Source organism: Bradyrhizobium sp. CCBAU 11434 (genome assembly GCF_028128895.1).
In the GTDB taxonomy this organism is placed as follows: Bacteria; Pseudomonadota; Alphaproteobacteria; order Rhizobiales; family Xanthobacteraceae; genus Bradyrhizobium; species Bradyrhizobium zhengyangense.
Genome location: NZ_LBJX01000084.1, coordinates 1 through 56,973, shown reverse-complemented (window position 1 = coordinate 56,973; position 56,973 = coordinate 1). Strand labels below are relative to the sequence as shown.

Annotated in this window: 53 protein-coding genes; 22 read left to right on the top strand and 31 right to left on the bottom strand. The window is 63.7% G+C overall.

Annotation, left to right across the window (positions count from 1 at the left end):
- Positions 1-15 precede the first annotated feature (15 nt).
- A complete protein-coding gene (recJ, locus tag XI06_RS19015; RefSeq protein ID WP_271606127.1) occupies positions 16-1,857 on the bottom strand; it encodes a single-stranded-DNA-specific exonuclease RecJ in 1,842 nt (613 codons plus the stop codon).
- Between the two features lie 274 nt (positions 1,858-2,131).
- On the opposite strand from recJ, the gene XI06_RS19010 reads away from it, so the two are divergent.
- The 5 genes from XI06_RS19010 (at position 2,132) to XI06_RS18990 (ending at position 6,476) form a co-directional block, all read left to right on the top strand.
- Complete coding sequence (locus tag XI06_RS19010) at positions 2,132-3,208, top strand: methyl-accepting chemotaxis protein (protein ID WP_271606126.1); 1,077 nt, start codon at positions 2,132-2,134, stop codon at positions 3,206-3,208.
- A gap of 338 nt (positions 3,209-3,546) precedes the next feature.
- Positions 3,547-4,212, top strand: a complete 666-nt coding sequence (locus XI06_RS19005; RefSeq protein WP_271606142.1) for a helix-turn-helix domain-containing protein — start codon at positions 3,547-3,549, stop codon at positions 4,210-4,212.
- A gap of 79 nt (positions 4,213-4,291) precedes the next feature.
- The gene (locus XI06_RS19000) at positions 4,292-4,597 is read left to right on the top strand and encodes a hypothetical protein (protein WP_271606125.1); all 306 of its coding nucleotides are present in this window, start codon (positions 4,292-4,294) and stop codon (positions 4,595-4,597) included.
- A gap of 47 nt (positions 4,598-4,644) precedes the next feature.
- A complete protein-coding gene (locus XI06_RS18995) occupies positions 4,645-5,856 on the top strand; it encodes a hypothetical protein (RefSeq protein WP_271606124.1) in 1,212 nt (403 codons plus the stop codon).
- A 137-nt stretch (positions 5,857-5,993) separates the two neighbouring features.
- The gene (locus XI06_RS18990) at positions 5,994-6,476 is read left to right on the top strand and encodes a bleomycin resistance protein (protein WP_237857975.1); all 483 of its coding nucleotides are present in this window, start codon (positions 5,994-5,996) and stop codon (positions 6,474-6,476) included.
- An 86-nt stretch (positions 6,477-6,562) separates the two neighbouring features.
- Here XI06_RS18990 and XI06_RS18985 read toward each other — a convergent pair whose 3' ends face one another.
- Positions 6,563-7,558 (bottom strand): helix-turn-helix domain-containing protein, encoded by a 996-nt coding sequence (locus tag XI06_RS18985; RefSeq protein WP_271606141.1) that lies wholly within the window; start codon positions 7,556-7,558, stop codon positions 6,563-6,565.
- A gap of 502 nt (positions 7,559-8,060) precedes the next feature.
- On the opposite strand from XI06_RS18985, the gene XI06_RS18980 reads away from it, so the two are divergent.
- Entirely contained in the window at positions 8,061-9,074 is a 1,014-nt protein-coding gene (locus tag XI06_RS18980) for a formylglycine-generating enzyme family protein (protein WP_271606123.1), read from the top strand.
- A 75-nt stretch (positions 9,075-9,149) separates the two neighbouring features.
- Positions 9,150-11,252: an adenylate/guanylate cyclase domain-containing protein gene (locus XI06_RS18975; protein WP_237891897.1), complete on the top strand. Its 2,103-nt coding sequence runs from the start codon at positions 9,150-9,152 to the stop codon at positions 11,250-11,252.
- Between the two features lie 9 nt (positions 11,253-11,261).
- Here the strand turns inward: XI06_RS18975 and XI06_RS18970 are convergent, their stop codons facing one another.
- The 7 genes from XI06_RS18970 to XI06_RS18940 all read right to left on the bottom strand — a co-directional run bounded on the left by XI06_RS18970 (position 11,262) and on the right by XI06_RS18940 (position 18,509).
- A complete protein-coding gene (locus tag XI06_RS18970) occupies positions 11,262-12,263 on the bottom strand; it encodes a L,D-transpeptidase family protein (RefSeq protein WP_237891898.1) in 1,002 nt (333 codons plus the stop codon).
- Positions 12,264-12,351: 88 nt separating this feature from the next.
- Positions 12,352-13,356 carry a 4-hydroxythreonine-4-phosphate dehydrogenase PdxA gene (locus XI06_RS18965; RefSeq protein ID WP_237869182.1) on the bottom strand — a complete coding sequence of 335 codons (1,005 nt, stop codon included), beginning with the start codon at positions 13,354-13,356 and terminating at the stop codon, positions 12,352-12,354.
- A complete protein-coding gene (locus XI06_RS18960; RefSeq protein WP_271606122.1) occupies positions 13,353-14,888 on the bottom strand; it encodes a tripartite tricarboxylate transporter permease in 1,536 nt (511 codons plus the stop codon). Before XI06_RS18960 ends, XI06_RS18965 begins: the two co-directional genes overlap by 4 nt.
- 10 nt (positions 14,889-14,898) lie before the next feature.
- The gene (locus tag XI06_RS18955) at positions 14,899-15,381 is read right to left on the bottom strand and encodes a tripartite tricarboxylate transporter TctB family protein (RefSeq protein WP_237857982.1); all 483 of its coding nucleotides are present in this window, start codon (positions 15,379-15,381) and stop codon (positions 14,899-14,901) included.
- A gap of 16 nt (positions 15,382-15,397) precedes the next feature.
- The gene (locus XI06_RS18950; protein ID WP_271606121.1) at positions 15,398-16,390 is read right to left on the bottom strand and encodes a Bug family tripartite tricarboxylate transporter substrate binding protein; all 993 of its coding nucleotides are present in this window, start codon (positions 16,388-16,390) and stop codon (positions 15,398-15,400) included.
- A gap of 55 nt (positions 16,391-16,445) precedes the next feature.
- Positions 16,446-17,705 (bottom strand): CaiB/BaiF CoA transferase family protein, encoded by a 1,260-nt coding sequence (locus XI06_RS18945; protein ID WP_237891902.1) that lies wholly within the window; start codon positions 17,703-17,705, stop codon positions 16,446-16,448.
- Positions 17,706-17,714: 9 nt separating this feature from the next.
- Positions 17,715-18,509 carry an enoyl-CoA hydratase/isomerase family protein gene (locus tag XI06_RS18940; RefSeq protein ID WP_237857985.1) on the bottom strand — a complete coding sequence of 265 codons (795 nt, stop codon included), beginning with the start codon at positions 18,507-18,509 and terminating at the stop codon, positions 17,715-17,717.
- A 115-nt stretch (positions 18,510-18,624) separates the two neighbouring features.
- Here XI06_RS18940 and XI06_RS18935 point away from each other — a divergent pair, with 115 nt between their 5' ends.
- On the top strand, positions 18,625-19,290 hold the full coding sequence (locus tag XI06_RS18935) for a GntR family transcriptional regulator (RefSeq protein WP_271606120.1): 666 nt from the start codon (positions 18,625-18,627) through the stop codon (positions 19,288-19,290).
- An 18-nt stretch (positions 19,291-19,308) separates the two neighbouring features.
- Here XI06_RS18935 and XI06_RS18930 read toward each other — a convergent pair whose 3' ends face one another.
- Positions 19,309-20,235, bottom strand: a complete 927-nt coding sequence (locus tag XI06_RS18930; RefSeq protein WP_237857987.1) for a LysR family transcriptional regulator — start codon at positions 20,233-20,235, stop codon at positions 19,309-19,311.
- A 97-nt stretch (positions 20,236-20,332) separates the two neighbouring features.
- On the opposite strand from XI06_RS18930, the gene XI06_RS18925 reads away from it, so the two are divergent.
- On the top strand, positions 20,333-21,208 hold the full coding sequence (locus XI06_RS18925) for an ABC transporter substrate-binding protein (RefSeq protein WP_237857988.1): 876 nt from the start codon (positions 20,333-20,335) through the stop codon (positions 21,206-21,208).
- A 7-nt stretch (positions 21,209-21,215) separates the two neighbouring features.
- Here XI06_RS18925 and XI06_RS18920 read toward each other — a convergent pair whose 3' ends face one another.
- The 5 genes from XI06_RS18920 to XI06_RS18900 all read right to left on the bottom strand — a co-directional run bounded on the left by XI06_RS18920 (position 21,216) and on the right by XI06_RS18900 (position 26,307).
- Positions 21,216-21,935: a haloacid dehalogenase type II gene (locus XI06_RS18920; protein ID WP_237857989.1), complete on the bottom strand. Its 720-nt coding sequence runs from the start codon at positions 21,933-21,935 to the stop codon at positions 21,216-21,218.
- Positions 21,936-22,077: 142 nt separating this feature from the next.
- Positions 22,078-23,079 carry a class II fructose-bisphosphatase gene (gene glpX / locus XI06_RS18915; RefSeq protein ID WP_128952004.1) on the bottom strand — a complete coding sequence of 334 codons (1,002 nt, stop codon included), beginning with the start codon at positions 23,077-23,079 and terminating at the stop codon, positions 22,078-22,080.
- Between the two features lie 80 nt (positions 23,080-23,159).
- Positions 23,160-24,476 carry a homoserine dehydrogenase gene (locus tag XI06_RS18910; protein ID WP_237857990.1) on the bottom strand — a complete coding sequence of 439 codons (1,317 nt, stop codon included), beginning with the start codon at positions 24,474-24,476 and terminating at the stop codon, positions 23,160-23,162.
- Positions 24,477-24,504: 28 nt separating this feature from the next.
- Positions 24,505-25,725 carry an LL-diaminopimelate aminotransferase gene (locus XI06_RS18905; RefSeq protein ID WP_237891915.1) on the bottom strand — a complete coding sequence of 407 codons (1,221 nt, stop codon included), beginning with the start codon at positions 25,723-25,725 and terminating at the stop codon, positions 24,505-24,507.
- 306 nt (positions 25,726-26,031) lie between these two features.
- Positions 26,032-26,307 (bottom strand): hypothetical protein, encoded by a 276-nt coding sequence (locus XI06_RS18900; protein ID WP_237857991.1) that lies wholly within the window; start codon positions 26,305-26,307, stop codon positions 26,032-26,034.
- Positions 26,308-26,560: 253 nt separating this feature from the next.
- Here XI06_RS18900 and XI06_RS18895 point away from each other — a divergent pair, with 253 nt between their 5' ends.
- Both XI06_RS18895 and XI06_RS18890 read left to right on the top strand, forming a co-directional pair.
- Complete coding sequence (locus XI06_RS18895) at positions 26,561-28,378, top strand: PHA/PHB synthase family protein (RefSeq protein WP_237857992.1); 1,818 nt, start codon at positions 26,561-26,563, stop codon at positions 28,376-28,378.
- A gap of 58 nt (positions 28,379-28,436) precedes the next feature.
- Positions 28,437-28,835 (top strand): MAPEG family protein, encoded by a 399-nt coding sequence (locus tag XI06_RS18890; protein WP_128952007.1) that lies wholly within the window; start codon positions 28,437-28,439, stop codon positions 28,833-28,835.
- Positions 28,836-28,958: 123 nt separating this feature from the next.
- On the opposite strand, the gene argC is transcribed toward XI06_RS18890, so the two are convergent.
- The 3 genes from argC to XI06_RS18875 form a co-directional block, all read right to left on the bottom strand.
- Entirely contained in the window at positions 28,959-29,942 is a 984-nt protein-coding gene (gene argC, locus XI06_RS18885; RefSeq protein ID WP_237869197.1) for an N-acetyl-gamma-glutamyl-phosphate reductase, read from the bottom strand.
- Positions 29,939-30,607, bottom strand: a complete 669-nt coding sequence (locus XI06_RS18880) for an FMN-binding negative transcriptional regulator (RefSeq protein ID WP_271606119.1) — start codon at positions 30,605-30,607, stop codon at positions 29,939-29,941. Before XI06_RS18880 ends, argC begins: the two co-directional genes overlap by 4 nt.
- 225 nt (positions 30,608-30,832) lie before the next feature.
- Positions 30,833-31,363, bottom strand: a complete 531-nt coding sequence (locus tag XI06_RS18875; protein ID WP_237869199.1) for a DedA family protein — start codon at positions 31,361-31,363, stop codon at positions 30,833-30,835.
- A 274-nt stretch (positions 31,364-31,637) separates the two neighbouring features.
- Here XI06_RS18875 and parE point away from each other — a divergent pair, with 274 nt between their 5' ends.
- Both parE and XI06_RS18865 read left to right on the top strand, forming a co-directional pair.
- Positions 31,638-33,686 carry a DNA topoisomerase IV subunit B gene (gene parE / locus XI06_RS18870; RefSeq protein ID WP_237857996.1) on the top strand — a complete coding sequence of 683 codons (2,049 nt, stop codon included), beginning with the start codon at positions 31,638-31,640 and terminating at the stop codon, positions 33,684-33,686.
- A 427-nt stretch (positions 33,687-34,113) separates the two neighbouring features.
- Entirely contained in the window at positions 34,114-34,899 is a 786-nt protein-coding gene (locus XI06_RS18865; RefSeq protein WP_271606118.1) for an outer membrane protein, read from the top strand.
- Between the two features lie 95 nt (positions 34,900-34,994).
- Here the strand turns inward: XI06_RS18865 and XI06_RS18860 are convergent, their stop codons facing one another.
- Entirely contained in the window at positions 34,995-35,651 is a 657-nt protein-coding gene (locus XI06_RS18860; RefSeq protein WP_271606117.1) for a hypothetical protein, read from the bottom strand.
- 140 nt (positions 35,652-35,791) lie between these two features.
- Between XI06_RS18860 and XI06_RS18855 the strand changes: the two genes are divergently transcribed.
- Together XI06_RS18855 and XI06_RS18850 are read left to right on the top strand one after the other, a co-directional pair.
- Entirely contained in the window at positions 35,792-35,977 is a 186-nt protein-coding gene (locus XI06_RS18855; RefSeq protein WP_237869203.1) for a hypothetical protein, read from the top strand.
- A 21-nt stretch (positions 35,978-35,998) separates the two neighbouring features.
- Positions 35,999-36,769 (top strand): SDR family NAD(P)-dependent oxidoreductase, encoded by a 771-nt coding sequence (locus tag XI06_RS18850; RefSeq protein ID WP_271606116.1) that lies wholly within the window; start codon positions 35,999-36,001, stop codon positions 36,767-36,769.
- Between the two features lie 95 nt (positions 36,770-36,864).
- Here the strand turns inward: XI06_RS18850 and XI06_RS18845 are convergent, their stop codons facing one another.
- From XI06_RS18845 to XI06_RS18835, 3 genes are all read right to left on the bottom strand, one after another.
- Positions 36,865-37,635, bottom strand: coding sequence for an outer membrane protein (locus tag XI06_RS18845; RefSeq protein WP_237858000.1), 771 nt, complete (start codon positions 37,633-37,635; stop codon positions 36,865-36,867).
- A gap of 179 nt (positions 37,636-37,814) precedes the next feature.
- Positions 37,815-39,062, bottom strand: coding sequence for an FAD-dependent oxidoreductase (locus XI06_RS18840; RefSeq protein ID WP_237869207.1), 1,248 nt, complete (start codon positions 39,060-39,062; stop codon positions 37,815-37,817).
- Between the two features lie 84 nt (positions 39,063-39,146).
- Entirely contained in the window at positions 39,147-40,670 is a 1,524-nt protein-coding gene (locus tag XI06_RS18835; RefSeq protein WP_237869208.1) for a caspase family protein, read from the bottom strand.
- A gap of 189 nt (positions 40,671-40,859) precedes the next feature.
- Between XI06_RS18835 and XI06_RS18830 the strand changes: the two genes are divergently transcribed.
- The 4 genes from XI06_RS18830 to fabA all read left to right on the top strand — a co-directional run bounded on the left by XI06_RS18830 (position 40,860) and on the right by fabA (position 45,479).
- A complete protein-coding gene (locus XI06_RS18830; RefSeq protein ID WP_237858003.1) occupies positions 40,860-41,822 on the top strand; it encodes a helix-turn-helix transcriptional regulator in 963 nt (320 codons plus the stop codon).
- A 282-nt stretch (positions 41,823-42,104) separates the two neighbouring features.
- Positions 42,105-43,649, top strand: a complete 1,545-nt coding sequence (locus tag XI06_RS18825; protein ID WP_237858004.1) for a DEAD/DEAH box helicase — start codon at positions 42,105-42,107, stop codon at positions 43,647-43,649.
- A gap of 129 nt (positions 43,650-43,778) precedes the next feature.
- Positions 43,779-44,846: a GGDEF domain-containing protein gene (locus tag XI06_RS18820; protein ID WP_237858005.1), complete on the top strand. Its 1,068-nt coding sequence runs from the start codon at positions 43,779-43,781 to the stop codon at positions 44,844-44,846.
- A gap of 102 nt (positions 44,847-44,948) precedes the next feature.
- Positions 44,949-45,479 carry a bifunctional 3-hydroxydecanoyl-ACP dehydratase/trans-2-decenoyl-ACP isomerase gene (gene fabA / locus XI06_RS18815; protein WP_237869211.1) on the top strand — a complete coding sequence of 177 codons (531 nt, stop codon included), beginning with the start codon at positions 44,949-44,951 and terminating at the stop codon, positions 45,477-45,479.
- Positions 45,480-45,590: 111 nt separating this feature from the next.
- Here fabA and XI06_RS18810 read toward each other — a convergent pair whose 3' ends face one another.
- The 9 genes from XI06_RS18810 to XI06_RS18770 form a co-directional block, all read right to left on the bottom strand.
- Entirely contained in the window at positions 45,591-46,013 is a 423-nt protein-coding gene (locus tag XI06_RS18810; protein ID WP_237869212.1) for a TfoX/Sxy family protein, read from the bottom strand.
- A 191-nt stretch (positions 46,014-46,204) separates the two neighbouring features.
- Entirely contained in the window at positions 46,205-46,603 is a 399-nt protein-coding gene (locus tag XI06_RS18805; protein WP_237858008.1) for a HesB/IscA family protein, read from the bottom strand.
- Between the two features lie 49 nt (positions 46,604-46,652).
- Positions 46,653-47,024: an SUF system Fe-S cluster assembly protein gene (locus XI06_RS18800; RefSeq protein ID WP_237869213.1), complete on the bottom strand. Its 372-nt coding sequence runs from the start codon at positions 47,022-47,024 to the stop codon at positions 46,653-46,655.
- Entirely contained in the window at positions 47,021-48,268 is a 1,248-nt protein-coding gene (locus tag XI06_RS18795; protein ID WP_237869215.1) for a cysteine desulfurase, read from the bottom strand. Before XI06_RS18795 ends, XI06_RS18800 begins: the two co-directional genes overlap by 4 nt.
- Positions 48,265-49,569, bottom strand: a complete 1,305-nt coding sequence (sufD, locus tag XI06_RS18790; protein ID WP_237869217.1) for a Fe-S cluster assembly protein SufD — start codon at positions 49,567-49,569, stop codon at positions 48,265-48,267. Before sufD ends, XI06_RS18795 begins: the two co-directional genes overlap by 4 nt.
- An 11-nt stretch (positions 49,570-49,580) precedes the next feature.
- Positions 49,581-50,333: a Fe-S cluster assembly ATPase SufC gene (gene sufC, locus XI06_RS18785; protein ID WP_237858011.1), complete on the bottom strand. Its 753-nt coding sequence runs from the start codon at positions 50,331-50,333 to the stop codon at positions 49,581-49,583.
- A 61-nt stretch (positions 50,334-50,394) separates the two neighbouring features.
- A complete protein-coding gene (gene sufB, locus XI06_RS18780) occupies positions 50,395-51,891 on the bottom strand; it encodes a Fe-S cluster assembly protein SufB (protein WP_237858012.1) in 1,497 nt (498 codons plus the stop codon).
- 113 nt (positions 51,892-52,004) lie between these two features.
- Positions 52,005-53,144 carry a cysteine desulfurase family protein gene (locus XI06_RS18775; protein ID WP_271606115.1) on the bottom strand — a complete coding sequence of 380 codons (1,140 nt, stop codon included), beginning with the start codon at positions 53,142-53,144 and terminating at the stop codon, positions 52,005-52,007.
- A gap of 51 nt (positions 53,145-53,195) precedes the next feature.
- Positions 53,196-54,389, bottom strand: coding sequence for an acyltransferase family protein (locus XI06_RS18770; protein WP_271606114.1), 1,194 nt, complete (start codon positions 54,387-54,389; stop codon positions 53,196-53,198).
- 44 nt (positions 54,390-54,433) lie between these two features.
- Here XI06_RS18770 and XI06_RS18765 point away from each other — a divergent pair, with 44 nt between their 5' ends.
- The 3 genes from XI06_RS18765 (at position 54,434) to XI06_RS18755 (ending at position 56,898) form a co-directional block, all read left to right on the top strand.
- Entirely contained in the window at positions 54,434-55,384 is a 951-nt protein-coding gene (locus XI06_RS18765) for a LytTR family DNA-binding domain-containing protein (protein WP_237869223.1), read from the top strand.
- A 340-nt stretch (positions 55,385-55,724) separates the two neighbouring features.
- Complete coding sequence (locus tag XI06_RS18760) at positions 55,725-56,372, top strand: alpha/beta hydrolase (protein ID WP_008143006.1); 648 nt, start codon at positions 55,725-55,727, stop codon at positions 56,370-56,372.
- Between the two features lie 13 nt (positions 56,373-56,385).
- Entirely contained in the window at positions 56,386-56,898 is a 513-nt protein-coding gene (locus tag XI06_RS18755) for a DUF1697 domain-containing protein (protein WP_237858016.1), read from the top strand.
- Positions 56,899-56,973: the final 75 nt, after the last annotated feature.

Sequence of the window (56,973 nt, the reverse complement as noted above, 5' to 3'; positions counted from 1 at the left end):
TTTCCTGACCATGCGTTACCTAATCACGGATGGCCCCTGGTCCGGAAGTGCGACATCGATGACGCGGAATTGCACGCGCTCGGCGCCCTGGTAGCGATCGACTGACAATGATCCTGCGACGTGCAGTTGCTGGCCGCGATTGGCGAGAAGCGCATGCCCTAGCTTTTGCCCGACCGAACGGAACGCGATGCCGTTGACGATGGCGCCATCGCCGGACTTGAAACGCAGTCTCAAATGCGCCTGCCCAACCTCCTCGGCAAAGACGAGCTGATGCGCCGGCAACGCCAGCACCGGCTCGGGATTGCCACTACCGAACGGTCCGGCACGATTAAGCGTGGTCGCAAGCTCCGTCGTCACCGCGCGCGCCGAGACCGCGCCATCGATATAGAGCTCGTTGACGTGGCGCGCTTCGGCGACGTCCTGTGCCAGTGCGTTTTCGAGATAGGCACGGAATTCGGCGAGCTTCTCCTTGCGGAGCGTCACGCCCGCGGCCATCGCGTGACCGCCGCCTTTCAGCAGAATGCCGTCGGCCACGGCCTGCCGCACCGCCTTGCCCAGATCGACGCCGGCAATCGAGCGGCCCGAACCCGTGCCGATGCCGCCGGGCTCCAGCGCGATCGCAAAGGCGGGCCGCGAGAACTTCTCCTTCAACCGGGAGGCAACGAGGCCGACCACGCCGGGATGCCAGCCTTCGGACGCGGTGACGATGACGGCGAGCTTGTCTTCCAGCCCGATCGAGGCGAGCGCTTCGGCTTCGGCCTGCGCTTCGGCGGCCTGCTCGATGACGCGACGCTCGCTGTTGAGGCGGTCGAGCTCGGCGGCGATCCGCGCGGCCTCGACGCTGTCGCCTTCGAGCAGCAACCGGACACCGAGATCGGCGCGGCCGATCCGCCCGCCGGCATTGACGCGCGGTCCCAGCATGAAGCCGAGGTGCCAGGCTTCGGGCGGACCGTTGAGCCGCGCCACGTCCATCAGCGCGGTATGGCCGACATGGTCGCGCCGCCGCATCGCGATCAGCCCTTTTGCGACGAAGGCGCGGTTCAGCCCGATCAACGGAGCCACATCCGCGACGGTGCCCAGCGCGACGTGATGCAGCATGCCGAGCAAATCGGGCTCGGGCATCTCCGCCTTCCAGAAGCCGCGCTGGCGCAGTTCTCTGTTCACCGCAACCAGCGTCACCAGCACGAGGCCGACAGCGGCGAGATGGCCAAGGCCCGAGAGATCGTCGAGCCGGTTCGGATTGACCAGCGCGTCGACCTCCGGCAGCTCCGTGCCGGCCTGATGATGATCGATCACCACCACAGACATGCCCAGCCGTTTCGCTTCAGCGAGCGGCTCGATGCTGGTGGTGCCGCAATCCACCGTGACGAGCAGCGTGGCGCCCTTGGCCGCGAGGCCTCGAACGGCCTCGACGTTGGGGCCATAACCCTCAAAGATGCGATCGGGAATATGGATCAGCGGGTCGAGCCCGCAATGGCGCAGGTGCCAGGCCAGCAGCGCTGCAGAGGTCGCACCGTCGACGTCGTAATCGCCGAAGATGGCGACCGCCTCGCCCTTCGCGGCGGCATCGGCGATGCGCTTCGCGGCCGCCTCCATCTCCGTCACCGTGAACGGATCCGGCATAAGTTTTCGAATGGTCGGATCGAGGAAATCAGGGACGGCATCGATGTCGACGCCGCGGCCGGCCAGCACCCGCGCCAGCAGTTCCGGCAATTGGTGCTGCTGCACGATGGCAAGCGCCTTGGCCGCGCCTCTTGCGTCCAGCCGGTCGCGCCAGAGCTTGTCGGTGAGCGAGCGCGCCACACCCAGGAACGCCTGGGGCATTTCGACGGGCAAAGCGGTGGCGGGAGGCGTCATGATTCGTGGTTCAAGTGGTCCGGTACAAACAGCGGCGCGACGGCCGCCTCCGATCGCAGGATTCACCGGGAATCCCTGGCATTTTGCAACGTCAGCAGCCCACAAAGCGGTGGATTGCCGAAATGCTGAGCGAGTTGACTACCATTTGAGCAGTCACGCGGACAGCAAATTAAGTGAGCGTTAGCAGGAATCTTCGAAAACGAGTCTCATTCGATCTGTAATTTTTAGTTCCGGGTCATTGCAGGTCAGACGTCATTGCCAAGGGAAGCCCCCGATGTCTGTTGCGCTGGGTTTGAAATCCAAGCCTGTTACCACTGAGCCCGCTAACGACGATTCCGACATTTCCGCGCTGATCAACCGCCTGACCGCGGAGGTCAACCAGATCGCCGTCGACAAGACCAAGTCGATCCAGCAGATCACCAACCAGATGAAGATGCTGGCGCTGAACGCGCTGATCGAAAGTTCGCGGGCCGGCGCGCAAGGCGCGGGCTTTGCTGTGGTGGCGCAGGAGGTGCGCGGCGTCGGCCAGCAGGTCGAGACCATCGCCCGCGAACTCGAGACCCAGCTGACCAAACGCACCGGCGATCTCGTCGCCTCGATCGAGCGCATGAGCCAGCGCTCGCGCGGCGAGCGCATGATGGACTTGTCCCTGAACGCGATCGAGCTGATCGACCGCAACCTTTATGAGCGCACCTGCGACGTGCGCTGGTGGGCGACCGATTCTGCCGTGGTCGATTGCGCCGCCTCGCCCGCTCCGGCCGCGGTCAGCCATGCCACGCAGCGCCTCGGCGTCATTCTCGGCGCCTACACCGTTTACCTCGACCTCTGGCTCTGCGACCTCGACGGCAATGTCATCGCCAATGGCCGCGCGGATCGCTTTCGCGTCGTCGGCCAGAACGTCGCCCACACCAAATGGTTTCGCGAGGCGAAGACCCTGCGCTCCGGCGACGACTATGTCGCCGGCGACGTCGAGAACCAGCCGCTGCTCGGCAACGCCCAGGTCGCCACCTACTGCGCCAGCGTCCGCGTCGGCGGAGAGGCCCACGGCGCGCCGATCGGCGTGCTCGCCATTCATTTCGACTGGGAGCCGCAGGCGCGCGCGATCGTGCAGGGCGTGCGCGTCGGCGACAGTGACAAGGCTCGCGTGCTGCTGGTCGACTCGCATTTCCGTGTCATCGCCGCCTCCGACGGCCAGGGCATTTTGAGCGAGCGCGTCTCGCTGTCGCTCAACGGCGAGCGCTCCGGCTTCTATCACGACCGGACAGGCGCGATGGTCGCCTTCCACGCGACGCCGGGCTACGAGACCTATCGCGGCCTCGGCTGGTACGGCGTGATCGTCTGCGGGGCGTGAGGCTGGAGCCGGCCGGCCCGGCTCCCCAATCCAAATCGTGAAAACAACCCCATGCACAGTAGCGAGAGTGCTGCTTGCACGGAGCTTGAGCCCGTTGTTGACACGTCGGGCAAAACACCCCGACCTGCGATGATCGCGAGGTCTGAGACCCGCTTTTCCCTCGAGCCGTGAACGCGCCCGCCTGGCCACACGGCGGGCTCCCTCGGGCATTCCCAGCAGCTGCCCCTTCGGACATCGTGGCTCCGGACAATTACGTAGGTCGCGGCGAATTTGCGCTCGATCAAAGCCGGCACGGTTCCCGCTGCCAATTATTCCCGAAAATCACGGGAGGTCGGCCCATGCTGGTTAGAATCAATACGGCGCAGCGCCGTCCGATCGACGGTCATCTGGCTGCCGTTGCTGGCAATCGCGCGCTCTGCAGTGAGTTCAGGTATCGCAGAGGCAGCGAGATTTTCGGCGAGGGCGAGGACGCAGAATACGTTTACCAGATCAACTCCGGAGCCGTGCGTACCTACAAGCTGCTCCCGGACGGTCGGCGCCAAATCAACGCGTTTCATTTGTCCGGCGACATGTTCGGTTTCGAGAACAGCGAAACGCACCGCTTTACCGCCGAAGCTATCGTCGAGACCGATGTGCGCATCATGAGGCGAAGCAATCTTCTGGGAGCGATGCCAAACCAAGGCGCCGGGCCAAAGCACCTCATCGGCTTCGTCACCCAGAATCTTCAGCACGCCGAGAACCACATGCTGCTTCTGGGTCGGAAGACATCGTTGGAGAAGGTCGCTGCATTCCTGCTCGAGATGGACGACCGGCTGGCACATCCGAGAGTCATGAACCTGCCGATGACGCGTCGCGACATCGCGGACTACCTCGGACTCACCCTCGAAACCGTCTCACGCGCCCTGTCGATTTTGCGAGACGACCAGATCTTGCGATTTGACGGAACGACTCAGCGACGACTGGAAGTGCTCGATCGAAACCGGCTTTCGAGGCTCGACGCCTGATTTTGCAGCGGAAGTCGCCCTTGGCTTGGCCAAGGCGAGAGCCGCTCGGATCTCTGCAAGGCCAATGGGAGGAATGGTCATGCTCATCAAGACGCTTACATTGCACTCGCTTACCTATCTGGTGGGGATTACCAGCTCGGTCGCGGCCTACCAGAATGCCCTTTGGAGCCCGGGAGCAAACCAGACGGATACGCGCCAGGTTGTTCTTCGCGCAGCCAAGAGCGACAGACTGCCCGTCACGTTGACCAGATCTCACGCCCGCGACAACGTGCCGACACGGGTGCCGGCAGTCGTCAAACCCGGCATCGGGGATGCTTGCAAGCCGCCGATCGATGTCCGTGGGCGCTGCTTTGCTGCGGTGGCTTTGAACAGTCAGGCTGCGTGACCCCTTTGCCGCTCTCGACCGAGCAATCCGTCCTTAAACAGTGACCCATGATGCCTCATCGATCGCATCCAGGCAGCGGTTTCCTCAGGGACCATTCGCAAGACTTCTCGCTGATCCTCGGAGGTCCGGTCTTCCAGTTCCTGCGTCGGGCCCATTTGACCGGCAACAAGCTGGAATTTGCGCCACGGCGCACTTTGGTGATCTCGCTGTTTTGCTGGCTTCCGCTTCTCGCCCTTTCGCTCTTCGAGGGAGACGCACTTCACGGCCGCGTGCCGGTTCCGTTCCTGTTCGACGTGGAGGTCTACACCCGCTTCCTGCTCGCCATTCCACTCCTCCTGGAGGCCGAGATTATCGTGCACCGGCGCATGCGCTTCATTGTGAAGCAATTCCTGGAGCGCAACTTGATACCGGAAAATCAAATGTCGCGGTTCGACTCGGCGATCGAGTCGGTCGTTCGACTCCGCAACTCCATGCTCGCTGAGGTGCTGCTATTCCTATTCGTGTACATCGTCGGAATCCTTGTCATCTGGCGACATTACATCGCACTCGACACGGTCACTTGGTACGCGAAACCGGCCGTTGGCGGCGCGCAGCTTTCACTCGCCGGAATGTGGTTCAGCTACGTAAGCCTCCCGATCTTCCAGTTCCTGCTGTGCCGCTGGTACTTCCGAATGTTCATCTGGGCGCGCTTCCTCTGGCAGGTCTCGCGCATTGAATTGAGCCTGATGCCGACACACCCGGATCGCGTCGCGGGCCTGGGCTTTCTGTCGGACATCCTTTACGCGTTTATCCCGCTCCTGCTGGCCCATGGCGTTCTGCTTGCCGGTGTTCTCGGCAACCGCATCTATCACCTCGACGCCAGACTGTCTGACTTCGTGCTTGAAATCCTGTCGCTTGTCGTCTTTCTCGAGTGCGTCACGCTTGGCCCCCTGCTGGTTTTCGCCTCCCAACTTGCTCACGCCAAGCGGCAGGGTCTTCGGGAGTATGGCACGCTGGCCGAGCGCTACGTGCGCGAGTTTGACGCGAAATGGATGCACGGAACACCATCGAACGAACCATTGGTCGGCAGTAGCGATATTCAATCACTCGCCGATCTGGGCAATAGCCTGGAGGTGGTGCGGACAATGCGTGTTGTCCCCTTCACGAAGGAAACAATCTTGCAGCTGGCCATCGTAACGGCTTTGCCGGTGCTCCCGCTCTTGCTGACGATGATTCCCCTGGAGGAGCTGGTGAAGAAATTGTTGGGAATCTTGTTCTAGCCGGACGGTCCTACGAACGTTCGAGGTTTCCGCGGGTAATCTCAACGTCTGCCCGCATCATTTGGCGGCTGGCCTCCGCATCACTGCGCTGCGATAACTGCCCTCACTGACGATTCAACAGATCAGGCGACGCCGCAATGCCCACACCACTCCTGTCCGACCCCGTTGCCCGCGCCACCTCCCCGAGCACGGGACACGCACCGCCCGACGGCTTTGCCGATCTCGTGCCTGAGCTCAGCGTTTCGAACATCGAGGCCAGCCTGTCGTTCTGGCGCGACCTGCTCGGCTTTGCGATTGCCTATGACCGTCCCGATGCCCGATTTGCCTATCTCGTCAGGGGGCGCCTCCAGGTGATGCTGTGCGAATTGAACGGCCGCTGGGAAACCGCCGAGATGCAGCGCCCATTCGGTCGCGGCATTAATTTACAGATGGTCGTCGACCGCATCGATCTGATCCTGAAAGCGCTCGACGGTGCGAAATGGCCGCTCTACGAGCCGCCAAATGAAGCTTGGTATCGCGCCGGCGACCTCGAGGTTGGGCAGCGCGAGTTTCTCGTGCAGGATCCCGACGGCTATTTGATCCGCCTCGTCGAACGCCTTGGGACACGCGGGCCGTCGTGACGCGCACCTGGGCTTTGGTGCCGTCGACCACTGCCCAGATCTGCAGGGAAACATGGCCGCGGCTGCGGCCAATCAGGGTCGCAGAGTTACCCGAGTTCGGCCCTTGCGATGTCGTCCCCTTCAGCCAGCAATGTCACCCCGCCGAGCGTCTGCGACGGGCGCTCCCCGAACATTGCCAGGTAATATTGCGCGAACCGGCCGAGCTCATAAAAGCCCTGCCCCATCGCGACGGCAGCCACGGTGACCGAACCGGGCGCGCTGTCGCGCAGGATGGAATGAACCGCGCAAAGCCGCTTGTGGCGGAGGAAGCTGACCGGGCCCAGGCCGAAAACCTCCTGAAAGGCGCGGTGCAGGGTACGCCGCGATACGCCGAGCGCTGCGCAGATCTCCGCCACATGCACCGGGCGGTTGCCGGCCGCGTCGAGATGCTCTTCGACCCGACGGATCAGCCGCCTTGCCGACGGCAGCCAACCCTCGTCGTCGGGCGGCAGCGCCGACATGACATTCGCCGCCATACATTCGACGATCGATCGTTTCCAGAAATCGGCCGTGGAGGGCGTCAGGCCGCCGCTGTGCGTGCGCAAATGCGACATGATCCGGACCAGGCGGCGCGAGGCAATCGCGCCGGTCTCGATATCCGCCCGGAAATGGCCGCGGCTGCGCCAGGTGTCGGGATCGCTCAACCGCGCTTCACCGCCGAATAGCGAAGTCACCTCGCCAAGATCGAACCGCATGGCGGCATAAGCAGATGCGCCGTGAAAAACCCCGTCATGCTCCAGCAGCGGCGGGATCACCAGCACGTCGTTGAGCTGCATGTCGAACGACCAATGCGCGACGCGCTCTTCGGCCGACAGCAGCATTCCGATGATCAACTTGTCATCGCTGGAGACACGTTGCGTGCGCATGCCGACGTTGAAGGTGCCGATGCTGAGCGAGAAATCGTCGATGCCGACATGGGAGAGCGTTCCTCGCAAACGCCCGCGGCCGAGCTGCATCACATCGACATGCGAGCCGTGAACGGCCTGGTGAAGGCCTTCGAATCCGTCCAGCCTTTTCGAATCAACCAGAAGGGATTGCTCCATGCCGTACCCTGTTACTGAAGCGCGACAATTCTGCGGCAACCGACAGTACAATACCACCGCAAGGCGAGGTGGATGCGACAATCTGCCTTGGCATTTTGAGTCAAACGCTAGGGAATCCCGGCGAGACAATTGCTTGCGGAGTGCCGCAATTGCCCGGATTTGCAGCATGACTTGATTAAGCCTCGCCTCGCTTGCGCGTCCTGGCACAATTTGCACATCACAGCCGGTCAATCTTCGGATACCTTTTGCAACCTCAGCGATATCGATCGAACGCGCTTTGCGGATGGCAGAGTGCACGCGGCAATGATGTGCCGTGTGCCCAAAAGCGTGCGCGCATGCGCGCAAAGGAAAGAGATGTTGACGCAATGACGCGTCGTCCCTTCCCGAGCGCCAAAAAGGAGGAGGACCAGACAATGTGTCCAACATGCCCGGGAACGTGCCGTCGTCTGCTGAAGTCCGCGCCGTAGCGTCAGCTGGAATACGCGTATTGGAGTTTCCAACGATGCTGCGGGCGGATCTGACTCACTGCGAATGGTTGCCGGATGACGCGAAGACCGGCGAGATGGTCTTCATCCCCGGCGGAACGTATCGCATGGGATCGGACCATCACTACCCAGAAGAAGCGCCGAGCCATCGCGTCTTCGTCGACGGCTTCTGGATCGATCGGACGCCTGTGACCAACAGGCAGTTCAAGCAGTTCATCGACGAAACAGGCCATGTCACTGAGGCCCAGATCATTCCTGACGCGAAGGACTATCCCGGAGCGCTGAAGGAGATGCTCTACTCGGGATCGCTGGTGTTCTCGCCGCTGCCCCGCATCACCGATCTCACCGACTGGAGCCAGTGGTGGTCGTTCGTGCGAGGCGCGAACTGGCGCCACCCCTACGGCCCCGGCAGCAACATCAAAGGCCTCGACGACCATCCGGTCGTGCATGTCTCCTTTAGCGATGCCGCCGCTTATGCGCGCTGGGCAGGCAAGGAGCTGCCGACGGAAGCCGAATGGGAATTCGCTGCGCGCGGCGGGCTCGAGGGGGAAGAGTTTGCCTGGGGCGATGCCCTTATGCCCGGCGGCAAGCACATGGCCAACATCTGGCAGGGCAACTTCCCTGTCCAGAATCTCGGCGAGGATGGGTACGAGCGTACCTCGCCGGTCATGGCCTTCCCGCCCAACGGCAACGGCCTCTACGACATGATCGGCAACGTCTGGGAATGGACTTCGGACTGGTGGTCGGCGAGGCACACAGCCGACGCCGCAAAGCCCTGCTGCATTCCGCAAAACCCTCGCGGGGGCCGCGAGGATGCAAGCTACGACCCTCGCCTCCCCGACATCAGGATTCCTCGCAAGGTTCTCAAGGGCGGCTCGCATCTCTGCGCACCGAACTATTGCCGCCGCTATCGCCCCGCCGCGCGCCACGCCGAACCGGTCGACACCTCGACCAGCCATGTCGGCTTCCGTTGTGTCGCGCGCACGCCCCTCGTCATTCACCGCGAACAAGAAGGATCTGCTGCAACATAGGGAGTGCTGCATGAGCAGCGAGTTGGAGAATAACACCAACTCGAAAATACTGGCGGAGGCGCTAGCGCAGATTCGATGACCGGAGAACCGACAAAGCGGCAATTCAGCATCGGCTTCCAGACATCGATCATCACGGTGTTCGTGGGCGTGGTGCTGCTTGTCGGCTTGACCCTGGTCTATCTCAGCTTCGCGCGGGTGACATCGATCACGCGGACGGCGGCGCGCGGCTTCATCGAGAAGGTGGCGCAGCTCGGTGCCGACCATGTCGACGAGCGGTTCAAGACCGTACGCGACAATCTCGACATCCTCTCTGGCCTGCCGGCGATCCAGGGGGCAGAGATCGCCGACAATACGCGGCTCTACGCCCTGATGGCGGCGATGCTGCGCAACAATCCGCAGCTGTTCAATCTCTATGTCGGCTATGAGGACGGATCGTTCATCGAGATGGACGTGATCGACCGCGCCAGGCCAGCGTTCAGAACGGGATTGAAGGTCGATCAGGACGCAGCGTTCCGGCTGGTCGTGGTCGCGCGGACGGCGGGAGCTGCGCCGGTCACGCAATATCTGTCGGAGAACCTGATCCAGGTCGCGGAGGTCCCCGGCCCCGCCGGCTACGACCCGCGGCAACGGCCCTGGTATGTCGAGGCGTTCAAGAACGACAAGACGCTGCTGACAGGGCCTTACGTGTTCTACGCCACGGGCGAGCCCGGCTACACGCTGCGCACGCCCTTGAAGGAAGGCCGCCGCGGCGTCGTCGCCGGCGACGTCCTGCTTAACCGGTTCGAGGCGATGCTGGCGGAACAGAAGCTCGGGCAATCCGGGCAAGCGTTCCTGTTCAACGATGCCGACCGCATCGTCGGCCATCCCGAGATGACCCGTCTCATGACGGAGATTCCCGAACGACAGGACGACCTGCCGCAGGTCGGCGCGCTGAAGCTGCCGGGGCTGGTTCCGATCATCCGCTCCTGGCGCGACGGCGGGCAAGCCCAGCAGTTCTTCGACGATCAGGCCGGCCGCACCTATATCGCGGCGGTCCACCGGCTCGACACCACCGGCTCGGCCAATGTCCGGCTCGCGATCATCGCGCCGCTCGACGAGTTTTATGCCCGGATCATCAACGAGCGCCGTACCCTGTTCGCGCTGGCGCTCGCCTTCGTCGGCGCCACGCTGCCGTTTGCATTCTGGCTGGGATCGCGCATGGCCGAGCCGCTGCGCAAGCTTGTCCAGGAGACCGACGCGATCCAGCGCTTCGACCTCGCGGAGCGGCCCCGCATTCGCTCCGCCATCGCCGAGATCGAGGAACTCGGCCGCTCGGTCTTCACCATGCGCAGCGTGGTCAGCAGTTTTGCCAGCTTCATCCCGCGCCCGATCGTACGGCAGCTGATCGAGACCGGCGCCTCGCTCCGCCTCGGCGGCACCAGGCGCGAGGTCACAGTGCTGTTCACCGACGTCGCCGACTTCACCGCAAAGACCGAGCGGGCCGACCCGTCGCAGGTGATGATCTACACCTCGCGCTATTTTGCGGTCCTCTCGGACGAGATCATGCGGCACCGGGGCACGGTCGACAAATATATCGGCGATGCCGTGATGGCGCTCTGGAATGCGCCGGCTGACGATCCTGACCATACCGTCAACGCCTGCCGCGCCGTTCTGGCGTGCCTTGCCGCGAACGAGGCGCTCAACAAGCAGTTCCGGCATGAGAGCTGGCCGCCTTACGACACCCGGTACGGCCTGAATGTCGGCGACGCCGTGGTCGGCAATGTCGGCTCCAGCGACCGCATGAACTACACTGCGCTCGGCGCCACCGTGAACCTGGCCTCGCGGCTCGAGGGCCTCAACAAGAACTACGGTACGCATGTGCTGGTCAGCGCCGCCGTACGCGAACGCGTCGGCCATGCGTTCCTTTTCCGCAGCGTCGACAGCATCACCCCGAAAGGGTTTGCCGAGCCGATCGAGGTCAGCGAACTGCGCGGCGAACTGGCGCAGGCCGACGCGAGCGAGATCGCGATGTGCAGACACTGGGACGAGGTCTTTGCCTCGATCGCACAGGATGGCCCGGCGGAGACTACCCTGGTCCGGCTCTCCGGTTTCCTGCACGACTATCCCAGAGACAGCGTCGCACAATTTCATGCGACGCGGTTTCGCAACGCTGCCCAGGGGACGAGCGCGGAGGCGTGACCTGAGGGTTTACCTGGCAGCGGTCGGGTAAACGCCTTCCGTGAACACCACAGGCGTTCCCTTGGCGACGCTGGCAGCTACCCGTTCGGCATCCCAGTTGGTCAGGCGTACGCAGCCATGCGATTGTCCCTTGGAGATATTTTGCGGCGACGGCGTGCCGTGGATGCCGTAGCCGTCGGCGGACAGATTGATCCACATCGTGCCGACCGGATTGTTCGGCCCGGGCATGATCTTGAAGGGTTTTCGGGAATGAACGCCCTTGAAATGATAGGCGGGATTGTAGCGATAGGTCGGGTTTGGATCGATCTCGGTGACCTTCAGCGAGCCTGACGGCGACGGCTTGTCCTCGCTGCCGACACTCGCCGGATAGAACCCGATCAGCGCATTCGACTTGTCGAACAGTTTTACGGTTTGCCTGACCTTGTCGATCTCGACCCTGTCGGCCTTGGCAGGCGTAGCGCCCTCGCCTGCGTCGACCACGGCGATGGTCTCGCCGGCGCGATCGAAGTGACGCCCCGGATTGAGCGCCGCCAGCAGCTGCTCGCTCATGTGAAACCTCTCGGCCAGCTCTTCGCGCGGACTGGTGTAGCCGAGCTTCGGAATGTCCTTCATGTCTTCCATCTTCGACGGAAGCCTGCGCAGGAACGGGCCTGAGACGTCCTTGTCGGTGATGGTGTAGGTCGTCATCGGCGACCGCGCGTCCGCCTGGAGCGCCTTCCAGACGTCATCCGTCACCTGATCCGAAGCAGGCACTTGCCGCGCTTCGGCATAGGCGCGAAGCGCCTTCCTGGCATTCTCGCCGAATCTGCCGTCGATCTCGCCGGGAGAGAAGTGCGCCCGGTCCAGCAGGACCTGAAGACGCACCCCGGCCGGGGTCGGCTTCTCGTTCGACAGGGTCTTCTTCGAAGGTTCGGCGGACGCGATGGCGGCCGCGTCCATTGCCGCGGCGATCGCCGGTGTGGCGACAAGGGCGGAGAACGCAACGGCAAGAGCAACCTTCATTGCTGGCATGTTCCAGCTCCGACGGGATTCGTTCGTCGGATTGGCAACTCGGCTCGACGGCGGAAGTTTCCAGTTTTTCCTGAACCGCGAACGCCGTTCAGGCGTCGCGCCGCCCAGCCATCTCCGCCGCGAGCAGCACCGCGGCGCGGCTGGCGCCTATCGATGCGACGCCCTGGCCTGCGATGTCGTAGGCGGTGCCGTGTGCGGGCGTGCAGATCGGAAACGGGAAGCCGCCGAGCAAGGTGACGCCACGATCGAACCCCATCAGCTTCATCGCGATCTGGCCCTGGTCGTGATACATCGTCAGCACCGCATCGAAGGCGCCTGCCTTGGCGCGCAGGAACACGGTGTCGGCCGGAAACGGCCCGTCCACGGCAATGCCGTCGCGCTGGCCGGCTTCCACCACCGGCGCAATGACATCGATTTCCTCTCGGCCGAAATTGCCGCCGTCGCCGGCGTGCGGATTGAGGCCCGCGACCGCAATGCGCGGCCGCGCGAACCCGGCATTGCGCATGCAGGTATCGGTCAGTTTCAGCGCGCGCTGGATGCGCTCGCTCGACAGTTTTGCAGCAACATCCCTCAGCGGAATGTGCGAGGTCACGCGTGCATTCCAGAGCGCACCCAGCACGTTGAATTCGCTGGCCGGCGTCCGCAAGCCCACCACCTCCGCGGAGAAGGCGATCTCGTCGTCATACTCCGAGCGCGCGAGCCGCATCGCCGCCTTGTTGAAGGGCGTGAAGCAAACGGCATCGACCCGGCCATCCCTGCCAAATTCGAGCGCCCGCTTGTAATTGGCCAGCGCAAACTGGCCGCCCGCAAGGCTCGCCACGCCGCGCTCGATCCGCGCGGGTTCGAGGTGGCCGAGATCGAGGAATAGCGTATCGCCTGTGAGCTCATCGAAATCGGCGCCCTGCTCCACCGCCGTCAGTTCAGGCGCGACACCTGCGACCTTCGCGCCCGCGTCGAACACGCGGCGGTCGCCGATGACCACGAGCCGGCACCGTGCGCGGATATCATCCTGCGTAACGAGTTTTGCCGTCAGCTCCGGACTGATGCCGGCAGGATCTCCCATCGCCAGCGCAATCAGCGGCTTTCCGGTCATATGATCACCTTTTCCTGGGTCGTCGTTTCGATGCTGGCGGGCTTGCGGAAAATGCGCGCGAACAGCTGCAACGCCAGCGGCAACAACAGCAATGCGATCCCGGCGACCACGAGGCACGTCACCAGCTTGTTGGCGAAGAAGATGCCGAGGGATCCCTTGGACATCAGCATCGACTGTCGGAACGCATCCTCGGCCTTGTCGCCGATGACGATGGCGAGCACCAGCGGCGCCAAGGGATAGAACAGCTTCTTGAAGAGATAGCCGACGACGCCGAAGCCCAGCATCATCACCACGTCGAGATAGGAGTTCGAAACCGAATAGGCGCCGACGACGCAGATGATCACGATCAGCGGCGCGATGACCACGAAGGGAATCCGCATCAAGGCGGCGAACACGGGCACGGTCAGCAGCACCAGCGCGACCGCGACGATGTTGCCGACATACATCGAGGCAATCAGGCCCCAGACGAAGTCTTTCTGGTCCACGAACAGCATGGGACCTGGATTGAGGCCCCAGATCATCAGCCCGCCCATCATGACCGCCGCAGTCGCCGAGCCGGGAATGCCGAGCGAAAGCATCGGCAACAGCGCGCTGGTGCCCGCGGCGTGATCGGCCGTCTCGGGCGAAATGATGCCTTCGACCTCGCCGGTGCCGAAGTAACGGCCGCGGCGCGAGAAGCGGCGGCCGATACCGTAGCTCATGAAGGAGGCCGCGGTCGGGCCGCCCGGAGTGATCCCCATCCAGCAGCCGATCGCCGCGCTCCGCAGCAACGCAACGCTGTGGCGTGGCAGGCGGCCGACCGCACGGAACACCTCCAGCCAGTCGATCTTCGAGGAAACGGCACGGGCGTGAAACTCCTCCTCGACCGCGACCAGCAGCTCGCCAATGCCGAACAGGCCCATCACCGCGACGACGAAATTCACGCCCTTGACGAGCTCGTCGATGCCCATGGTGAGACGGACGCTGCCGGAGACGGTGTCGATGCCGATGGCGGCGATCGCAAAGCCGATCGCGAGCGCGACGACGGTCTTGATCGGCGCCGCGCCGCCCATGCCGACAAAGCTCGCAAACGCCAGGAAATAGACAGCGAAATATTCCGCCGGACCAAACGCGAGGGCGACCTGCGCGACCCATGACGCCAGGAAGGTAATCAGGATGACGCCAACAAGCGCACCGAACGCGGCCGAGCCGAAGGCGGTGGCCAGCGCCGTGGTTGGCCTTCCGTCGCGCGCCATCGGATAGCCATCGAACGTGGTGGCGACCGATGATGGCTCGCCGGGGATGTTGAACAGGATCGAGGTCACGGATCCCCCGAACAGCGCGCCCCAATACATGCTGGAGAGCAGGATGATCGCCGAGACCGGCTGCATGCCAAAGGTCAGCGGCAGCAGCAGCGATACCCCGTTCGGCGCGCCGAGCCCTGGCAACACGCCGACGAGAATGCCGAGCAGAACGCCGACGACCATCAAGGCCAGATGCGGCACGGTAACCGCGATGGTGAAGCCGTGGAGGAGCTCCGAGAGATTATCCATCGCGCTCCCCTCAGAACCCCAGCGCCGCGGCGAGCGCGCCGTGCGGCAGCGACACCTGGAACATGCGCTCGAACACGACATAGAGCGCGAGCGCCGTGGCCGCCGCCGTCACCGCCGATAGCAAGACAGATCGATGCCGCGGGATTGCGAGCACCGCGAGAACATAGGCCGCCGACGCGACATACATCCCGAGCAGCGGGATGGCGGCGACGAAGATTGCCGCCGGCACGAACAGGCCCGCCAGTCGCCGCAGCTCGATCGACGTGATGGCGACGGGAACGCTCGCCAGCGAAGCCGCCGGCATCACGCCGCGCGTCAGATTGTAGAGACTGCCGGCGACGATGATGATGCCAGTCAGGAACGGAAATGTGCCTGACTCGACACCCTCGGTCGACCAGCCGATGCCGTTGTCCAGGCTCTGGACCGCCACAGCGACGCCAAAGCTGCCGGTGAGGATGGCGGTCGCAAGTTCGAGGGCGCGGCGTGAGATCATGGAAGGCTCCTGATCCTCACTTGACCAGCCAGCCCTGCTCGCTTGCCACCTGTTTCACGTGCTCGAGATCCTCCTTGATGAACTTGTCGAACTCGGCACCGGTCAGGAACGTGTCGACCTGGGAGGTCTTCTCGATGTAGTCCTTCCATTCCGCTGTCGCCTGCACCTTCTTCATGAGGTCGACATAGTAGGCAGCCTGCTCCGGCGTGACCTTGCCGGGCAGCCAGACCGTCCGCGGCTGCTCATATTGCTTGATGTCAAGTCCCTGCTCGACGCAGGTCGGAACGTCGCCCCAGCCTTCGGTGGCCGTGATCTTTGGACCTTCCGGCAGGTGCTTCGGGCTGAACACGCAGAGCGGACGCTGCGTGCCGCCGCGCCACTGCCCCAAGCTCTCACTGGGATTGTTGACGTGGGAATCGAGATGCCCGCCGGCGAGCTGCACGGCAGCCTCGGCGCCGCTCTTGAAGGGAATATAGGTGAGCTTGACGTGCCCGGTCTTCTCGATCATGCGCGTCAGCACCTCGTCGGTGTCCTTGGACTGCGCGCCGCCCATCTTGAAGTCGCCTGACGCAGCCGCCTTCAGATAGTCGCCGGCGGTTTTGTAGGGCGCGTCCTGTTTCACCCAGAGCAGGAACTCGTCCTGCGCCATCGCCGCGATCGGGGTCAGGTCCGTGTAGTTGAAGGCGACCTTGGAGACGAGCGGCTGCTGCCAGGCGTTCGAGGTGCCGAAGATCACCTTGTAGGGATCGCCGGCGGAGGCCTTGCCGTAGACATAGCCTTCGGCGCCGCTGCCGCCCCCCTTGTTGACGACGACGATCGGTTGATCCGTCAGCTTGTACTTGGTGATGATGTTTTGCACCGCGCGGGCGAGATTGTCGGTGCCGCCTCCGGGACCGGCGGTCGCCACAAACTCGATCGGCTTCTGCGGCTGCCACGCCGCGAACGCAGGCATCGGGCCTGCGAGCACGGTCGCGCTGACGGACAACAGGAAGAGAGACGTCCCACGCATGATTTCCTCCAACTGATTTTTTCTGTTTTGTTAGATCAATCGTCTCGACGTCCGCTCAGGCGACGCGTTCTTCGCGCTCCCCTGCGGCCGAGACGATTGCACCTTCTTGCTCGAGCGCTTCGATTTGCGCCTGGTCGAAGCCGTGCTCGGCCAGCACCTCGCGCGTATGTTCGCCATAGACAGGCGCGCCTGATGCGACCTTGCCCGGGGTCTCCGAGAATTTGACCGGCAGCCCGATCGTCTTGACCGGGCCAAGCGTGGAATGCTCGACCTCTACGACCATCTCGCGCGCCAGCGTCTGCGGATCGCTCAAAGCCTCGAGCATGTTGTGCACAGGGCCGCAAGGCACGCCCTTCTCGTCCAGCGCCGCGAGCCAGTGCGCGCGCGTCTGCGTCCGGAAACGTTCACTCAGGACAGCTTCGAGCTCTTTCAAATTCGCCATGCGGTCGGCGCCAGTGACGAAGCGCGGATCGGCGGCGAGTTCGCTCGCGCCGAGCGCTTCCAGCATCAGCAGCCAGTGCTTCTTGTTGGCGCCGCCGACCACGAGCCAGCCGTCGGACGCCTCGAACGCCTGATATGGCGCATTGAGCGGATGGGCCGAACCCATCGCGCGCGGCGCGGTGCCGGCGGCGAGCGCAATGGTCGATTGCCAATAGGTCTGCACCAGCGCGGCCTCATAGAGCGACGTCTCGACCCACTGCCCCTCCCCGGTCTTCAGGCGATGCGTATAGGCGGCGAGGATGCCCATGCTCGCGAGCAGGCCGGCGGTGATGTCTGATAGCGGCGGGCCGCATTTGACCGGCGGGCCATCGGGACGCTCGCCGGTGAAGCTCATGATGCCGCTCATGGCCTGCGCGACAAGGTCAAAACCGCGGCGGTGTTTGTAAGGGCCGGTGCGACCGAAACCAGACAGGGAGCAATAGATCAGAGATGGAAACTGCTTGTGCAGCTCTTCGTAGCCGAAACCCAGCCGTTCCATCGCGCCCGGCGCAAAATTCTCGACCAGCACGTCGGCGTCTGCGATCAAGCGCCGCAACACCTCCTTGCCGCCATCGGTCTTGAGATCCAGCACGATGCCCCGCTTGTTGCGGTTCATCATCAGGAACGAAGCGGCCTGGTCACCAATTTTGGGCGGCACCGAATGGCGGGTGTCGTCGCCGTTCGGCCATTTCTCGATCTTGATGACGTCGGCGCCCATGTCGGCGAGCATCAAGGTGCAGGTCGGCCCCGCCATGACGTGGGTGAGATCAATGACCTTGAGGCCGGCAAGCGGGCCGGAGCGGCGTGAGGCGGATTGCGAACGATCGCTTTGCATCGGGGCGTCCTATTGTCCGCGCCACTGCGGGGCGCGCTTGCTGAGGAAAGCATCGAGCCCTTCGCGAAAATCCTGGCTCGTGTAGCACATCAGGATGAGGTCTTCGCCTTCGTCCCGCGTCAGCCGCCGCTGCAGGCGGGCGACCGCCTGCTTGGTCGCGTTCAGTGTCAGCGGCGCATGGCTGGCAACGAGGCGCGCGACCTCGTCGGCGCGCTTGTCGAGCGCCGCAAGGTCCTCGACGACCTCACCAAGCAGCCCGATTCCTGCGGCCTCGGCCGCATCGACCAGCCGCGCTGTGAAGATCAGATCCTTGACCCGCGCCGCCCCGATCAGCGCAGTGAGACGGCTGACATTGGACATCGAGAGGCAATTGCCGAGCGTCCGGGCAATGGGAAAGCCGATCTTGGTGCTCGATGTGCCGATGCGCAGGTCGCAGGCGGCGGCAATGCCCGCCCCGCCGCCGGTGCAGAAGCCGTTGATCGCGGCGATGGTGGGCACCCGGCATTGTTCGAGCGTGGTGAGCACCCGATCGATCCGGTTCTCGTAGTCGATCGAGTCCTGCGGCGTTTTGAACTCGCGGAACTGGTTGATGTCGGTGCCTGAGGCGAAGGCCTTGTCGCCGGCCCCGCGCAGCACGAGCACCTTGATGGACCTGTCGTCATTGGCCTGCTCGCAAATCGCCGCGAGCCGCTCATACATGGCGAAGGTGAAGGCGTTGCGCGCCTGCGGGCGGTTGAACGTGATCAGTCCGATCCCGTCCCTGCATTCAAAAACGAGGTCGTCCGCCGCTACGGCTTGGTCCATTTCCTCGATCCCATCTGTTTTTGCATTTTTGAATGCAAAAGTTGTAATTTTCAAGATATAATTACCTAACTTTCGTCTATTGGATCATTTTTGAATTCAAAAATAGAGATGTCCCATGCTGCATGAGGAGGTCGTTGGCCGCATCCGCGACATTCTGCTCGACGGCGAGATCCCGCCGGGCGCGCGGATTCCAGAGCGCGAGCTGTGCGAACGGCTGGAGATCTCGCGCACGCCGCTGCGCGAAGCGCTCAAGGTGCTGGCGGCCGAGGGCCTCGTTCAGCTGCTGCCGCATCGCGGCTCGCGCGCGGCAAAGCTGACCGACAAGGACATGCGCGACCTCTTCGAGGTCTGCCAGGGCCTCGAGGCGCTGGCGGGCGAGCTCGCCTGCGAGCGCATCACTGATCGCGAGATTACGGACATAGCCGCGGCGCACGCCGCCATGGTGCAGCATTATCGCGAAGGCGATCTGATCCAGTATTATCGCGGCAACCGCGCCATCCACGAGGGGATCGTCAACGCCGCCGGCAATCCCGTGCTTGCGGGGCTCTACGCATCGGTGACCGCGCGCATCCGCCGCGCCCGCTACGTCACGCCGATGACGCCACAGCGCTGGGCCCTCGCCGTCAGCGAGCACGAAGCCATCCTGAACGCACTCCAGCGCCGCGACGGCGCCGGCCTCTCGCACATCTTGCGCGCGCATCTGCGCCACAAGCGCGAAGAGGTCTTGCAGGCGGGCTTTGCGGAAACGGAATCGAGCGAGCCCACGCTGAAGATTGCGTGAGGCGGCCTCCCTCGCCTGCTAGGCGCGGTTGCCGAACAGACCGAGCGTGACCGACCGCAGCCAGCGGTGGGCGGGATCGCGATGGTAGCGCTCGTGCCAGTATTGGGCGATCTCGATCCGCGGCAATGCGACCGGCGTCTTGAACACGGTCATCCCGAGCGGTTCGGCGAGGATCGCGGCAAGGTTGGCGGGCAAGGTCGCAACCCCGTCGGTTTGCGAGGCGACGATCGCACCGGCAATGAAGCTCGGCACCTGCAACAGGATATTTGTGCGCGCGATTGCGCGCGTCAGCACGCGCTGCGTTTCGAGATGGGCCGCATGCCCGGTCTCGGACGCGGTGATCAGGATATGGTTCTCGTCGAGGAATCCCCGCCGCGTGCGCGCCGCCGACGGCCTCGGATGGCCGCGCCGCACGACGCTTGCGTAGCCGTCGGAATAGAGCCGCTGCGAGCGAAGATGCCCGGCCGCGCGCGGCAAGGCGCCGAGAGCAAGGTCCGCCTCTCCCGACGCCAGCTTGACGGCAAAGTGCCGGGAATCGAGCGGGATTGCGCGCACCTGGACATGCGGCGCGAGTTCGGAAAGACGCGCGACCAAAGGCGGCAGGAACCGCACCATGCCGACGTCGGTCAGAAGCAGACTGAAGGTCTTCTCGGATTTCGCGGGATCGAACGGCAGCCGCTCCTGCCAGAGCCGATCCGCCATCTCGAGCAGGGCGCGGATTTGCTCAGCCATCTCGACGGTACGTGCCGTCGGCTGCACGCCGCTGCCGCGCCGCACGAACAGGGGATCGTCGAAACGCAGCCGCAGGCGCGCCAGCAGCTTGCTGATCGCGGGCTGCGTCGTCTCGAGGCTCACGGCCGCGCGCGTGATGCTGCCCTCGCGGATCAAGGCGTCGAGCACGCGCAAGTCGCGGAAGTCGATCCCGGAAGATTCCATTGTTGGCATGTGAAACATTCCCTGGCGGCCATGGATTGAGCTTCGCGCTTTGCTATCCTGTCGTCAATCGAACGGTCGAAAGACCGCAGCCGACACGGAGGACGCCATGACCAAATTCGTGATCGAGTCTCACTTCCGCCTGCAGGAATGGGTGGCCGAGGAGAAGGGCTACTTCCGCGATGAAGGGCTCGATTACGAGTTCCGCGAGCTGATCCGCTCGACCGAGGGCCAGCACCACAACAAGGTCAATGAAGGTGCCTTCCAGAGCATCGAGAAGGGCCGCAAGGCCGACGTCAGCTGCGCCTGCCACTGGACCGTCAACGTCGCCGCCTCGAACGGTCACGCCAAGCTCTACGCCGACGTCTATTCGGTCGCACCTTCAGGCATCTTCGTTCCCGCGGATTCGACGATCCGCACACCCGCCGATCTCGCCGGTGTACCGATCTCGGTCGGCTTCCAGTCAGGCAGCCATTATTCGACGATCCAGGCGCTCGAGCCGTATCTTGCGCCCGGCCAGATCAATCTCACCTTCGAGGACGGCATGCTCTTCCGGCGGATGGAGCTGCTGTTCGAAGGCAAGAGCGAGGCAGCCTCTTTATTCAACGGCCCCTATTATTTCGCGGAGCAGCTCGGCTATCGCAAGATCATCGATACGACGTTCATGATCGCGTCCATGATCAATGGCGATCCGGCGCCCGAAGACATCAAGCGCTACTTCCGCGCGCTGAGGAAGGCTCAGCGCGACATCGACCTGCGTCCTGAGCTGTTCACGCACTACTACAAGAATGAATTCCCGGACCGCTTCCACGCAGCCATGGACACCAGGCGCTGGGGCCCGGGCGAGCGCATCGTGTTCGAACCCTATACGCGCGAAATCTACGAGCAGTCGTTCGACTGGATCGAGAAGCACGGGATCTTCAAGGACGGTACGATGGGGGACGGCAGCTACGACAAGGCAACGGTGGCGTTCGGGAGAATTTGAGCGCTCGTTAGCAGCCGAGCTTGTCGGCGATGCCGCCAAAATCCTTCGCGATGATGTCCCAATTGCCAGTCGCGTCGAAATCGACCTTCTGCAACGGCCCGTACTCAGTCGGCCGCGCGACGAACGCGGTCTTGAGACCGTACTTCTGCGCAGCGGCGAGATCGCCATTGTGGGCGGCGACCATCATCACCTGCTCGGGCTTGAGGCCGAGAAGCTTTGCGGCGCCGAGATAGGTTTCGGGATCGGGCTTGTAGTGCTCGAACAGCTCGGCCGACATGATGAGGTCCCAGGGCAGGCCTGCGAACTTCGCCATGTTGGTGAGCAATGCGACGTTGCCGTTCGACAGCGGCGCGATCACGAATTTGGTCTTCAGCCGTGTCAGGCCGGCGACGCTGTCGGGCCAGGGATTGAGGCGGTGCCAGCCCTTGGTGAGATGATCGAGATCGGTATCGGTGAGGCCCTTGATCGCGAACTTCTCGACCAGCTTTTCCAGCGAGCGGCGATGCAGATCGTCGAGCATGACATAACCGCGCTCGGGATGCTCACGTACGTCCTGCATCGAGGCGACATACATGCCGCGCCAGCCATCGACGAGCGCGGTCCAGTCGGCGTTGATGCCGCGGCCCTTCCCCCACCACATGAAGTCGGTGATCAGGCTGGTGCGCCAGTCCACGACGGTACCGAACACGTCGAAGATCAGGGCTTTGACGGCGGAGAGATCGGACATGGGCGCTTCCCCTGATTATTCTTGTTGTCGTTCCGGGGCGCGCAGAGCGCGAACCCGGAATCCAGAAGTTGTGGCGCGAGATTCCGGGTTCTCCGGGCCGCGCGCTTCGCGCGGTCCCGTCGCCCCGGAATGACGGAGGCACCTAGTCCAAATGGAACTTCGCGAGCTCGCGGTGTTCGGCCTTGATGTAGCGCACGGTGCCCGTGACGGAGCGCATCACCACCGTCTCGGTCTCGATTACGCCGTCCTTGCGGAATTTGACGCCCGACAGCAGTGAACCGGTCGTGACGCCGGTGGCGGCGAACAAGCAGTCGCCGCGCGCCATGTCCTCGATGCCGTAGATCATCTTGGGATCGTTGACGCCCATCTTGGCGGCGCGCTCGATCTTCTCACCGGAATCGAGGATCAGCCGGCACTGCATCTGGCCACCGATGCAGCGTAGCGCCACGGCCGCGAGCACGCCTTCCGGCGCGCCGCCAGTGCCGAGATACATGTCGACGCCGGTGTTGTCAGGGTCGGCGGTGTGGATCACGCCGGCAACGTCGCCGTCGGTGATGAGGCGGACGGCAGCGCCGGTCGAGCGCACGCTCTCGATGATGCTGGCATGACGGGGACGGTCGAGCACGAGCACAGTGATGCCCTCAGGCTTGACGCCCTTGGCCTTGGCGAGACGGCGGACGTTTTCGGCCGGCGATGCGTCGAGCTCGACGACACCCTTGTCGTAGCCCGGACCGATCGCGAGCTTCTGCATGTAGACGTCGGGCGCGTGCAGCAGCGTGCCGCCGTCGGCCATCGCCATGGTGGCGATCGAGCCCGGCATGTTCTTGGCGCACAGCGTGGTGCCTTCGAGCGGGTCGACCGCGATATCGACCTCGGGGCCGGCATTCACGCCGACCTTCTCGCCGATGAAGAGCATCGGCGCTTCGTCGCGCTCGCCCTCGCCGATCACGATGGTGCCCTGGATCGGCAGCTTGTTGAGCTCGCGGCGCATCGCGTCGACGGCGGCCTGATCGGCGGCCTTCTCCTGCCCGTGCCCGCGCAGCCGCGCCGACGACACCGCCGCCCGCTCCGTCACGCGCACGATCTCCAGCGTGAGAATGCGCTCGAGCAATGCTTGCGGCGGCACTGAAATATGGGTCGACATCGGCTAACTCCTTCGAAACGTTTGAGACGGAAATCTCCGTCCGCATCAACTCGTAACACCCACAGTTCGTTCGAACCGTGTCAGTTCTTCTCTATCCGTATGACCTGCGGCCGCCCGCTGATCACCTTGTCCTTCTGCACGGCGGAAAGCGCGCGGCGCACGGCGTCCTCATGCGTGGCGTAGGTGATCAGAATGACGGGCACGGGGACCGCCTTGCCGTCGGCCGGCGCAGCGCCGCCATTGGGATGACGCTGCACGATCGACTCGATCGAAATCTTCTGCTCTGCGAGCCGGGTCGCGATTGCAGCCGCGGTGCCCGGAAAATCGCGCGCCAGCAGGCGGATGTAGTAGCCGCCTTCGTGCCGCTCCATCGGCGCCTTCTTGGTGTCGCGAAGCTGCGCGATCGGCCGGCCGAACGGGTTGGCGCGAATGCCGCGCGCGACGTCGGCGATATCGGCAACGACAGCGGATGCGGTCGCAGCACCGCCTGCACCGGGGCCGACCAGCGTGATCGGCGGAATACCCTCGCCATCGATCGTGACCGCATTGGTGACACCCATCACCTGCGCGATCGAGGATGTCTTGGGAACCATGGTCGGATGCACGCGCTGCTCGATGCCCTTGGCGGTGCGAACGGCAACGCCGAGCAGCTTGACGCGGTAGCCGAGATCAGCGGCCGCGCGAAGATCTTCCGGTGCGATGGAGGAGATACCTTCGACATACACCGCGCTTTGAGCAACTTTCGTGCCGAAAGCGAGGCTGGCGAGGATCGCAAGCTTCTGCGCGGTGTCGTGACCATCGACGTCGAAGGACGGGTTGGCTTCGGCATAGCCGAGCCGCTGCGCATCCTTGAGGCACTCGGCGAACGACAGGCCCTCCTGCTCCATCCGCGTCAGGATGTAATTGCAGGTGCCGTTGAGGATGCCGTAGACGCGGTTGATGCCGGTTCCGGCAAGACCTTCACGTAATGTCTTGATGACGGGGATCGCCGCGCCGACCGCTGCCTCGTAGTTCAGCGCACCGCCATGCTTTTCAGCGGCCTTTGCCAGCTTGATCCCGTGCTTGGCGAGCAGCGCCTTGTTCGCCGTGACAACAGATTTGCCGGCGCTCAGCGCGGCTTCGACCGCCGAGAGCGCGGGATCGCCGGCGCCACCCATCAGCTCGACGAAGCAGTCGACCTCCGGATGCGTGGCGAGGGCAAGCGGATCCTTCACCCATTCGACGCCGCGCAGGTCAATGCCGCGCTTCTTGGCCTTCGAGCGCGCGGTGACGGCGACGACGCGAATGCCGCGGCCGCTGCGGCCCGCAAGCACGCGCGCCTGCGTTTCGATCAAACGGACAACTTCGGCACCCACGGTGCCGAGCCCCGCTATGCCCACTTTCAGGGGTGCAACCATGATGCTTCGGTGAACCTGCAGAAGAGAATTAGCGCCTGGTGGCGAGTGGAACGACGTTGTGCAACGTTTCGATGCCGCTTTCAAGGAAGCGGCGCACGCCGCGCGCGGCCTGCCTGATCCGTTGCTCGTTTTCCACCATGGCGATGCGGACATATCCTTCACCATGCTCGCCGAAGCCGACGCCGGGCGAGACCGCGACGCCTGATCTCTCCACCATCAGGGTTGCGAACTGCATGCTGCCGACGCTGCGGAAAGCCTCCGGAAGCGGCACCCAGGCGAACATCGAAGCTTCCGGCGGCGGAATTTCCCACCCCGCCCGGCCGAATGATTCCACCAGCGCGTCGCGGCGCTTGCGATAGGTGTCGCGCATCTCCTTGATGCAATCATCAGGACCGTTCAGCGCCGCGGTTGCGGCGACCTGCACGGGCGTGAAGGCGCCGTAGTCGAGATAGGATTTGACGCGGGCGAGCGCTGCGATGACGCGGTCATTGCCGACCGCAAAGCCCATGCGCCAGCCAGCCATCGAATAGGTCTTCGACATCGAGGTGAACTCGACGGTGACGTCGATCGCGCCGGGCACCTGGAGCACCGAGGGCGGCGGATTGCTCTCGTCGAAATAGACCTCGGCGTAAGCGAGATCCGACAGGATCAGGATCTCGTGCTTCTTCGCAAACGCCACGAGGTCCTTGTAGAAATCGAGGCTCGCGACATAGGCGGTCGGGTTCGAGGGATAGCAGACCACGAGCGCGAGCGGCTTCGGAATCGAATGCACGATCGCGCGCTCCACCGCCTCGAAGAATTGCGGCGTCGGCTCCGAGGGCACCGAGCGGATCACGCCGCCCGCCATCAAAAAGCCGAAGGCATGAATCGGATAGCTCGGGTTCGGGCAGAGGATGACGTCGCCGGGCGCAGTGATGGCCTGCGCCACGTTGGCAAAGCCTTCCTTGGAGCCTAGCGTCGCCACCACCTGGGTGTCGGGATTAAGCTTCACGCCGAAGCGGCGCTCGTAATACGCAGCCTGGGCCCGGCGCAGGCCGGGGATGCCGCGGGAGGCCGAGTAGCGGTCGGTGCGCGGCTTGCCCAGCGTCTCCTTGAGCTTCTCCAGCACGTGTGGCGGGGCCGGCAGATCCGGATTGCCCATGCCGAGATCGATGATGTCGGCGCCGGCATTCCGCGCGGCCGCCTTGGCCCGGTTGACCTGCTCGAACACGTAAGGCGGTAGGCGGCGGATGCGGTAAAACTCTTCCATGGGTCCAGACATAGGTTCTTGGGGCTCCGGGCAACCGGTCAGGACAGAATCGAGGGGCAATGTCCGTCCCTTCGAGGAGACATCGCCCGACACTCGAAAATCACTCAAAATCAAACACTTGGAGCAATTTTCGGCGACAAGGACTGAACTCCTTCGCCCTGACTCTCGGCTGAATTGAAGTCTTTTAGCACGGAGTGGCGGGGGCGCCAGAGATTACGTTGCGCCGCGCGATGGCCGTCCCGCTCCCGTTTGCCGGCCCTGACTTTGTTTTGCGCCGCTGACTTGGCTGCCCCTATTTTGGTAGCCCTATTTGGCATCCTTGGCGGCGACGGCCTGGCGGTCGCGCGCAGCTGCAAGCTCGGCCTCGATCTTGGCGCGTTGGTCCGGCGGGATGATTGCCTGATCACGGTCAGGTGGCAAATCGTGCACCGGCAAATAGGCGCCGGGCTCCTTGGGGTGAGCAGCCGTGTCGGCCGCGGACATGTCCGCGAGCTGGCTCGAACAACCGCCCAGGGCGAACGCTGCCATGAGCAGCGCGCAGCCTACAAGCCGCGACTTTTGCAGGTCCCATAACGCCAACACTTGGGAATTCCCCTACACGTCCCAACGCACGGCTGCCGGCAACTTAACCAACAATCCGCTCAAGCTCAAACCATTGCTGCCCACAAATGGTACGAGCGAGAAATCATCCAAGGCCCACGGCATAAAACGTGCACTGCGATTGTGACAAAAGCAAGAAGCCCTGTCGCAGTGCAGCACATCTTCGCGCCTGTTTCGCGCGAAACCAGCGAGCTTCGCGGTGACGAATACGGAATGAATCGTTACTGTCGTCCTCATGAGTATCGCCACAACCGACACGCCCAAATCCGGGACAAAGTCTGAAACGAAGTTTGATGCGGAAGCCTTCGCGATGAATGTCGCGCGGGCGATGGAGAGCGGCGGCAAGGCGCTCGCCGCGTATCTCAAGCCGCGCGAGAGCGGCGAGGTGCAGGACCGTCCGCCGGCCGAGCTCGCTGAGGTCGTCAAGACCTTCACATCGGTCGCCGAATACTGGCTGTCGGACCAGTCGCGTGCGTCCGACCTCCAGACCAAGCTCGCCAAGGACTATCTCGATCTCTGGGGCTCGGCGGCGCGGCGGATGGCCGGCCAGGAGGCACAGGCCGCGATCGCGCCCTCGCCGCGCGACAAGCGCTTCGCCGATCCGGAATGGAAATCGAACCAGTTCTTCGATTTCGTCATGCAGCTCTATCTGCTCACCAGCAAATTTGCCCAGGAGCTGGTGCGCGACGCGGAGCTTGATCCGGCGACCCGCCGCAAGGCCGAGTTCTACGTGCAGCAGGTCACCAACGCGATCTCGCCGTCGAACTTCGTGTTGACCAATCCGGAGGTGCTGCGCGAAACCGTTGCCAGCAGCGGCGAGAACCTCGCGCGCGGCCTGACCATGCTGGCGGAGGACATCGCCGCCGGCAAGGGCATGCTGAAGATCCGCCAGTCCAACCCGGACAACCTCGTCGTCGGCGTCAACATGGCGACGACTCCGGGCAAGGTGATCTACCAGAACGAGATGATGCAGCTGATCCAGTATGCGCCGACCACGGAGAAGGTGCTGCGCACGCCGCTGCTGATCGTGCCGCCCTGGATCAACAAGTTCTACATCCTCGATCTCAAGCCGGAGAAATCCTACATCAAGTGGTGCGTCGATCAGGGCATCACCGTGTTCGTGATCTCATGGGTCAATCCCGACAAGAAGCTCGGCGCCAAGAGCTGGGAAGATTACATGAAGGAAGGCCCGCTCACGGCGATGGACGTGATCGAGAAGGTCACCGGCGAGATGAAGGTGCACACGGCCGGCTATTGCGTCGGCGGCACCATGCTCGCGACCACGCTGGCCTGGCTTGCCGAGAAGCGGCGCCAGCGCGTGACCTCGGCGACGTTCTTCGCCGCCCAGGTCGACTTCACCCATGCCGGCGATTTGCTCGTGTTCGTGGACGAAGACCAGATCGCGGCGCTCGAGCAGGACATGAAGGCCTCCGGTGTGCTCGAAGGCTCCAAGATGGCGATGGCCTTCAACATGCTGCGCTCCAACGACCTGATCTGGTCCTACGTCGTCAGCAACTACCTCAAGGGCCAGCAGCCGAGCGCGTTCGACCTGTTGCACTGGAATTCCGACGCAACGCGGATGACGCAGGCCAACCATTCCTACTATCTGCGCAACTGCTATCTGGAGAACCGGTTGTCGACCGGCACCATGGTGCTCGACAACACCCTGCTCGATCTCTCCAAGGTCAAGGTGCCGGTCTACAACCTCGCCACGCGCGAGGACCACATCGCGCCGGCGGAATCGGTGCTGTATGGCTCGCAATTCTTTGGCGGGCCCGTGAAGTACGTACTATCAGGCTCGGGCCACATCGCCGGCGTCGTCAATCCGCCAGCCTCGAACAAGTACCAGTACTGGACCAACGACAACATCAAGAACGTCAGCGTCGCCGAGTGGATGAAGGGCGCGGTGGAGCACAAGGGCTCGTGGTGGCCGGACTGGCGCGAATGGCTGGGCGGGCTCGATCCGGAGGAAGTGCCGGCGCGCAGCGTCGGAAGCGAAGCGCTGCCGCCGATCGAGGACGCGCCCGGCAGCTATGTCAGGGTTCGCGCATAGCGCAGGGCCGCGCGTTTTCGTATAAGCTCACGGCATCGATTTTGGAGGGGACCGGGTTATGACGCGTGAATTGTTCTGGCTGACCTGTACGGTGATCCTGACCGGGATCCTCTGGATTCCCTACACCATCAACCGCTGCCAGGTTCGCGGGCTCAGCGGCGCCATGGCCAACCCCGCACGCGGCGACAAGCCGCAAGCCGAATGGGCCAACCGCTTGATGTTCGCGCACGACAATGCGGTCGAGAACCTCGTGCTGTTCGCGCCGCTGGTGCTGATCCTGAACGCGATTGACTATTCCTCGAAATGGACGGTGCTCGCCTGCGTCGTCTATTTCTGGGCGCGCGTTGCGCATCTGATCGTCTACGCGCTGGGCATTCCAGTGTTCCGCACCCTCGCCTTCACCGTCGGCTTCCTGGCACAGGCTGTGCTGGCGCTAGCGATCTTCAAGGTGTTCTGAGGAACTGCGAGTTAGGATACTCAGGCGTGGAACGTCCGCGGCTCCAGGTGATCCTCGCCTCCTTGTTTGGCGCGCTTGCATGGCCGGGACAAGCCCGGCCATGACGAAGGCGAAAGCCGCCCCCTATTCCTCCGGCAGGCCCAGCATCAGCCGCATGTTCTGCACGGCAGCACCCGAGGCGCCCTTGCCGAGATTGTCCAGCCGCGCGACCAGCACCGCCTGGTGGTACTTGTCGCTGGCGAAGACGTAGAGCTCGAGCATGTTGGTCTCATTGAGAGCCTCCGGCTCGAGCCGGCCGCCCTTGCTCGCCTCGTTCTGGAGCGGCATCGCCTTGACGTATTTCGAGCCGGCATAGCGCTTCGCGAGCGCGGCCTGCAAGTCGACACCGCCTGGCTTGCCCGGCAGCGTATCGAGCTGCAGCGGGATCGAGACCAGCATGCCCTGCCGGTAATTGCCGACCGAGGGAATGAAGATCGGCCGCCGCGTCAGGTTCGAATAGAGCTGCAGCTCCGGCAGATGCTTGTGCTCGAAGCCGAGGCCGTAGAGCTCGAAGGACGGCGCGCTGCCGTCTTCGAAGCTCGCGATCATCGACTTGCCGCCGCCGGAATAGCCGCTCACGGCGTTGACGCTGATGGGATAGTCAGGCGGCAACAGGCCGGCATCGACGATCGGCCGCAGCAGCGCGATGCCGCCGGTCGGATAGCAGCCGGGATTGGAGACTTTCTTCGCAGCCTTGATCTTGCCGGCCTGGTCCGGCGCCAGCTCCGGAAAACCGTAAGCCCAGTCAGGCGCGACCCGGTAGGCGGTCGAGGCGTCCAGTACCTTCGGCCCCGAGCCGCCCATGCTGTCGATCAGAGCGACGGTCTCCCTGGCGGCATCGTCAGGCAGGCAGAGGATGACGAGATCCACCTCCTCCATCAGCGCCTTCTTGGCCGCAGGGTCCTTGCGCTTGTCGTCGGCGATCGTCTTCACCACGACATCGTTCTGGAGCTTCAGCCGCTCATTGATGCCGAGCCCGGTGGTGCCGGAGCCGCCATCGACGAAGACGGTGGCAGGCTTCTTGGCCGCGCCAGAGATCGGAGCTTTGGTGGTATCCGTGAGGCTCATGGTGCGGTCCTTTCGAGCATTTTGGTTTCGTTCGCGAAAGCCTCGGGCCTTGCGTCCTGCATCAGTTGCGCGATCTCTCTCGCGTCGGCGTGGGCTTGCGCGCCAAGCGCATTGGCGATCGCCACGTAGTCGGCGTCCGATTTGTGCTGGTTGAGCTTGAAGCTGCCTTCGACCTCTTCAACCGTCATGACCAGTCCCACGATCCCCTTCTTCATCGCCTCAAGCCGACCTGCCGTCATCTTGCCCGAGGTCCACGGCTTCTTCGGCAACAGCCAGTTCTCGAACTTTTCGCTGAGCGTATCGATTTGAACCGAGAGCTCACCATCCGACAGCAATCGCACCGGACCGCTCAGATGAACCGACTGGTAGAGCCAGGTCGGCACCTGATCCGGTGAGACGTACCAGTCCGGCGAGACATAGGCATCCGGACCATTGATCGCGAGCAGCCACGACGTCGCGCCGTCCGCAAGCTTTACCAGCGGATTGTGACGGGCGACATGAAAGGCGGCCTGCGGCGTGCCGTCGGCCGCATAGGTCAAATAGAACGGCAGCGGCGAGGCGGTCGGTTTGTGGCCATCGAAGGCGCACATCGTGCCGAAACCGCGCTCGCCTGCAAATTTCAGGCTTGCGGTGCGATCCGGCTTGAAAAAGGGTGGCGTGTACATCGTGGTCTCCTGCTGGGCCTCCTCGGGGGCCGCCGGATCAGATCGCGCTGACAGGAGAGAGAATGCCGCGGATCGGGTCCAGCGGCAAAGACGATGATCTCAAACGCGATCGACCGCCCAAACCGCAAAGCTGCGGCGGCGGCGACGGGCGAACAGGATGGTCGCGGCGTTGATCATGGCGCGCGGCTATAAGGCCAGATGCAGTTCCCGTCAAGGTTCACGGCGTCAGATGAGGCGCCAGATCCATTCCATGATCCTGGCGATGACATCGCCGAACAGCAGCAGTGCCGCCGCCCAGACCAGTGCCGAGACGAAATTGGCGGCCTGGAAGCTCCAATACGGCATTTCGAAAATGCCGGCCGCGAGCGGCACGGAGGCGCGCAACGGGCCGAAGAAGCGGCCGATGAAGATGCTGGGAACGCCCCAGCTGCGCACGAAGGCCTCGCCCCTCGGCAGGATGTCCGGATAGCGCGAGAGCGGCCACATCTGCGCAACGTGTTCCTTGTAGCGATAGCCGAACCAGTAGGAGACCCAGTCGCCGAGCGCCGCGCCGAACGCGCCGGCGATCCAGATCGGATAGAAGCTGATGCCGCTCGCCCCGATCAACGCACCGATGGCGACCAGCGCCCCCCAGGCCGGGATCAGGAGTGAGATGAAAGCCAGCGATTCCCCGAACGCCAGCAGGAACACGATCGGGGCAGCCCAGGCCTGATGAAGGCGCACGAAATCGGCCAGTGCGTGCGCAAACTGCTCCATTCCAGATTAGCCTTCCCGCCCCGCCTCGAGGTCCTGCCAGATGGAAAAGACTGGTAAGCCAAGGGCTTGTGTGACATCAAGTCACAAAGCCGGGCCCAGGCCGGCCAGGCCGTCAAATTGCCGGGACTTGGTTAGCTTGCGGCGTAAATTCGCCGGCATTAGCTCCCACCCACAGCGCCCACACGCCCCCGTGGTAACCTTTCGATCCCAGAAGTGGCATAGTCGCCCTTAACCGATTCGCCGCCTGCGCGGCCCTCAGAACGCATCAAGATATATGTCCAAGCAGTTGAAAACGAAAGATAAAGACGATTTGTTCGAGGGTAATGAGCCGAAGGGGCGCGCAAGCGCCGCGAAGGCCGCTCCGCGCGCGAGCGGCGGTGAGGCCGATTACACGGCCGCCGACATCGAGGTGCTCGAGGGCCTGGAGCCGGTGCGGCGCCGGCCAGGCATGTATATCGGCGGCACCGACGAAAAGGCGCTGCATCATTTGTTCGCCGAGGTCATCGACAACTCGATGGACGAGGCGCTGGCGGGGCACGCAACCTTCATAGGCGTCGAGCTCTCCGCTGACGGGTTCCTCACCGTCACCGACAACGGCCGCGGCATTCCGATCGATCCGCATCCGAAGTTCCCGAAGAAGTCGGCGCTCGAAGTCATCATGTGCACACTGCATTCGGGCGGCAAGTTCGACAGCAAGGTCTACGAGACCTCGGGCGGTCTGCATGGCGTCGGCATCTCCGTGGTGAATGCCCTCTCCTCGCGCCTCGAGGTCGAGGTCGCGCGCAGCCAGAAGCTCTATCGCATGTCGTTCGAGCGAGGCCATCCCAAGGGCAAGCTCGAGGATCTCGGCAAGGTCAACAACCGCCGCGGCACGCGCGTTCGCTTCAAGCCGGATACCGACATCTTCGGCGCCAAGGCCGCGTTCAAGCCGCAGCGCCTGTTCAAGATGACGCGCTCGAAGGCCTATCTGTTCGGGGGTGTCGAGATCCGCTGGAACTGCGCGCCCGAGTTGCTCAAGGGCGTCGAGGACGTGCCGGCGGAAGCAACCTTCCATTTCCCCGGAGGTCTCAAGGATTATCTGGCGGCGGCGATCCACGCCGACACGCTGGTGCACCCGGATATCTTCTCGGGCAAGTCGGGCCGCAATGGCGCGCATGGCGCCTGCGAATGGGCCGTGGCCTGGACCGCGGATGCCGACGGCTTCCTGTCGTCCTACACCAACACGGTGCCGACGCCCGATGGCGGCACGCATGAATCGGGCTTACGCTCAGCGCTGCTGCGCGGACTGAAGGACCACGCCGAACGCGTCGGCCAGGGCAAGCGCGCCTCGTCCATCACCTCGGAAGATGTGATGGTGGGCGCCGCCGTGATGCTCTCGGTGTTCGTGCGCGAGCCTGAATTCCAGGGCCAGACCAAGGATCGTCTCGCCACCGCCGAAGCGCAGCGCATCGTCGAACAGGCGATGAAGGATCCGTTCGACCATTGGCTGTCGGGCAATCCGAACATGGCCAACCGGCTGCTCGACTTCGTGATCGACCGCGCCGAGGAGCGGCTGCGCCGCCGCCAGGAAAAGGAAACGGCGCGCAAGACGGCCGGCAAGAAGCTGCGCCTGCCCGGCAAGCTCGCCGACTGCACCGACGCGGGCACCGATGGCTCCGAGCTCTTCATCGTCGAGGGCGACTCGGCCGGCGGCAGCGCCAAGCAGGCGCGCGACCGCAAGACGCAAGCCGTACTGCCCTTGCGCGGAAAAATCCTCAACGTGGCTTCCGCCGGCAAGGACAAGCTCACCGCGAACGCCCAGCTCTCCGATCTCGTGCAAGCGATCGGCTGCGGACAACTTCTGCACTATCGGGAAGAGGATCTGCGCTATCAGCGCATCATCATCATGACCGACGCCGACGTCGACGGCGCCCACATCGCCTCGCTGCTGATCACCTTCTTCTACCGGCAGATGCCGAAGCTGATCGACGAAGGGCACCTCTTCCTCGCGGTGCCGCCGCTTTACAAGCTCACCCACGGCACTAAGTCGGTCTACGCGCGCGACGACAAGCACAAGGACGAGCTGATCAAGAGCACGTTCAACGCCAACGCAAAGGTCGAGGTGAATCGCTTCAAAGGCCTAGGCGAGATGATGCCGGCGCAGCTCAAGGAAACCACCATGGATCCGAGCAAGCGGACGTTGCTCAAGGTGGTCCTGCTGCCGGACGACCGCGACACCACGGCAGATTCGGTGGAGCGCCTGATGGGGACAAAGGCCGAAGCGCGCTTTGCCTTCATCTCCGACAAGGCCGAGTTCGCCAGCGACGAACTGCTCGACGTCTGACCCTGCGATTCCCGTTCAAAAGCCCCGGCTTAAGGCCGGGGCTTTTCATTTTCGGGGCGGTACACTTGGCCTTCCCGGTGATTGATTCCATGGCGATCCGCCTCTCAGGCGTGCGACTCGGCCAGCGACTCACGGGGCCCAAGCCGCCCCACGGCCGAGGCAGAATTGCCTCCATTTCGGACAAAGGCGAATTCCTAACGAAAACCTACCCAAAGGGAAAAGCCGGAGATCCCTACAACATCATGAATTCACTTGGCTTTTCAGATTCCTGCAATGACGCCTTGGAACCGGGGGCGCGGGGCGTTTTCCGGCGACTGTGCCTGCGCTGCAACAGCATTTCGGCGAGAACCGTCTATAGTCCGGGCATCAGATCACACGGACTTCAGTGCGCTCGCGCCTGCTACGAACCAAGGTTGGGGATTTCATCATGAAGAAGATTGCACTCGCTCTGACCGCGATTGCGGCAATGACCGGTTCGGCTTCAGCTGCTGACCTGGCTGCCCGTCCCTACGTGAAGGCCCCGATGGTTGCTCCGGTTGCCAACTGGACCGGCTTCTACATCTTCGGCGGCGGCGGCGGTGGCCTCTCGAACTCCGACCAGAGCATCGTCTCGACCACGACGGGCACTCCGCTCACGATCACCCAGCGTCAGGGTGGTTCGGGCTGGTTCGGCACCGTCGGTCTCGGCTACGACTGGCAGTTCAATAGCACCTGGGTCGCCGGCGTGTTCGCTGACGGTCAGTTCGGCAGCATCAGCGGCACCATGCAGGATCCGCTCCTCGGCCTCACCGGTAAGCAGAAGCTGGAAGACTCCTGGGCCGCCGGCGTGCGCCTCGGCTGGCTGGTCGCTCCGAACGTTCTGTCCTACGTCAACGGCGGTTACTCGGGCGCCCACTTCGGCAGCACCAGCTTCACCAACCTGGCTGGCGGCCCGACCGGCCTCCACCTCAACGGCTACAACCGTAACGGCTGGTTCGTCGGCGGCGGCGTCGAGAACAGCCTGAACATCTTCGGTATCTCCTCGCCCGGCTGGTTCATGAAGACCGAATACCGCTCGGCCTTCTACGATGCCAAGACCCGCGATGAAATCGTCGACGCAACCAACCTGCCGACCGGCGTGAACAGCATCCGCGCCAACAGCTGGAACCAGACGATCTCGACCTCGCTGGTCTATCGCTTCAACTGGACCGGTCCGGTCGTCGCCAAGTACTGAGCTTAGAACGTACTGAGCTTACAAGTACTGAGCTGAACGAAAGTTTAGACGTCAAAGCCCCGGCTTCGCCGGGGCTTTTTCGTTATGAGGCCCTTCTAACGCGCAACGCTCGCCTTCAGCGACTGGTAGGCGCCGGCAAGCTTGGTTTCGACGGTGGCCCAATCGGCCTCGGTGATGGCCTCGGCCTTGGCATCACGGAACGCCATCGCTTCCGCCCGAACGATCCCGAACTGCCTGATCCCTGCGTCGTCGGCGCTCTTGCCATAGGTCAGCGCTGCCACACGTGCGATCGTCAAACCATAGTCCTGCGGGCCGACCGCCTCGCGGCGCGCCTGCCACCAGTCGAGCTCGAGACGAGCCGCCTCTTCGACGTCAAACGCCACGGGCGCGGCCGCTGCGAAATCGCGGTAGTAGCCCACGAGCGCCGGCAGCGCCTTATCAGCCTCCTGCCGTGAGTGCGTCGGCTGGAACGCCTTGGCTGCCTCGGCGGCACTGAACGCAATATGCAGGCTCCTGAACGGGGAAAAGCCGAACTGCGTCCGCGTCGAGGCATAGAGATGGTAAAACAGCGCGGCATAGCGCTTGTCGTAATAGTCGCGCCACATCGCGGTCTCGAGCCGTGCCATCTCGCCCGGATCGAACGCCCGGAGATCCGCTTGGCGAGGAATACCCGCATAAGCCGCGACAAGCACGGCCGCAGCAGCTGCGCCCAAGATCATCTTGCGTCTGGAGATCAGCTTGCGCACGGACATGCATTCTCCTCTGCGGCTATGCCTCCGCAGCCATTGTATCTGAACTGAAGCTACGGCTAGTCTGGCGGGAAGTTTTCGTGACCAGCGGCGATCGTTCCTGCCGCGGGTCACGACAGAATCAGGCCGATCGGGAGGAATGCATGCGCAGATTTCTGCTTGTAGCAGGCCTGTTTGCCCTCGCTATCGGGCTGCTCTGGATCGGACAGGGCACGGGCACCGTCGCCTGGCCGCGATCGAGCTTCATGATCAACCAGCTGCAATGGGCCGGCTATGGCGCTGCCATGGCCGGATTCGGGCTGGTCCTGATCTGGCAGAGCAACCAATAAAAGAAACCAGGAAGTGAAAGCATGACAGCCAACCGGTTCGATCTCCGCGGCAAGGTCGCGATCGTCACAGGAGGCAATGGCGGCATTGGGCTTGGCCTTGCCCATGGGCTCGCCGACGCCGGCGCCGATATCGCCGTGGTCGGACGCAACGAAGCCAAATCGGCCGCGGCCGTCGCCGATCTCAAAGCGCGCGGCGTGAAGGCGATCTCAGTCACCACCGATGTCACCGACAAGGACGCGGTCGCGTCGATGATCGACCGCGTCGCCAGGGAGCTCGGCCGCATCGACATCCTGATCAACAATGCCGGAATGAGCATCCGCAAGCCGCCGCACGAGCTCGAGCTCGACGAGTGGAACAAGGTGATCGACACCAACCTCACCAGCGCCTTCGTCTGCTCGAAGCTCGCCTATCCGGCGCTGAAGGCATCGGGCAACGGCAAGGTGATCAATATCGGCTCGATGATGTCGATCTTCGGCGCCAGCTTCGCGACGGCCTATGCGGCGAGCAAGGGCGGCATCGTTCAGTACACGCGCGCGTGCGCCAACGCGTGGGCGCCCGACAACATCCAGGTCAATGCGATCCTGCCGGGCTGGATCGACACCGATCTCACCCGCGGCGCGCGCAAGCAGGTCTCGGGCCTGCACGAGCGCGTCCTGGCACGCACCCCTGCAGGGCGCTGGGGTGACATCGACGACTTCGCCGGCATCGCCGTGTTCCTCGCCTCGCCGGCATCGAACTTCGTCACGGGCACAGCGATCCCCGTCGACGGCGGCTTCTCGGTCATGGCCTGAGGCGCATGCCGCGGCTGCACGCAAAAAAGAAGCCCCGGTGGAAGCCGGGGCTTTTAATTTTGTCGTGATCTTTTCTTTGATTGGTCGTTTGTTGCTCAGTAGCGCGCGATCACAGGCGCGTCGAACTTGTAGCTGGCGCGCACGACCGCCCACTGGATGTCGCGCGGCTTGGCGTCGAAGGTGTAGTTTCCGGACAGGCCGCCGAGCTGATAGGTCTGGCTGCCGAAGGCCGCGTAATTGTACTCGAGGCCGACGATCCAGTTGCGGGTGATGCCGTATTCCCAGCCGGCGCCGACGGTCCAGCCGTTGGCCCAGTGAGTCTGCCCGCCCGAGCCTTGCGCCACGCCGACGGTGTCGCTGACGTTGAGACGATTGTTCACGCCGGCATAGCCGCCCTTGACGTAGAACAGGTTGTTCTGAACGGCGAAGCCGGCGCGGCCGACGACGGTCGCGAGAACGTTCGTACGCCAGGTGAAGACGTCATCGCCCGCACCGAACGCGTTGTTCACGACGGTGCCCTTGTTGTCGAGACCGGAGATCGTGCCCTCCATGCCGAACACGTAGTTGTTGGCCTGCCAGTTGTAGCCGATCTGGGCGCCGCCCATGATGCCGGCGCCGCGCTGACGATAGCCCTGGCCCGGCGTCAGATCGCCGAACGGCGCGCCGGTCCCGTTGTTGATGAACTGCTCGTTGGTCCAGGCGCCACCGATGTGGCCACCGACGTAGAAGCCGGTCCAGTTGAACAGCGGCTCGATGTAGGCAGGTGCCTTGGTGTAAGGACGCGCGGCGAGATCGGCGGCGGAAGCAGCGCCGGTCGAAACCAGAGCAGTCGTGCAGGCGAAGGCAGCAATCAATTTGTTACGCATGGTACACCCCGTGTCCTTTGATGGGCGCACGCTCACACGCAGTTCTTACTCAAATTTGAATCAACAAAGTTAAGGCGCCGGATTGGCATTGGGCAGTCTTTGAATCCCCGGGCGCTGTTGCAGGCGCGCAACGCGGACGCCGCAATTTAACGCGGCGTTATCCCTACCAAATCACTGCGTCAGGATGCCGGCGAATGCACGTGCTCGGGCCGCACGCCGATGGCGATGAAACGCGCGGGAATGCCCTGGAGCCAGGGCAAAGCGGAGATCAGGCGCAGGATCAGCGGCACCTTGAACGGTTGATTGCCGCCTTTCAGCGCGCTGCTGACGATGTTGTTCTGCACGACCACCTGCATCGCCTGGGTCATCTTCACCGGGAATTCGCGGCGATGCCTCACGGCATCGAGCTCATCTTCGGATGGACAGCCGCGCATCAGCTTCTCGGCCAGCAGGTTCGCGGTCGCGACCGCATCCTGCACGGCCAAATTGACGCCGACGCCGCCGACCGGCGACATCGCATGCGCGGCGTCGCCGATACAAAGCAGTCCGGGTCGCGTCCAGTGGCTCAGACGGTTGATCGCGACCGTCAGCAACTTCACGTCGTCGAAACTCTTGACGTCGGCGATGCCGTGCTTGAGCACCGGCGCCATGCGCACGACATCGTCGAGCAGCGCCTGTAGTCCCCTCGCCTTCACCGCATCATATTGTCCCTTGGCGATGACATAGGCGCACTGCCAGTAATCGCCGCGGTCGAAGGTGACCATCATCTTGCCGGGCTCGATGCGCGCAAACAGGTTCTCTGTCTCGTCCGGCCTGCGGCCCGCGCGGAACCAGAGCACGTCCATCGGCGCACCGATCTCCTCGACGGCAAGGCCTGCGCGCTCGCGCACCGTCGAGTGGCGGCCGTCGCAGGCGATAGTGAGATCGGCCTCGATGTCGAGGATGCCGTCGGGCGTGCTTGCGCGCACGCCCGCGATGGTATCGCCGCGGCGGATCAGGTCGACCGCCTCCGTGCTCATCAGCACGTCGAGCGAGGAGAAACGCTTGCCGGCCTCGCGCAGGAAATTGAGAAAATCCCATTGCGGCATGAAGGCGATGAAAGGGTATTTCGTTTTCAGCCGGCCGAGATCGGCGATTCGCACCTTGGTGCCGCCGAACAGGCCGTCCATCTTTTGCAAGCGCTGATGCGGCAGCTTGAGAAAGCCGTCGATGAGGCCGAGCTCGTCCATCACCTGAAGCGTCGAGGGATGCACGGTGTCGCCGCGAAAGTCGCGGAAGAAATCAGCATGCTTCTCCAGCACCACGACATCGATGCCGGCGCGTCCCAGCAGATAGCCGAGCATCATGCCCGCAGGACCGCCGCCGACGATGCAGCAGCGGACCTTCATGGAGCGAGAAGGAAATTGTTGGGGCGTACTTGCGTCCATCGTGCGGGCTCCCGGCGCTGCGATCCACAACGGGATTGTAACGCCCGCCCATGCGAAAGGCTCAATTTGATCGGAGGAAGCAGCTCAATTATTGCTGCGGTTCGCCGTCCGGAAAGTCTTGACCTCCGACACGCTGCCGTCACGATAGGTCAATTCGACCGACATGAACTGCGTTGCTGGCGGCAGCTTCTCATAGAGCAGCATGCCGGCCGTGATCGCAGAGGGATCGCGGAGATCGCAAGCCGGCAGTTTCAGCACCTTATCCGGCACCGCCGTGTCGATGCCGATGCGCGCCTCGCGGATCGCGCAGCGATACGAGACCAGATGGGAATAATAGACCAGCAGCCCGTTGAACTGGCGGAATGACAGCCAACTTGTGGCGGTCATGTCGAGGATCTTGCGCTGGTCGCGGATCAGAGCTGCTTCCGGATCGAACTTGATCGGAAACGGGCCCTGCATGTCGCCGGAGGCGTCGACGTAGCGGACCTCGATGGTGCCGGCCTGGGCATCCACCGGCAGCTCGATCGAGGGGTTCGGCATCCGCTTGCGGGTGCGCGGATCAAGCGTGTCCATGAAGCCGGTCTCACGGAAATCGCCCTTGCCGGCCATGCGCCATGAAATTCCGATCGTGGGATCTGCGAAGGAGAACGTCACGCTCCAGCCGCCATTGTGGCGCGAGAAGCTCGCGATCGGCGCATTGGTGCTTTCCTCCTTCGGCACGCGCGGCACAGACACCGGCGGCAACGCGGCGACCTTTTGCTGCGGCGGATCGGCGGGCCGAGCCGCTGCGGCGGCCGCATCCTTCACGACGCCACTGAGGAAGACGTCATCGACCATCTGGTCGAAATAGACGGGCACCTGCTTGTGCCTGACGGTATCGGCCATCTCGCTGACCAGACGGCGCGTGTGCTGTGCGACCTGCACGAGATTCTCGCCAGGCTGGAGCAACTCCTTGGCGAACGTGCGCGTGAACACCGAATTGGGATTGGCATCGTCGTTGGAGAGACGATCGAGCGCGGTCTGGCGCGGACCCGCTGAGAACACCGAGAACACACCTTCGGGAAGCTGGGTCATCGGCGCGAGGCCACCACCGCCGGCGACCGCACGCGTGCCTGAACGTTCGAACGGATTGTTGCGGCAGGCGTCGAACACCAGGATCGAGGTGCGCGCCTTCTTGTTCTGGAGACGCTCGACGACACGATCGGCCAGAATGGAGGCATCGCGCACCAGCTCTTCCTGGCCTTCGGTCGCCGCCGGCACGTCGGTCGGCAGCAGATAGTTCTGGCCCGCGATCTCGAAGCCATGGCCGGCATAGAAGAAGAACGCGGTATCGCCGGGCTCGATCACCCGGTCGAAGGCGAGCAGCGTCTCCGTGAATTGCTGACGGTTCTGGTTTTCAGCGACCATCACCTGGAAGCCGAGCTGCTTCAGCGTGTCGCCCATGGTGCGGGCGTCGTTGACGGCCTTCACGAGCTTCGGCACGTTCTTGTAGTCGTTGTTGCCGATCACGAGCGCGACGCGCTTTTCGGCATGCGCAACGCTTGCGATGCCGCTGAGGCTCGCTGCCAGGCCCAGCGCGGCCAGAATTCTGAAGACCCGACGCGTCATCGTGATATCCCGTTGCAAAACGGCTTCCCATTGGCTCCCTGCGGAAACCTTACGCCGTTGATGTGATAGTCGGTCCAGCCGCAATGCCGGTTCAACCTGATGGTCCCCGTGGTTCCATCATCTGGCCTATGGCAGATTCCGCTGGAATCTGCTTTTTCTAGGGCAATTGCGCGCAAGCGAGGGGCTGCCGTGTATCGCTGGTGTACCGACGAAGTCGAACCTCATGACCGTTTCGACTATTGGCGCGAGGTCCGCGCCAAGGGACTGTTCGGGGTCACCGCTGAGCTCGAGCGCGAACAGCGCACAGGGTTTTACGGGGCGTTCTCGCTGACCCAGGTCGGCACTGGCGGCCTGGTCGAGCTGAAGGCCTCCCCCTATGCGGTCGAACGGAGCCCATCCGACATCAGCTACGCGCCGGGTGACAGCATCTGCGTCTACCAGCAGCTGGGCGGCGGCGGCTGGTTCGGCGGCATGCGCTCGAGCGATTTCGCCATTGGCAATGGCAGCTTTGCCACCAGCCATACCGACCTGCCCTACCGCACGCGGCCGCTGGGCGAAGCCGGCTTTCATCTGCGCATCCTGAAGATCCCGGTCAGCGGCCTTGCGACACAGGACAGGCGCATGCGCGAGCTTGCGCCCAAGACGTTCAACGATGCCACGCTGGCGCCCCTGCTCGACGCCTGCTTTGCCGATCTCGGCGAGGCGGCCGCGACCGAAGGCTCGCCGGGCGCCGTCCCACTGGTGCAGGCGCTCGGGCATCTGGCGCTGATCGAGCGCGGCATCGTCAGGCCGGGCAGCCGGCGCGGACAGGCTGCGCTGCGGACCGCCCGCCTGTCGCTGGCGCGGCGTCTGATCGCGCGCCATTTGCAGGACCCGGATCTGGCGCCGGCACGGGTGGCCGACCTGCTCGGCGTCTCCGTGCGCCATCTGCACATGCTGTTCGAGGTTGCCGAGCGCAGCTTCTCCCAGACCGTGACGGAGGAGCGGCTCAAGAGAAGCCGCCACCTGATAAGCGAAGCGCCGCAGCGGCTGATCGCCGACATCGCCACCGCCTGCGGTTTCGAGAGCCTTGCGACCTATTACCGGGTCTTCAACGCCGCCTATGGCATGGCGCCCGGTGATTTTCGTGCCCAGGTCGCAGGGGGGCGTTAACCACCCGCGCGGCCACTGCAGCCGAAAAGCCGAGCCCCGCCCGTGATTTGGGCAAAAACCTCAGGGTTTTTAGGACCTTCCCGCGCCTGCTCCATTGACTTTGGCCGATTCCGCCCTATGTTCCGGAGCGACGCGGCTCAGATCGAAAACCGATTCCTGAGCTTGGCGCTTTGTTCGCGTGAGTCAGCACCCCCAGCTTCTTTGAGAGCGCGCCGTTTCGGGGTGGAACGCGACCAGCCTTATTACCCTCGATTCCGAACGGCGGTTTCGACCAGAGGCTCAATGTCCTTTTCAAATCTCGGACTGTCCGAAAAAGTCCTCGCCGCAGTGGCGGCCACCGGTTACACCACCCCGACCCCCATCCAGGAACAGGCGATCCCCCACGTCCTTGCACGCAAGGACGTGCTCGGCATCGCCCAGACCGGCACCGGCAAGACCGCGGCCTTCGTGCTGCCGATGCTCACCATCCTCGAAAAGGGCCGCGCCCGCGCGCGCATGCCGCGCACGCTGATCCTGGAGCCGACCCGCGAGCTCGCGGCGCAGGTGAAGGAAAACTTCGACCGCTACGGCGCCGGCCAGAAACTCAACGTCGCCCTCCTGATTGGCGGCGTCTCCTTCGGCGACCAGGATGCCAAGCTGACGCGCGGCGTCGACGTGCTGATCGCCACCCCGGGCCGCCTGCTCGACCATACCGAGCGGGGCGGACTGCTGCTCACCGGCGTCGAGCTGCTCGTGATCGACGAAGCCGACCGCATGCTGGACATGGGCTTCATCCCTGACATCGAGCGCATCTGCAAGCTGGTCCCCTTCACGCGGCAGACCCTGTTCTTCACCGCGACCATGCCGCCGGAAATCCGGCGCATCACCGAAACCTTCCTGCACAATCCGCAGAAGGTCGAAGTTTCCAAGCCGGCCACCACCGCTGTCACGGTCACGCAGTCCCAGGTACCGGCCGGGCGCGAGGCGCATGAGAAACGCGAATTGCTTCGCCGCCTGTTGCGCGAGGCCAAGGATCTCAAGAACGCGATCATCTTCTGCAATCGCAAGCGGGAAGTCGCGGTCGTTCACAAATCGCTTCAGAAGCACGGCTTCAGCGTCGGCGCCCTGCATGGCGACATGGATCAGCCGGCCCGCATGGCGGCGCTTGAACAGTTCCGCAAGGGTGAACTGCCGCTGCTGGTCGCCTCCGACGTCGCCGCCCGCGGCCTCGACATTCCCGAGGTCAGCCACGTCTTCAATTTCGACGTCCCCCACCATCCCGACGATTACGTCCATCGCGTCGGCCGCACCGGCCGTGCCGGCCGCACCGGCACCGCGATCTCGATCGTGACCCCGCTCGACCAGAAGTCGATGGTTGCGATCGAAAAGCTGATCGGCCAGAGCATTCCCCGCGCCGAAGGCGACTATGAGGTGCATGCGGATTCGGGTGAGAAGAGCGACCGTCCGCGCGAAGCGCGCGGACGTGATCGTGAACGTTCCCGCGGCGGACGCGGCAAGCCGCAGCGCGGTCGCGACCGTGAGCGCAGCCACGAGCCGCGCGAGGCGCGACAGTCCTCCGAGGCGACGCCTTCGTCGGATACAAGACCTGGTGCCGAAGCTCGGCCCGCGCGCGAAGCGCGGCCTGCTCGCGAGGCAAGGCCACAGCGCGAAGCGCGTCCATCGTCCGAGGCCCGCCACGGCTCGCGCCAACAGGCCAACAATTCCCACGTGCCGTCGATCGGCCGCCCCGAGCCCCGTCGGCAGCGGGAAGCCGACACCGAGCCCGGCGATCACTCGCATCTCCCGGCATTCCTGCTGCGGCCGGTCCGCTCTCCCGCCGGAGCCTGACACCGCGATACACGCGTGAGTTGAACGGCCGAACGTTTACCGACCGTTCATCATCGTCCGTTAGCCTACGAACATAATTTAAGCATTGCTGCGGTCGATGGGCGCACCGACCGCTGTGGGGTATGTTCTGTGGTCAAAGTGCTCGATGAACACGAACGCACGATGGCGTTCGCCGAGGTGGCGCTCGGTCAGATCCGATCGCTGAAGCAGACTGCAATTCCCCGCAATTACGAGATCTGGTACGTCTACGCGACCGGCTATAACGCGCCGCTCAACAAGATCATCAACGAGACGCTGGCCCGCAACGGCAAGCTGACCGAAATCGATCTCGAGCAAATCTACGACACTTATCTCTCCCACATCAAAACGACCGACCGCATCGACAAGGTCGGGGCGCGCGTCATCGGCGAGATCGACGACGTGATGACGGTGCTGAGCGACGCGCTCGGCATGACCGGCTCCTACGACGCCAGCCTGACGGGCGCGACGGCGCAACTATCCTCGGCCAACAGCCGCGAGCAGATCAAGACGATCGTCGAAACGCTGCTGCGTTCGACCGGCGAAATGCGCGAGACCAACAAGGCGCTGGAAGACCGGCTGACGCTTTCCAAGAACGAGATCAGCAATCTCCAACAGAGCCTGGAAGCGATCCGCGCCGAAAGCCTCACCGATCCGCTGACGGGTCTCGGCAACCGCAAATATTTCGACCGCATGATCGGCATGGCGGTGCAGAGCGCACTTGCGAGCGGCGAGCCGCTGTCGCTGCTGCTGTTCGACATCGACCACTTCAAATCGTTCAACGATTCCTACGGCCATCTCACCGGCGACCAGGTGCTCCGGCTGGTCGGCCTGTCGTTGAAGCAGACGATCAAGGGCCAGGATATCACCGCGCGCTACGGCGGCGAGGAATTTGCGGTGGTGCTGCCCAACACGGCGCTGCGCCAGGCGCTTACGGTCGCCGATCATATCCGCCGCGCCGTGATGGCGAAGGAACTGAAGAAGAAGTCGACCGGCGAAATCCTCGGCCGCGTGACCATTTCAGTCGGCGTCTCCCTGCTGAAGCAGGGCGACGACACCGATGCGCTGATCGAGCGCGCGGACGCCTGCCTTTACGCCGCCAAGCGCAACGGCCGCAATCGCGTGATCTGCGAAGTCGATCCGGAATTCGCGGTCGAGACGCACAACCGGGTGGCATGAGAAGGTCAGCGGGCGGCGAGATCCGGCTCCGCTTGACATTCCAACCTGACGAACGACATCTTCCTCGCGACCTCAATGCAGTCGACCGCGAGGACTTGTCACTTGCCCAATCCTCATGATTTTCACACGCCGCAACCGTCCTACACCAAGGACGAGTTGCTGAGATCGAGCGAAGGCGGTTACTTCGGCCCGGGCAACGCGCAATTGCCGGCCCCGCCGATGCTGATGATGGACCGCATCACCGAGATCAGCCTGGATGGGGGCGAATACGGCAAGGGCCATATCGTCGGCGAGCTCGACATTGTGCCGGACCACTGGTTCTTCGACTGCCACTATCGCGGCGATGCGATCATGCCGCCCACGCTCGGGCTCGACGCCATGTGGCAGATGATCGGCTACTGGCTCGGCTGGTCGGGTTCACCGGGCAAGGGCCGCGCCATCGGCGTCGGCGAGGTCGAGGCCACGGGCGAGATCACACCGGCGGCGCGATCGGTGCGCTACGAGGTCGCCATGCGCATGGTCCGCCGCGGCAAGCTGGTGCTCGGAATTGCGGATGGGCGTGTGATCGCCGATGGCACCTGCGTGTTCGTGGCCAAGGATATGCGGGTCGGGCTGACCAAGGCCGCGGATTGAGGTCTCGGCGCTCTTGCGCCGTGCCCACGGTCTCACGCGGTCATAATCCTAACGTGGGCACGCTTCCGCCTTCGCTCTTCGAGCTACGGCGGACAAGTCGGTTTGCCCACCCTACCGCACCGTCTTCTTGGCCGACCGCTTCTTCGCCGCGGGCTTCTTCGGCGTTGCCTTTTTCGTAGCCGTCTTCGCCGCCGCTTTCTTCTTCGGCCGCTTCTTCACCTTCGCGCGCTGGGCGGCAGCAAGCGCCGCCCTCGCCCATTGCGCCAGCTCCTCGGAATCGTCGAACAGCCGTGCCGGCAGCTCCCAGTAGGAGTTCACCAGCACGGTCTTTGCGCGGGTGGAGTACTGGAATGGTTTTGAGCCTTCCGCCTCAAAGTCCGGGATGGTCACCTCGTCTGCGCGGAAGAACAGGCCAGCGCGCAAGGCGAGCGCGAAGTTGACGCCATCGACGGAGATGCCGTGGCCGGAAAACATTTTTCGGATGGTGACAGGACCGAAATCGGCGAACAGGTCGATCAGGAATTCACGGTCCATGGCGCCACCCTCGTGCCCCGGACGCAGCGCAGCGTGCCATAAGCGCGTTTACGCGCGTCTTCGACGCGCTATGGCGCTGCCGAGCCGGGGCCCAGTCACATTGCACCGGTGACTATAGCGTGGGTCCCGGCTCTACGCAGCAGCGCAAGGGCGCGGCAGCGCGGCCGGCACACAAGAGCATTGGGGAGGGCCTACCCGTCGATCTTGGCCGGGCGCAGTTCGACCGACTCACCGCAGCCGCAGGCAGAGATCTGGTTGGGGTTGTTGAAGACGAACTGGGCCTGCATCTTGTCGGCCCTGTAGTCCATCTCGGTGCCGAGCAGGAACAGCACGGCCTTGGGATCGACCAGGATCTTAACGCCCTTGTCCTCGACGACCTCGTCGGTCGGGCGGATCTCGTGGGCGTATTCGACCGTGTAGGACTGGCCGGCGCAGCCGCCGTTCTTCACGCCAACGCGCAGACCCACGATCTCGGAGTCGGCGCGCTGGGTCAGCTCGGTGATGCGCTGGGCAGCGGTGTCCGTCAGCCGCATCACCTGCGGGCGCGGGCGCCGCGGCTTCGGAGTGGATGCTGGTGTGACCTGTGTCATGTCAGAGATGTGGTCCCTTGGAGTGCAAATTCAATGTCGAGAGTACGCGTCACCACATGTTGAGCACGAGGCGGGCTTCGTCGCTCATGCGTTCCGGCGTCCAGGCCGGCTCCCAGACCACCTTGACGTTGACCACGCCGACACCGGGAACGCTGGCGACCGCGTTCTCGACCATGGTCGGCAGTTCGCCCGCGGCCGGGCAGTTCGGCGTCGTCAGCGTCATCTGCACGTCGACGGAGCGATCGTCCTTGATCTCGACTTTGTAGATCAGGCCGAGCTCATAGATGTCGGCCGGAATTTCCGGGTCGAACACCGTCTTGAGCCCGGCGATGATCTCGCGGGTGAGACGCTCGGTCTCCTCCGGCGGCAGCGCCGAATGCGTCTCCATCGGGTTGGCTTTGATTTCGGCCGTGTCACTCATGCGAACAAATCCCGCGCCTTGAGCAGCGCCTGTGCCAGATGATCGACTTCTTCCCGCGTATTGTACATGCCGAACGAGGCCCGGCAGGTGGCCGTCACGTTGAACCGCTCTAAAAGCGGCATGACGCAATGGGTGCCGGCGCGCACCGCGATGCCCTGACGGTCGATCACGGTGGCGACGTCGTGGGCATGTGCGCCCTTGAGCTCGAAGGAAATCACCGGGCCCTTGCCCCGCGCCGTGCCGATCAGCCGCAGCGAGTTGATCTCGCGCAAGCGCTCCTGGGCATAGGCGGTGAGGTCGGTCTCGTGCGCGGCGATGCGCTCCTTGCCGATCGAATTGACATAGTCGATGGCCGCGCCAAGGCCCACGGCCTCGACGATCGCCGGCGTGCCTGCCTCGAACTTGTGCGGGGGATCGCCATAGGTGACGATCTCGCGCGAGACCTCGCGGATCATCTCGCCGCCGCCGTTAAAGGGACGCATCGCGACGAGGTGGTCGTACTTGGCCCAGAGCACGCCGATGCCGGTCGGGCCATACACCTTGTGGCCGGTGAAGACGTAGAAATCGCAGCCGATGTCCTGGACGTCGACCGGCAGATGCACCGCGCCCTGGCTGCCGTCGACCAGCACCGGGATGCCGCGGGCGTGCGCGATCTTCACGACGTCCTTGACCGGCACGATGGTGCCGAGCGCATTCGACATCTGCGTGATCGCGACGAGCTTGGTCTTGGGCGTCAGAAGCTTCTCGAATTCGTCGATGAGGAAATTGCCCTCGTCGTCAACAGGCGCCCATTTGATCACGGCACCCTGGCGCTCCCTGAGGAAATGCCAGGGCACGATGTTGGAGTGGTGCTCCATGATCGAGATGACGATCTCGTCGCCTTCTCCGATGTTCGGCCCGCCCCAGGACGACGCGACCAGATTGATCGCTTCCGTCGCGTTGCGGGTGAAGATCACCTCTTCTGTTCGCGGCGCGTTGATGAACTGCGCCACCTTGGTGCGACCGCCCTCATAGGCTTCGGTCGCGGCATTGGCGAGATAGTGCAGCCCGCGATGAACGTTGGCATATTCGGACTGATAGGCCTGCGTCATGCGATCGAGCACGACGCTCGGCTTCTGCGCGGACGCCGCGTTGTCGAGATAGACCAGCTTCTTGCCGTAGACCTGCATGGCGAGCGCCGGAAAATCCTGCCGCACGCGCGCGACGTCATAGGCGCCGTTCTTGACTGCGGGATGCGTGCTCATGACCGGCGCTCCAGCCAGCGCTCGGCGATGCCGATCACGTGCTCGCGCAAGACATCGTCGGCGATCTGCTCGATCGCCTCGCCGACGAACGCCTGGATCAGCAGCGCCTGGGCCTGCTTCTCGGGCAGGCCGCGGGCCTTCAGGTAGAACAAGAGACTGTCGTCCAGCGCGCCGGCGGTGGCGCCGTGGCCGCAGGAAACGTCGTCGGCAAAGATCTCGAGCTCAGGTTTGTTGTCGGCCTCGGCTTCGTCCGAGAGCAGCAGCGCGCGGGTCATCATCTTGCCGTCGGTCTTCTGCGCATCGGGACGAACGATAATGCGGCCCTGGAACACCGAATGGGCGCGATCGTCAATCACGGCGCGGAAGATCTCGCGGCTGACGCAGTTCGGCACGGCATGGTCGACCACCAGCGTGGTGTCGCCATGCTCGGTCTTCTGCAACAGGTTGACGCCATTGGCCGAGAGCTCGCTGCCCTCGCCCGCCAGGGTGATGAAACCCTGCAGGCGGCTGACGGCCGCACCAGTGGTCATGTTGAAGAAGTTGAATTTGACGTTGGCGCCGACGGTGACGAAGTGTGAGGAGACGTTCGCTGCATCGGCCGCGTCGTCCATCAGACGGATATGCGCGACGTCGGCACCGTCACCCACCGTGACAATCACGGCGTCGTTGACCTGATAGGCCTTGGCGCCCGCCGAAACGAAGCTCTCGACGATGGTGGCGCGGGCGCCCTTCCCGATCGCGACCCGCGAACGGGTGAAACTAGATGCGGACGCGGCGGTCGCGATGTGGAGGATCTGGATCGGTGCGGAGAGCTGTGCGCCGTTCGCGATCGACAGGACCACGCCATCGGTCGCCATCGCCGCGTTGAGCGCGATCACAGCATCAGTGGATGAAGTCTTCAGGAGACCAGAATCCTTCTCCAGCGCCTCCCGGAGCGTCCTGAACCCCACCTCAGCAGTGAGCGCCTTGGTGTCGGACAGGTCAGCCGCAAACACGCCATCGACCAGCACCAGCTTGCGGGCGCCTTCGATCGCATGGGCCTTCACAGCCTCAGCGGCACGCTTCAGCGCGGCGGCATCAGGCGCGGCTGCCAGCGGCAGCACCTCGCCGACCAGCGCGCGCAGGTCGGTATATTTCCATTCCTCGATCCGGCGGTGCGGAAGGCCGAGACGTTCATAGGTCTCGAAGGCCTCGCGGCGCACCGCGATCACATCGGGCGAACCCGGCAAGCGGCCTTCGGCGCTGGCGAAGAGATCGCTCACCGCGCGGCCGTTCCCGGTCTTTGCCACAGCAACGTTCATCGCAAAATTCCTTACGCGGCGTCCTCGAACTGGGCGTAGCCGGACGCTTCCAGCTCCAGCGCCAATTCCTTGCCGCCGCTCTTCACGACACGGCCCTTCGACATCACGTGCACCACGTCGGGCACGATGTAGTTGAGTAGCCGCTGATAGTGGGTGATGACGACCATCGCGCGCTTCGGCGAACGCAGCGCGTTGACACCGTCGGCTGCGATGCGCAGCGCGTCGATATCGAGGCCCGAATCCATCTCGTCGAGGATGCAGAGGCTCGGCTCGAACAGCGCCATCTGCAGCACCTCGTTGCGCTTCTTCTCGCCGCCGGAGAAGCCGACATTGACGCCTCGCTTGAGCATGTCCTGCGGGATGTTCAGCGACTTCGAGACTTCGCGGACTTTCTTCAGGAAGTCCGGCGTCGAATACTCGCTCTCGCCACGGGCCTTGCGCTGCGCGTTCAGCGCGGTGCGCAGGAAGGTCATGGTGGCGACGCCCGGGATCTCCACCGGATACTGGAACGCCAGGAACACGCCCTTGGCGGCGCGCTCGTCCGGCGACATCTCCAAGAGATCCTCGCCCTTGAACAGGATCTGGCCGTCGGTGACCTCGTAGCCGGGCTTGCCGGCGATGACGTGCGAGAGCGTCGACTTGCCGGAGCCGTTCGGCCCCATGATCGCGTGCACCTCGCCCTCGTTCACGGTCAGCGTCAGCCCGTGGAGGATCTCACGTTCCTCGACACGAACCTTGAGGTCTTTCACTTCAAGCAAAGCCATCTTGGTATCCAGTTTAATCAGATGATGTTGGAGCGCCTAAGCGCGCCGCGAGGGTCGGCAATTAGCCGACCGACCCTTCAAGCGAGATCGAGATCAGCTTCTGCGCTTCTACCGCGAATTCCATCGGCAGCTGTTGCAGCACGTCCTTGACGAAGCCGTTGACGACGAGGCCGACCGCCTCTTCCTGCGAAAGGCCGCGCTGGATGCAGTAGAACAGCACGTCCTCGGAGATCTTCGAGGTCGTCGCTTCGTGCTCGAACGTTGCCGACGAGTTCTTGGCCTCGATGTACGGCACGGTGTGCGCGCCGCATTTGTCGCCGATCAGCAGCGAATCGCACGCGGTGAAGTTGCGCGCACCGGTGGCTTTCCGGTGAGCCGTAACAAGACCACGATAAGTGTTCTGCGATTTGCCGGCGGCGATGCCCTTCGAGATGATGCGGCTCGACGTGTTCTTGCCGAGATGGATCATCTTGGTGCCCGAATCGACCTGCTGGAAGCCGTTCGAGATCGCGATCGAGTAGAACTCGCCGCTGGAATTATCACCGCGCAGAATGCAGCTCGGATACTTCCAGGTGATGGCGGAGCCGGTCTCGACCTGGGTCCAGGAAATCTTGGACCGGTTGCCACGACAGTCGCCACGCTTGGTGACGAAATTGTAGATGCCGCCCTTGCCTTCCGAATTGCCGGGATACCAGTTCTGCACCGTCGAATATTTGATCTCGGCGTCGTCGTGCGCGACGAGTTCGACGACAGCCGCGTGCAGCTGGTTCTCATCGCGCTGCGGCGCGGTGCAGCCTTCGAGATAGGAGACGTAGGAGCCCTTGTCCGCGATGATCAGCGTGCGTTCGAACTGGCCGGTGTTGCGCTCGTTGATGCGGAAATAGGTCGACAGTTCCATCGGGCAGCGCACGCCCGGCGGCACGTAGACGAACGAGCCGTCGGAGAACACCGCCGAGTTCAGCGTCGCATAGAAATTGTCTGAGGTCGGAACCACCGAGCCGAGATATTTCTGCACCAATTCAGGATGCTCGCGGATCGCCTCCGAGATCGGCATGAAGATCACGCCGGCCTTTTTCAGCTCCGCCTTGAAGGTGGTTGCGACCGAGACCGAATCGAACACCGCATCGACCGCGATCTTGCGCTTGGCCGGGTCTTCCTCGCCCACCTTGGGCTCGACGCCTTCGAGCATGGCGACTTCCCGCAAGGGAATGCCGAGCTTCTCGTAGGTTTTCAGAATCTCCGGGTCGATCTCGTCGAGCGAGGTGATCGACTTCTTCGGCTTCGGCGCCGAATAGTAATAAAGGTCCTGGAAGTCGATCTTGGGATAGTCGACGCGCGCCCAGGTCGGCTCGGTCATGGTCAGCCAGCGCCTGTAAGCCTCAAGCCGCCACTGGAGCATCCAGGCGGGCTCGTTCTTCTTCTCGGAGATGAACCGGACGGTGTCTTCTGACAGCCCCTTGGGGGCCTTGTCGGACTCGATCTGGGTCTCAAACCCATAACGATACTGGTCGACGTCGATGCGCTTGACGCGCTCGACCGTCTCTTGGACGGCTGGCATTCTATCCTCCGCTCGCGGTTTCAAGGACCGCGGTGGATCAAACTCGGACGAGTATTACGATGTTTTTTGGCCGAAAGCACGGGCTTAGAACCGTTCGAGCCGTGTTTCGTCGCTTAGGCTCTAAGTAGGGTATTACCGAGCTTTCGCCAAGCCTCTAACGCCCTATTGATGTCCTCAGGTTCCGTGGACCAGCCCAGACTGAGGCGCACCGCTCCCTGGGCTACGGTGGCATCGTACCCCATCGCCGAGAGTACGTGGGACGGCTGGACCTTGCCGGAGGAACAGGCTGACCCCGAGGACACGGCGATGCCTTCGAGGTCGAATCCAATCACGGCGGTCTCGGCCTTCAGCCCGGGCGCGGTGAACAATACGGTATTTGGCAACCTCATCACATCTTCAGAGAAGACAGTCGCTCCGGCAATCCCGCGAAGGCCATTTTCCAAGCGATCCCTGAGGCTTGTCATGCGCTCCGCATCCTCAGGCAGAGCCTGAAGGGCAGCTTTCACCGCCGCGCCGAAGCCAGCGATCCCCGCGACGTTCTCGGTTCCCGCCCGCCGGCCGAGTTCCTGCCCACCGCCGCGTAGCACCGGTTCCAAACCAGCAAGCCCCTCGGCCACGACAAGCGCGCCGACGCCCTTGGGGCCGCCGATCTTGTGCGCAGAAAAGGTCGCAAGGTCCGCGCCTACCGCGTTAATATTGAACGTAATTTTGCCGAGCGCCTGGATTGCATCGACATGCAGGAGGCCGCCGGCCTCGTGGACCAACCCTGCCGCCTCGGCCACCGGCTGGAGCGCCCCGGTCTCGTTGTTGGCTGCCATGATCGAGACCAGTGCCGTCGGGCCGTCGGCGAGCAGTCCACGGAGATGGTCGAGATCGACCACGCCGGAGCGCGTGACCCTGATCTGGCTGACGCTCTCTGCCGGAAACCGCCCGCCTGCCAGCACCGAGGCGTGCTCCACCGCAGAGACCAGCAGCCGCCGCACCGGCTGGCCCGATCGGCCCCGCAAGCCGGGCGACAGCGCCAGCACATTAGCCTCGGTACCAGCGGAGGTGAAAACGATATTCCGCGGCAGCGCGCCCACGGCCCCGGCCAGCGCGGCCCGGGCCTCCTCGACCAGTCGCCGCGACTCCCGCCCCTCGGCATGAACCGAGGACGGGTTGCCGATCAGCTCGTAAGCGGCCAGCATCGGTGCGCGCGCTTCGGCACGCAGCGGAGTGGTCGCATTCCAGTCGAGATAGACACGGCTTGGCATGGCGCCCTCTTAGCACCTTTTGTCCGCTCGCCAATCGGGCGCTGCCGCGCATCAGGCCGGCAGTTGTTGCGCGATCCCGGCGACAGAGCGCGGCTCCATGCGCAGACCGAACAACGGACGCAGCCAGAAGATCCGCCGCGCGACCTCGTAGGTCACCGCACAGGTGAGCGCGGTGCCTGATATCACGATGGTGGCCTCGCTTGCCGCAGACAGCCCGCTGCCTTGCAGCGCGTGCGCGATCATGATGATCGCGGTTTGATGGACGATGTAATAGGGAAAGATCGCGTCCGTCAGATAGCGGCGCGCGGCTCCATCGGCCGTCAAATGGCGGCGCGCAAAGCCGAGCACGGCGACCATCGCAACCCATTGGTAGCAACCATAGGCCGATCCGGCGCTCCACCGGAGCATCGGCGATCGCGGAAACAAGCCGGCGTAAGCGAAAACAAAGACGGCGAAGCAGACGGCTGCGAGCACTAGCGCCGTCCACCGTTGCCGCTCGATGTCGTGCCAGATGCCGCCCTGGCGCGCGAGCAGGAAGCCGATCAGGAACGAGGTCGCGTAGTCGGCGTGGTTGTACCAGTCACCGAACAGGGCATGCGTCGAGGGGAAGATTGGCGACAAGAATAGCCGCCAGGCCACAAACAGCAGGCACGGCAACACCAGCAGCCACGGACCAGCAAGCGCGGCCGCCAGTTTCTCGCCGATCCAATCCGCGGCGGCCGGCCACAGCGCCAGCACGCCAGCCAGAGCCATCGTGTAGACCCAGAGATAGACCACGAACCAGAGGTGGTTCCAGGTCGGCTGCACGATGCAGGGGTTCGGACAGAACTGCGCGCTGAACGCCAGATAGTGGTAGAGATAGTAATCGGCAAAACCAGCGGGATATCCGAGCGCCTCGACGATCTGCAGGTAGGATTGCGGCGGCACGATCACGAGCATTCCGAAGACCAGCGGGATCAGCAGCCGCACCGACCGCGCCCCGGCGAACGCTACGAGCCGGAGCTTGCCCAGCATGAAGCGGCTGGCGACCCCGGAGACGAGGAACAAGAGCGACAACCGCCAGGGATTGAGTACCAGCATCGCCGGCTCGGGGAAGGTCAGCCGGTGCTCGCTCTTGATGTGAAATCCCCAGGACACGTAGAGCATGCCGACGTGGTAGAAGATTAGAAGCCCGAAGGCTAAAATCCGCACCCAGTCCAGATCGATGCGTCGTTCCGAACCTGATGCTTGCTGTAGTGTTGACATGGATCTCTGCTCCCTAGGCTCTCGATATCAGCGGATTTGGGGCCATGGCTGACGGCCAAAATGCGCCGGAAACGGAGCGCGTCGAGGCGCTTTGGGATCAGAACCGAACGCGAGGGGACGAGGCGTCGTCCCCAGGGACGAGCGGTTGGCGCCGCGGGATCAGCGGCGACTGGACGACGTTCGCTGCGATCGCCGCTATTGCCCTCGCCATCGGCATCGTCAATGCGCTCTCCGGCGCACAGGACGCCGCCTGGCGCGGCGACAGCGCCGATATCGGCCGTCGCCTGTTCTGGGAGATGTCGAGCATCATTGTCATTCTGGCGCTGGTGCCGATCCTGATGCTCTCCGTCCAGCGCATGCGGGGAACCGCGTCCCTGGCGACGCGGATCGGAATCGCAGCGATCGCCCTGCTCGGTTTCTCGGCCCTCCACATCGCCGGCATGGTTAGCTTACGAAAGCTCATGCTCTGGCTCACGGGCAGCACCTACGATTTCCATTTCTCGCTGGCATCAATCCTCTACGAGTTCCGCAAGGACGCCGTGACCGTATTGCTGATTGGGGCGACGCTCTGGCTGATGGACAGCCGCCGTGAGCTGCGCAAGGCCGCGCGGGAAGCCCAATCCAATCCGGCCGCTTCGCTGGAGCAACCGTCCCCGAATCTGATCTGGCTCCGGGACGGCACCAGCCGGATTCGTGTCGCGCCGCGCGACATCCTGTGGGTCGCCTCCGCCGGCAATTACATCGAGTACAGCCTTGCCAACGGCACTCAGCACCTGATCCGGGGGACGCTTGCCGCGACCGAAAGCGAGCTGGCCCGCTTCGCCATCGTGCGCGTTCACCGCACCCGGCTTGCCAATCTCGACCGTGTCAGCGGCGTGGACTTCAAGCCGTCAGGGGATTTCGAGCTCACCTTCGACAACGGCAAGACGCTCGGCGGCAGCCGCCGCTATCGGCCCGTCGTCGCCTCGCTCGGAGGCCGCGGCGCGCCTGAGTGAATCACCATCCGGATCGCCCGGTAACCGATAAACGATCGTGATTCCAACCGGTTGCCGCCTCAACGCCAGCCTCTGCTCGATCCCGGCCATGCCGAACGTCGTACTGCCATGACCCGCTAAGGTCTTGAGCAGATTGGCAGATGTCGAAGATGCTTGCTTTTTGCCCCGCAGCCTATGTTAGAACGCGCACCGTCAAGTCACCGCGCGCCGTCTGCGCATCACCGCGAGGCGCACGCCTTCTCATCCTTCCATTCGCGCTTTCGTCGGCATCTGCCGATGAGGCTACAATCGGTTGATTGCCAAGGGTCACGTCTCCAGCAAGTCAATCCAGAGATCCTCGATGCCTGAAGTCATTTTTGCCGGCCCCGCTGGCCGTCTCGAAGGCCGCTATCACCCGGCCAAGCAGAAGAACGCGCCGATCGCGATGATCCTGCATCCGCATCCGCAGTTTCACGGCACGATGAACCATCAGATCGTGTACCAGTGCTACTACGCCTTTGCTCATCGCGGCTTCTCGGTGCTGCGCTTCAACTTCCGCGGCGTCGGCCGCAGCCAGGGCTCGTTCGACCACGGCACCGGCGAATTGTCGGATGCGGCGGCCGCGCTCGACTGGGCGCAGACCATCAATCCTGAGGCGCGCGCCTGCTGGGTCGCCGGCTTCTCCTTCGGCGCCTGGATCGGCATGCAGCTTTTGATGCGCCGTCCCGAGGTCGAGGGCTTCATCTCGATCGCGCCGCCGGCCAATCTCTACGACTTCTCGTTCCTTGCGCCCTGCCCGTCGTCGGGCCTGATCGTGCATGGCGAGAAGGATGCGGTAGTGCCGCCGAAGGACGTCAATACGCTGGTCGAGAAGCTGAAGACGCAGAAAGGCATCGTGATCGACCAGCAGGTCATCCCCGGCGCCAACCACTTCTTCGACGCCAAGCTCGAGCCGCTGATGGAGACCATCACGGCCTATCTCGACATGCGCCTCGCCAACGTGCGGTAAGAGTAAGAATGACATGACCGCGTTTGTAGCCCTGCTGCGCGCGGTCAATGTCGGCGGCACCGGCAAGCTGCCGATGACCGAGCTCAAGGCGATGTGCGAAGAGCTCGGCTTCGGTGCCGTGCGCACCTACATCGCCAGCGGCAATGTGGTTTTCACCAGCCGCAAATCGGAATCCGCCGTCAAGTCAGCGCTGGAAAAACGCTTGCACGCCTACGCCGGCGCGCCGGTCGGCGTGCTCGTGCGCGGCGCTGCCGAGATGGCAGAGGTTCTGGCCGCCAATCCGTTTCCCAAAATGGCGCCCAACCGCACGGTCGCGATCTTCCTCGACAAGGCGCCGCCCGCGGACACACTTGCCGGAATTCGCGGCCAGAAGGACGAAGAGGTCAAGCTCGGCCGCCGCGAGATCTACGTGCATTACGGCGACGGCATGGGAACGTCGAAACTCGTGATCCCCGCCGCCAAGACCGGCACCGCGCGCAACATGAACACCATCGCCACCCTGGCGAAGATGGCCGCGGAGCTCTAGGGTCCGGACTCAATTGATCCACCAAGTGATCGCGGCGGCCAGGAGGATTGCAGACAGGAAGACGTCTGCACGCTT

Coding starts and splice junctions, on each gene's coding strand:
- XI06_RS18950 (WP_271606121.1), bottom strand. CDS start 16,390: ATGCGTGGGACGTCTCTCTTCCTGTTGTCCGTCAGCGCGACCGTGCTC.
- XI06_RS18770 (WP_271606114.1), bottom strand. CDS start 54,389: ATGTCAACACTACAGCAAGCATCAGGTTCGGAACGACGCATCGATCTG.
- XI06_RS18930 (WP_237857987.1), bottom strand. CDS start 20,235: ATGCCAACAATGGAATCTTCCGGGATCGACTTCCGCGACTTGCGCGTG.
- XI06_RS18895 (WP_237857992.1), top strand. CDS start 26,561: ATGAGTATCGCCACAACCGACACGCCCAAATCCGGGACAAAGTCTGAA.
- sufC (WP_237858011.1), bottom strand. CDS start 50,333: ATGGCTTTGCTTGAAGTGAAAGACCTCAAGGTTCGTGTCGAGGAACGT.
- XI06_RS18855 (WP_237869203.1), top strand. CDS start 35,792: ATGCGCAGATTTCTGCTTGTAGCAGGCCTGTTTGCCCTCGCTATCGGG.
- XI06_RS18805 (WP_237858008.1), bottom strand. CDS start 46,603: ATGACACAGGTCACACCAGCATCCACTCCGAAGCCGCGGCGCCCGCGC.
- XI06_RS18940 (WP_237857985.1), bottom strand. CDS start 18,509: ATGGACCAAGCCGTAGCGGCGGACGACCTCGTTTTTGAATGCAGGGAC.
- XI06_RS18910 (WP_237857990.1), bottom strand. CDS start 24,476: ATGGTTGCACCCCTGAAAGTGGGCATAGCGGGGCTCGGCACCGTGGGT.
- XI06_RS18980 (WP_271606123.1), top strand. CDS start 8,061: ATGCTGCGGGCGGATCTGACTCACTGCGAATGGTTGCCGGATGACGCG.
- XI06_RS18850 (WP_271606116.1), top strand. CDS start 35,999: ATGACAGCCAACCGGTTCGATCTCCGCGGCAAGGTCGCGATCGTCACA.
- sufD (WP_237869217.1), bottom strand. CDS start 49,569: ATGAACGTTGCTGTGGCAAAGACCGGGAACGGCCGCGCGGTGAGCGAT.
- XI06_RS18840 (WP_237869207.1), bottom strand. CDS start 39,062: ATGGACGCAAGTACGCCCCAACAATTTCCTTCTCGCTCCATGAAGGTC.
- XI06_RS18775 (WP_271606115.1), bottom strand. CDS start 53,144: ATGCCAAGCCGTGTCTATCTCGACTGGAATGCGACCACTCCGCTGCGT.
- XI06_RS18860 (WP_271606117.1), bottom strand. CDS start 35,651: ATGTCCGTGCGCAAGCTGATCTCCAGACGCAAGATGATCTTGGGCGCA.
- XI06_RS18765 (WP_237869223.1), top strand. CDS start 54,434: ATGGCTGACGGCCAAAATGCGCCGGAAACGGAGCGCGTCGAGGCGCTT.
- XI06_RS18995 (WP_271606124.1), top strand. CDS start 4,645: ATGATGCCTCATCGATCGCATCCAGGCAGCGGTTTCCTCAGGGACCAT.
- XI06_RS18920 (WP_237857989.1), bottom strand. CDS start 21,935: ATGTCCGATCTCTCCGCCGTCAAAGCCCTGATCTTCGACGTGTTCGGT.
- XI06_RS18755 (WP_237858016.1), top strand. CDS start 56,386: ATGACCGCGTTTGTAGCCCTGCTGCGCGCGGTCAATGTCGGCGGCACC.
- XI06_RS18905 (WP_237891915.1), bottom strand. CDS start 25,725: ATGGAAGAGTTTTACCGCATCCGCCGCCTACCGCCTTACGTGTTCGAG.
- XI06_RS18945 (WP_237891902.1), bottom strand. CDS start 17,705: ATGCAAAGCGATCGTTCGCAATCCGCCTCACGCCGCTCCGGCCCGCTT.
- XI06_RS18890 (WP_128952007.1), top strand. CDS start 28,437: ATGACGCGTGAATTGTTCTGGCTGACCTGTACGGTGATCCTGACCGGG.
- XI06_RS19005 (WP_271606142.1), top strand. CDS start 3,547: ATGCTGGTTAGAATCAATACGGCGCAGCGCCGTCCGATCGACGGTCAT.
- XI06_RS18845 (WP_237858000.1), bottom strand. CDS start 37,635: ATGCGTAACAAATTGATTGCTGCCTTCGCCTGCACGACTGCTCTGGTT.
- XI06_RS18970 (WP_237891898.1), bottom strand. CDS start 12,263: ATGCCAGCAATGAAGGTTGCTCTTGCCGTTGCGTTCTCCGCCCTTGTC.
- XI06_RS18960 (WP_271606122.1), bottom strand. CDS start 14,888: ATGGATAATCTCTCGGAGCTCCTCCACGGCTTCACCATCGCGGTTACC.
- XI06_RS18825 (WP_237858004.1), top strand. CDS start 42,105: ATGTCCTTTTCAAATCTCGGACTGTCCGAAAAAGTCCTCGCCGCAGTG.
- XI06_RS18795 (WP_237869215.1), bottom strand. CDS start 48,268: ATGAGCACGCATCCCGCAGTCAAGAACGGCGCCTATGACGTCGCGCGC.
- glpX (WP_128952004.1), bottom strand. CDS start 23,079: ATGTCGACCCATATTTCAGTGCCGCCGCAAGCATTGCTCGAGCGCATT.
- XI06_RS19000 (WP_271606125.1), top strand. CDS start 4,292: ATGCTCATCAAGACGCTTACATTGCACTCGCTTACCTATCTGGTGGGG.
- XI06_RS18880 (WP_271606119.1), bottom strand. CDS start 30,607: ATGTACACGCCACCCTTTTTCAAGCCGGATCGCACCGCAAGCCTGAAA.
- XI06_RS18760 (WP_008143006.1), top strand. CDS start 55,725: ATGCCTGAAGTCATTTTTGCCGGCCCCGCTGGCCGTCTCGAAGGCCGC.
- XI06_RS18985 (WP_271606141.1), bottom strand. CDS start 7,558: ATGGAGCAATCCCTTCTGGTTGATTCGAAAAGGCTGGACGGATTCGAA.
- XI06_RS19010 (WP_271606126.1), top strand. CDS start 2,132: ATGTCTGTTGCGCTGGGTTTGAAATCCAAGCCTGTTACCACTGAGCCC.
- parE (WP_237857996.1), top strand. CDS start 31,638: ATGTCCAAGCAGTTGAAAACGAAAGATAAAGACGATTTGTTCGAGGGT.
- XI06_RS18875 (WP_237869199.1), bottom strand. CDS start 31,363: ATGGAGCAGTTTGCGCACGCACTGGCCGATTTCGTGCGCCTTCATCAG.
- argC (WP_237869197.1), bottom strand. CDS start 29,942: ATGAGCCTCACGGATACCACCAAAGCTCCGATCTCTGGCGCGGCCAAG.
- XI06_RS18990 (WP_237857975.1), top strand. CDS start 5,994: ATGCCCACACCACTCCTGTCCGACCCCGTTGCCCGCGCCACCTCCCCG.
- XI06_RS18935 (WP_271606120.1), top strand. CDS start 18,625: ATGCTGCATGAGGAGGTCGTTGGCCGCATCCGCGACATTCTGCTCGAC.
- recJ (WP_271606127.1), bottom strand. CDS start 1,857: ATGACGCCTCCCGCCACCGCTTTGCCCGTCGAAATGCCCCAGGCGTTC.
- XI06_RS18865 (WP_271606118.1), top strand. CDS start 34,114: ATGAAGAAGATTGCACTCGCTCTGACCGCGATTGCGGCAATGACCGGT.
- XI06_RS18925 (WP_237857988.1), top strand. CDS start 20,333: ATGACCAAATTCGTGATCGAGTCTCACTTCCGCCTGCAGGAATGGGTG.
- XI06_RS18955 (WP_237857982.1), bottom strand. CDS start 15,381: ATGATCTCACGCCGCGCCCTCGAACTTGCGACCGCCATCCTCACCGGC.
- XI06_RS18975 (WP_237891897.1), top strand. CDS start 9,150: ATGACCGGAGAACCGACAAAGCGGCAATTCAGCATCGGCTTCCAGACA.
- XI06_RS18810 (WP_237869212.1), bottom strand. CDS start 46,013: ATGGACCGTGAATTCCTGATCGACCTGTTCGCCGATTTCGGTCCTGTC.
- sufB (WP_237858012.1), bottom strand. CDS start 51,891: ATGCCAGCCGTCCAAGAGACGGTCGAGCGCGTCAAGCGCATCGACGTC.
- XI06_RS18835 (WP_237869208.1), bottom strand. CDS start 40,670: ATGACGCGTCGGGTCTTCAGAATTCTGGCCGCGCTGGGCCTGGCAGCG.
- XI06_RS18965 (WP_237869182.1), bottom strand. CDS start 13,356: ATGACCGGAAAGCCGCTGATTGCGCTGGCGATGGGAGATCCTGCCGGC.
- XI06_RS18800 (WP_237869213.1), bottom strand. CDS start 47,024: ATGAGTGACACGGCCGAAATCAAAGCCAACCCGATGGAGACGCATTCG.